The following is a 52,494-nucleotide window of genomic DNA, read 5'->3' as shown; positions in this document are numbered from 1 at the left end:
GCGATCCTGTGGTGACGATGGCGCTAGCTCGACAAGCGAGTGTGGAGATTGGCGCATTGATCGAACACGCTCGGCACGCAGAGAAGAGGGTCGTTCAATACGCATGATCCTCGCCTACCACGCCGTCGCGGACATCCGTTGGGACTCGGCAGACATAGCGCGATCCAACAGGGTCGCCAACGAAGCCGACGCGGCTTTGCTGCGGTATCGAGAGCGCATTCGCGTTGCCGACGCCTTGGCGACCCGCGCGGGCCTTGGCCCCAGGTTCTCGCACCTGCGCTGATACCCTGGCCCGGCCACTCGCGGGCAAGGGGGTGGTGAAACGCCCCCCCTTCAAGTCGAGCCCGGCCGGGCCTCACGAACGCCGAGCGCGCAATCCCGTGCGGTCGGCATCCCTCGTGAGGATGCCATGAGCCATCACTTGACCCGCCGGGCGCTCGCCACCGGCTTCATCGCTCTACTGGCGACGCCTGAGACAACAGCCGCCGAGGCGCCAGCCGATCCGGTCCTGCAGGCTATTGCTGAGCACCGCGCTGCCGTTGTCCGCGATCGGCAAGCTATGGTGGCACTGGCGCATGCTCGGGCGGCCAACGCCCCAAACCTCGCCGCGGTCGTCGCTGAGCGGAAACACCTGTGCAAACTTCGGCATTCCCGCCGCCGCGATCTCCGAAAGGCCACGCCTTCGACCTCGGCAGGCATGGCAGCGCTGGCGACCTACTATGACAGTTTGGTGCCAACTCCTGACCCAGCGAACGTTGCCGATCAATGCCGCTGCGACCTCGTTGCGGCGCGGGGTCGAATGAACGGCGGAGGGCATGAAGCGCGTGGCGCTGATCGAACAGTATCGTCCACGCCCGCCCAGAAGCGAGGCAGAACCTGAGCATGGGGGCCATGGACGGTCGATCCTCAGACCGACCCATGGGTAAGCCAAGCCCGAGGCCCTTTGTCCGGGGCGGCGATCAGATACCGCGGGCGCCCCTAGCATCTCGAAATGCGCTGCTTGTTACCCTGGCTGTTACCCCAGGCCCAAGCGGCGCCTCGAAAAGGAGGGCAAAATGGCCGTAAGTCATTGCAATTTATGGTGCCGGTGGAGAGGATCGAACTCCCGACCTTCGGTTTACAAAACCGCTGCACTACCGCTGTGCTACACCGGCGGGCATTCCGAAACCCTTGACAGACCTAAGGGTTCTGGCGCGTCAGGGGCGTCTTTGACTACGTTTGACGGCGCTTCGTCAAGGCACGGGATGCGGCGCGGTCCCCGTCGCGATCCGCCCCGCCCGCCGGCCGCGACGCGCGACTCATCGTCGACTCCCCGTTCGTCGAAGCCCGCACATCGCTCGTTGCCGGACCGTCGGTCGCGGCGGCTGGCCGGAACAGTGCCCTGCGTGCCGCGATTGGTCCGTCGCCGCGACGAGGAACGGAGGGCGCGATGCCGAAACGGAACAGCAAGGCGTGGGCGCTCGGCGTGACGGCTGCGGCCCTCGCCTGGAGCGGCGCCGCCCTCGCGCTCTCGGGCGCGGCCCCGACGCCGCCGGGCGGGCAGCTCCCGGCGACGGCACCCGGGGGCACCGAGGGCATCGCCGGCCCGCGCAACGTGGATGAGGCGATCCGCAGCGGGAATGCATACGCGGTCCGACCCGATGGCTCTCGCAAGGTCCACCGGCGACAGCCGAGCGTCGATCCCTCCCGTCGATAGCCGGGTGGCCGACCGGCCTCGTGGTTCCGGTGGCGGTCGGCGATCCCGACGGTTGCCCGGGGGCGCCTCCGTCGGCGGAGCACTCGACGACGGAATGGAACTTGGCGAGTGAGCAGAGCTTGGCGAGGGAGCAGGGAACGCGCGCGCTGCTCGCCGCTTTGCCCGCGGATACATCCTGGGAGCGAGACGATGAGCGACGCCGACACCCCGCGACCGGGCGACGATCCGGCGCCGATCGGAGACCCGTCGCCGGGCCCCCAGGAGCCGACCGGCGATCCGATGCCCGACCTCGGCCCGACGCCGCCGATGGACGACGCGGCCGCGATCGCGCAGACCGAGGAGCAGCCGAGCTAGCGTCTCTCAGTCGACCCGCTTCCGGTATCGGTTGCCGGTCGCGTCGGTGAGGATGATCGCGGCCGTGGTCGCGGGATCGGCCGCGATGGCGGCCGGCGCGGTGATGGCCTCGGCGCGGCGCATCGATTGCGCCTGATCCATCGCAACGACGCCGAGCGCCGCCACGGTGATCGCGGACCACAATCCGGCTACGGCGACGGTGGGGATCTTCGGCACGCTGGAACCCTTACGATGGATCGTAGGATGCCGGTGATCGGTTAATGAGGCCGATCCACGGCGGGCGCTCAGTCCAAAAAGACGCGGACCCCGTCGGTGTTGAGGATGTCGCGCTGGTCGGCGCACCAGCGCTCGGCGCCGACCTCCGCGATCTCCCGGGCGAGGCGCTGCCCTTCCTCGTCGATCGCGGCCTGCGCCTGCCGGTGGCCGATCGCCTTGTCGAGGGTGGGACGAACCGTCCGGAGCAGCCCGTCCGACACCGTGTCGTCGATCGTGTAGGTCTTCCGGCAGTACAGCGTGATGCCGGCCTGCGCCCCGACGATGCGCACCATCCCCTGGACCATCTCGGCCTCCTCCTCGGCCGGGGACGGCGCGGCGAGACAGGGGCCGGCGCAGAGGATCAGGGCGAAGGCGACGCGTGCGTAGGTCATCGGCGGATCCATGGCCGACGACGCTCCCTCGGCGTCGCGACAACGTCTCAACACCCGAGGGCAACGCTCGGCTCCCTCGGCCGCTTGCGCGAGCGCCGTGACCCGACTCCGCGCGCGCCGCCGGCCGAGGCGTCCCTTGCGTCGCGGCGAGGCCCGGCCGTGGATCGTCGGCCGGGCCCGGGCGGCGCATCGGCGCCGCAAGCGGCGTATCAGAAGCGATAGGTGAAGTTGCCCTTCGCCGCATGGTCCTCGGCGCGGGACCCGACCTGCCCGGTATAGGCGATGCCGATCGTGGCGTTGGCCGAGACCCGCAGGTCGAGCCCGGCCTCGGCGACGAGGGCGTCGCGGTCGATCGGGATGCCGGCGGTCAGGAAGCTCGGTCCGGTGCCGAAGGCGAGCAGCGCCTTGGGCACGACGTCGCCGAAGGCGCGGCGGTAGCCGATCAGGCCATGGGCCGAGACCGGCGTCCCGAACCCGAGGTCGAGGCTCGTCTGCGCCCGGACGCCGGCGGTGGCCGCCCCGAGGTCGTAATCGCGGGCGAAGCTCGTGAGCGCCGCGAGGCCCCCGGTCTCCACGAAGCGGTCGCGCCCGATCGAGACGTAGGCGCCCCCGACGAACGGCTCGATGTAGCTGAGCGCCTGGACCGCCGGCGCGACGGGATCCTTCGAGACCAGCGCCGAGCGGCCCTCGCCGAGGAAGATCCGGTAGCCGATCTCGCCGAAACCCTGGATCGTCGAGCCCCCGGTGCGGGCGCTCGGCGTGTCGGTCAGCCCGGCGAACAGAGCGGTGCGGCGCGTGCGCGCCGAATTGTCGGCGTAGACCGCGCCCAGCCGCAGCGCGACCGGGCCGAGCTCGTAGCCGCCGTAGACGCCGCCGAAGCCGCTCTCGATCGTCGCCGATTGCAGGCGGCCGGCCGTGTCGAGGCTGGTCGTGGTGTAGCCGCCGGCCACGCCGACCCGGATGCCGTTCTCGAGGCGCACGTCGCCGCCGAGCACGAAGCCCGAGGTCTGGCGGTTGAGCCCGGCGGCGTTGCCGTCGGTCCGCGCCTGCCCGAAGGCGCCGAAGCCCTGGCCCCAGAACCCGGCGACCCGCGGATCGATCACCTGCATCGGCACCGGCGACGGCGCGACGCGGCGCCCCGGCAGGTCCGCCGTGTAGGTGGCGGGCAGGGTGCCGTAGCTCAGGCTCTCGGGCGCCCCGGGGGTGGAGCCCCAGCGCATCCGGTCGAGGATCGCCTCGCGGACGAAGAACGCGGTCTCGAACTCGGCCGAGACCGTGCTCGCGTGGATGTCGCCGGCCAGCGACCCGAAGGCGCTGCGCGCCGCCTCCGGGTTGGTGGTCACGAGGATGGTCTCGTAGAGGCGGTTGCCGGCGCCGAGGCCTTCGATGCCGGCACCGACCGCGGACTGGTTGCGCGTCGTGCCGACCGAGGCGAAGGTCGTCGCGTTGCGCGACACCGAGAGGTCGACGGCGTTGGCGCCGTAGGCGAGGTCGGTCCCGATGAAGGTGTAGCTCGGGGTCGCGAGGTCGAAGCGCCCGGCGACGCCGCCGGCCGCGGTCAGGATGGTGTAGCGCTGCCCGAGCAGGCTCCGGGCTTCGGCCGCGCTGAGCGGCGCGGCGGCGTTCTCCAGCGACACCGAGACGGTGCCGCCGGCGATCTGCGCCGTGCCGGCCGCCGCGATCCGGTCGCTGCGCCCGCCCGGCGCGACCTCGACGGCGTAGAGCGAGCCGGCCGCGAAGGTCGCGTTGCCGGCGACCGTCAGCGTCCCGATGCTGTTGCCCGGCGCGACCGTTCCGCCGCCGCGGACGTTGAGGGCGCCGACGCTGCCGCCGCCGCCGAGGGTGCCGCCCGCGTTGACGTTGGCCGTCGAGGTGATGGAGCCGTTGACCGCGAGGAGGCCGCCGTTCACCTCGGTGGTGCCGGTATAGGTGCTGGCCCCGGTCAGCTCGAGCACGCCGCCGCCGGACTTCGTCAGGCCGCCCTGGTAGGTGCGCGCGAGAAAGGCCTGGTCGCGGGCGACCCGCCATCCGTACTCGGCCTGCTCGTCGGGCGTCGCCGTCGCGGGCAGCCCGTTCGTCCAGCCGCGCGCCGCCTTCGTCTGCTCCCAGGCCGCGTGCTCGGCGCTGTCCTCGACGAAGCGCTGGCGCAGGGCCGCGTCGGAGATGTTGTTCGACCAGGTGTCGGCGACGCCGGCGCCGAGGCTGGCGTCGAAGCGGCCGAGGAACTGGCCCGGGCCGTTCATCGCGCGGCCGAGGTCGATCTTGCCCCAGCCGAAGACCTCGTTCGGCACGTCGGCGGGGCCGGTCCCGAGATGGGTGGCGGTGGTCAGCAGCACGTCGCGCGCCTGCTCGTTGGTCATGTAGGCGTAGCGCTCCATCACCAGCGCCAGGGCGCCGGAGACGTGCGGGGCCGACATCGAGGTGCCGCTCTTCACCCCGTAGCCGGCCTCGCCGGTCGTCAGGTTGACCACCGTCGAGGTGATGCTGCGGCCGGGCGCGGCGATGCACCAGTACTTGGCGACGCCGCAGCGGTTGAACTGGGTCTGGTCGGCGGCATTCAGGCCCGACGCGGCGATCCAGTCCTTCTCGAGGTCCGGCTGGAAGTAGGGCAGCGCCGCGCGGATGGTCGGGTTGTTGACCCCGGCGTTTCCGGCGGCGACGACCTGGATCACGCCGGCGCGGCCCGCATCCGCGATGGCGTTGAGCCAGCTCAGCTGGCGCGTGAAGGGGGCGTAGGCGGCCGTGAGGCCGGCCAGCGTGTTGTAGTTGTCGCGCGGCGGCGGGCTGCCCCAGCTGCTGTTGATCAGCCGTGCGCCCTGCGCGACGAGGTTGCCGTAGGCGCCCTTGAAGTAGGCGTAGTCCGCGTTCGGGCCGTAGATCGACGAGTCGGTGCCGTTGGTGTTGGTCGCGATCAGCTGGGCGCCGAAGGCGACGCCGTGGGTGCCGGTGCCGTCGCGGTTGGCGACGATGGTGCCGTCGACGTGGGTGCCGTGGTCGTCGTTGACGCCGCGCACCCAGGTGCCGGGCACCGAATAGGGCTGGCCGGCGGTGAAGAAGTCCGAGCGCGTCGTGCCGCTGTCGTAGCGGAAGCTGCTCGAGGAATAGCTGCCGGTGTTGGTGATCGCCCGAGCGCGACCGGCGAATTCCGGATGCGTCCCGAGGAACCCCGAATCCACCGAGCCGACCAGGACGCCCCTGCCGGTGATGCCGCGGGCATAGGCTTGGTCGGCGTTCATCGAGGCCTTGCCGTAATCGGCGAGGTATTCCGGGGTGCGCCAGCTCGCCGGGTCGCCGACGCGACCGGGATCCTGGTAGCCGGCCGACTGCGCCAGAGCCGCCGGGGAAACCGTCGCGCACAGGGCATAGGTCAGGCCTGCGACGCCGAGCGCGCGCGGACGAAAGGTCAAGGGCATGGATGTCACCGTATTCGAGTGAAGAACTACGGCCGATGGCGGCACGCGAAGGTGCGTGTTCTTTCCGAAGAATGCGATCGACGCATTCCTTCGGGCATTCACGATGTCTTGTCGATGCGCATCGTTCTTGAACTCAGTAACGTATGAGCCTCACGTTTCCGTGACTCAAGCTGGAAACGAATGGAAATCCCGATCGCTCGGGATTGTGGCCGGGCGGCAACATTCGCGCTGTGGAGGAGCGCCCTGCCGGCGCGGCGACGGCCGGCGGAGGGTGCCGCGACCCAGGGACCCAGCGCCCTGGCGGGAGGCGGCGAAGAGCTTATCTGCAGCCTCACGGAACGATCGTTCCCGGATGCCGCGATCCGCGGACGCGTCCGGACGCGCCGGTCCGTCGTGCGCGTCCCGAGGGTCCGGCGTCCGGTTCGTCGAGGGCAAGCACGTCGAAGCAAGATCCGGAGCGCCCGGTCCGACACGGTCGGATCGCGCTCCGCGGTCGGGGAGAGGTGCAGACCCAGCCGATGTCAGAGACCGATCCGGAAGCCAACCGCTTTTCCGCCCGCGCCAGCCGCTACGCCCGCGTCGGCGCCAATGTCGGCGGCGTCGCCGCGCGGATGGCGGGCGCACGCCTGTTCGGCAAGGAGGGCACCACCAACGCGGCGGCGCTCGCCCAGGCGCTCGGCGGCCTCAAGGGCCCGATCATGAAGGTGGCGCAGCTGCTCGCCACCGTGCCCGACCTGCTGCCGCCCGAATACGCGGCCGAGCTGCAGAAGCTGCAATCGGATGCGCCGCCGATGGGCGCGGCCTTCGTCAAGCGCCGGATGCAGGCCGAGCTCGGCGTCGGCTGGCAGGCGCGGTTCGAGCGCTTCGACCTAAAGCCCGCCGCCGCCGCCTCGCTCGGCCAGGTCCATCGCGCCACCGCGCTCGACGGCACGGCGCTCGCCTGCAAGCTGCAGTACCCGGACATGCAGTCGGCGGTGGAAGCCGATCTGAAGCAGCTCGAGGTCGCCTTCGCCCTGCACCGGCGGATGAATTCCTGGCTCGACACCCGCGAGATCGCCAAGGAGATCGGCGCCCGGGTGCGGGAGGAGCTCGACTACGCCCGCGAGGCCAAGCACGGCGCGCTCTACGGCGCCGTGCTCAAGGACATCGCGCAGGTGCGCGTGCCGGCGATCCACGAGGACCTTTCGACCAAGCGCCTGCTCACGCTCGGCTGGCTCGACGGCGAGCGCATCCTGAGCTTCACCGAGTCGCCGGTCGAGATCCGCAACCGCATCGCGCAGGCGATGTTCAAGGCGTGGTGGCACCCGTTCAGCCGCGCCGCGGTGATCCACGGCGACCCGCATCTCGGCAACTACACCGTGTTCTCGGAGGGCGGCGCGGGGGACCGGGAGCCGCAGGGCATCAACCTGCTCGATTACGGCTGCGTGCGGATCTTCCATCCGCGCTTCGTCGGCGGCGTGGTCGACCTCTACCGCGGCCTCCTCACCGACGACATGGCCCGGATCGTCCACGCCTACGAGGTCTGGGGCTTCAAGGACCTCGACAAGGAGAAGATCGAGATCCTCAACATCTGGGCGCGGTTCATCTACGGGCCGCTGCTGGAGGACCGCACCCGCACCGTCGCCGACGGGGTGAAGCCGGGCGAATACGGCCGGCGCCAGGCCTTTGAGGTGCACCAGGCCCTCAAGGCGCGGGGCCCGGTGACGGTGCCGCAGGAATTCGTGTTCATGGACCGGGCCGCCGTCGGCCTGGGCGCGGTATTCCTGCACCTAAAGTCCGAGCTGAACTACCACCGCCTGTTCGAGGCCGAGATCGAGCGCTTCAGCCTCGACGCCCTCGCCGCGCGGCAGGCCGAGGCGCTCGGCGCGGTGGGGCTGGCCCTGCCGGCCTGACCGGGGCGGCGGGCCGCGGAGGCGGCCTTCGCCGGCTCACGATCGCGTGTTCGGCGGGTGTTTTGTGCGCAAGTGAATTGAGGCCCAAGCGAAGCCGTGCGATGCCGGTTGCGGCCGATTGCGGCAGCAATAAGCTTGGGCTAAACCCGCACCCATCGAGAGTGGTAGCGTCGAGGACGAGCGCACGATGGCCGATACGAAGGGCGTTTCCGGGGTGGCCTACAGCCCCGCGATGGACGCGAAGACGCACGAGCAGACCTATCGGGGATTCGTCCGCTTCGTCGAGATCGCCACCGGGGTGGTGATCTGCTGGGTGCTCGCGCTGGCGGTCGGCGGCATCCGCGAGGCTTGGCTCACGGCGATCCTCGGCGTCGTCCTGTCGAGTGCGGCCGGCGCGCTCGGCGCCTTCGCTCCGAACATCGGCTGGCGCGCGCCTTGCGTCGTGGCCATCCTGATGGCGCTCTACCTCGCCTTCGCCTGAACGCTCGTCCTCTCCCTGAGCCCGGGACGGTCCGCGCCCCGCGCCCGGGCCTGCCATTACAATCGTAACGCTTCCGTCAGTCCGTCCGTTCAACCCGCCTCGAAAAGCCGTTCCATTTCGCGCATTCGGGAGCGGTCCATCGAGGGGAAATCCTGAATGCGCATCGCTGTCCTGTCGGAGACCGATTCCGCGGAACCGCGGGTCGCGGCGGTGCCCGAGACGGTCAAGAAGTTCCTGGCGCTCGGCGCGGACGTGACCGTGCAGTCGGGCGCCGGGCTGAAGGCCGGCATGCCGGATTCCGAGTACGAGGCCGTCGGCGCCTCGGTCGCGGCCTCGGCCGTGGAGGCCGCCCGCGACGCCGACCTGATCCTCAAGGTCCGCCGCCCCGCCGCCGAGGAGCTGAAGCTCCTGAAGCGGGGCGCCGTGGTCGTCGCGATCATGGACCCCTACGGCCGCGAGGCCGAGCTGCAGGCGATGGCCGAGGCCGGCGTCGACGGCTTCGCCATGGAGCTGATGCCGCGCATCACCCGCGCGCAGGTGATGGACGTGCTCTCGAGCCAGGCCAACCTCGCCGGCTACCGTTCGGTGGTCGACGGTGCCTCCGAGTACGGCCGCGCCATGCCGATGATGATGACGGCGGCCGGCACCGTGCCCGCCGCCCGCGTGTTCGTGATGGGCGTCGGCGTCGCCGGGCTCCAGGCGATCGCCACGGCGCGCCGCATGGGCGCGGTCGTCACCGCTACCGACGTGCGCCCCGCCACCAAGGAGCAGGTCGAGTCGCTCGGCGCGAAGTTCGTCGCCGTCGAGGACGACGAGTTCAAGCAGGCCGAGACCAAGGGCGGCTACGCCAAGGAGATGTCGGCCGAGTACCAGAAGAAGCAGGCCGAGCTGGTCGCGACCCACATCGCCAAGCAGGACATCGTCATCACCACGGCGCTGATCCCCGGGCGCCCGGCGCCGAAGCTCGTCTCGGCGGCGATGGTCGCCTCGATGAAGCCCGGCTCGGTGCTGGTCGACCTCGCGGTCGAGCGCGGCGGCAACGTCGAGGGCGCCAAGCCCGGCGAGGTCGTGGTGAACGATCGCGGCGTGAAGATCGTCGGCCACCTCAACGTCGCCGGCCGCCTCGCGGCGAGCGCCTCGGCGCTCTACGCGCGCAACCTCTACGCCTTCGTCGAGACCCTGGTCGACAAGGAGTCGAAGGCTCTGGCGATCAAGTGGGACGACGAGCTCGTCAAGGCCACGAACCTGACCCACGACGGCGCCGTCGTGCACCCGTCCTTCCAGCCGAAGGCCGACGCGGCGGTCGCCGACCGCCCGCAGGACGCGCCGCAATCCGAGCAGGCCTCGGTCGGGCTGTCGAAGACCGGGGTGTCGCAGTCACCCAGCACACAGGCAACGGGCGCGGCGTAGGCCGGTCGCGAGGAGCATAACGATGGCCAACATCCCCCCCGATCAGGCGGTCGACCAGACCCGCGTCCTCGCCGACACCGCGCGCTCGGCCGCCGCCGCCGCGCGCAACGCCGCCGACCAGGCCCAGGCCATCGCCGACGGCGTCGGCCACGGTCTCAGCGCCGTGACCCACGGCGCGGTCGACGCCACCGTGTTCCAGCTCGCGATCTTCGTGCTCGCGATCTTCGTCGGCTACTACGTGGTGTGGTCGGTGACCCCGGCGCTGCACACGCCGCTGATGTCGGTCACCAACGCGATCTCGTCGGTGATCATCGTCGGCGCGATCCTGGCCGCCGGCGTGCCCCTGATCGAGAAGGGCACCGGCTGGGCCCGCGCCTTCGGGTTCATCGGCATCGTGCTGGCGAGCGTGAACATCTTCGGCGGCTTCCTGGTGACCCAGCGCATGCTCGCCATGTACAAGAAGAAGGCCTGAGACATGTCCCAGAACGTCTCCGCCCTTCTCTACATCGTCTCGGGCGTCCTGTTCATCATGGCGCTGCGGGGGCTCTCGCACCCGACGACGTCGCGGCAGGGCAACCTCTACGGCATGATCGGCATGGCGCTCGCCGTGCTCACCACCCTGGTCGGCCATCCGCCGGCCGGCGCGGCCGCCTGGCTCCTCGTCATCCTCGGGCTCGCCATCGGCGGCGGCGCGGGTGCGGTCATCGCCAAGCGCGTGCCGATGACGGCGATGCCGCAGCTCGTGGCGGCCTTCCACTCGCTCGTCGGCCTCGCCGCCGTCGCGGGCGCGGCGGCGACCCTCTACGCGCCGCAGGCGGTGGGCATCCTCGAGAACGGCCACATCCACAAGGAGTCGCTGTTCGAGATGGCGCTCGGCGCGGCGATCGGCGCGATCACCTTCACCGGCTCGGTCATCGCCTTCGCCAAGCTCGACGGGCGCATGTCCGGCAAGCCGATCATGCTGCCGAGCCGCCACCTCATCAACATCGGCCTCGCGGTGGCGCTGGTCGTGCTGATCGCGGTGTTCATCGGCGGCGAGAGCAAGGTCGTGTTCTGGCTGATCGTGCTGCTGTCGTTCGCGCTCGGCGGCCTGCTCATCATCCCGATCGGCGGCGCCGACATGCCCGTCGTCGTCTCGATGCTGAACTCGTACTCGGGCTGGGCCGCGGCCGGCATCGGCTTCACGCTCGGCAACCTCGCGCTGATCATCACCGGCGCGCTGGTCGGCTCCTCGGGCGCGATCCTGTCCTACATCATGTGCCACGCGATGAACCGCTCGTTCATCTCGGTGATCCTCGGCGGCTTCGGCGGCGACGCGGCTGCGGCCGGCGGCGGCGAGGTCGAGACTCGGCCGGTCAAGCAGGGCTCGTCGGACGACGCGGCCTACATCATGAAGAACGCCGAGCGCGTCATCATCGTGCCGGGCTACGGCATGGCGGTGGCGCAGGCCCAGCACTCGCTCCGCGAGATGGCCGACCTGCTCAAGAAGGAGGGCGTCGACGTGAAGTACGCCATCCATCCCGTCGCCGGCCGCATGCCCGGTCACATGAACGTGCTGCTCGCCGAAGCCAACGTCCCCTACGACGAGGTGTTCGAGCTGGAGGACATCAACGGCGAGTTCCCGCAGGCCGACGTGGCCTTCGTGATCGGCGCCAACGACGTCACCAACCCGGCCGCCAAGACCGACAAGACCTCGCCGATCTACGGCATGCCGATCCTCGACGTGGAGCGGGCCAAGACCGTGCTGTTCATCAAGCGCGGCATGGGCTCGGGCTACGCCGGCGTCGAGAACGAGGTGTTCTTCCGCGACAACACGATGATGCTGTTCGGCGACGCCAAGAAGGTCGTCGACCAGATCCTCAAGAACCTCTGATCCGGGCTCCCCGGGGTCGGGGTCGAAGGGCGGGCAGCGATGCCCGCCCTTTTTTCGTCGCGCAGCCCCCGCGTCCTCGGCCGCGCCCCGGCGGCCCGCGCGAATGGCGCCGGAGCGACTTCAAGCGAGGCGGATCCCGGCTCGCGTGAAGAAAACGCGCGCTCTCAACGCGATGGAGCATCGCCCGTGATCCCTGGATCACGGGCGATGCTCCAGGCATGACAGACGTCGAGCGGGGCCCTACAACGCGCAACGCCGACCGCCGATCCGGCGCGATGGATCTCCAACCCGGGGCTGGCATGTCGCCCGAGACTTCCGATCCCGATCGACTGGCCGAGTTGGAAGCGTTCGCCGTCCTCGACACGGCACCCGAGGAAGCCTTCGACGACGCGGTGCAGATCGCCCGCACGATCTGCCTCGCCCCCGTGGCCCTAGTCAGCCTCGTCGCCGCCGACCGGCAGTGGTTCAAGGCCCGCGTCGGCTTCCCGCGCTGCGAGACCGACCTGAACGCGTCGGTCTGCAAGTACGCGCTCGGCGAGCCCGATCTCCTCGTCATCCCCGACCTGACGCTGGACCCGCGCACCCGCGACAACCCGCTCGTGACCGGCGATCCGCGGATCCGCTTCTATGCCGGGGCGCCGCTGCGCACGACGAGCGGCAGGGCGCTGGGCAGCCTCTGCGTGATCGACAACGTGCCCCGGCCCGACGGCCTCACCGAGGAGCAGGCGGACGCGCTGCGGCGGCTCGCGCGGCAGATCATGATCCTGATGCGCGAGCGGCGCCAGCTGGTCCGCCTGCAGGCGGAGGAGCGCCTGACCCGTGCCGCCTCGATCCGCCGGGCGGCCCTGATCGAGCTCGGCGACCACCTGCGCGACGTGGCCTCGGTGGCGGCGATGACCGCCAAGGCGGCGGAGATCGTCGGGCGGACGCTCAACGCGAGCCGGGCCGGCTACGGCGAGATCGACGCCAGCGGGGCGCAGGTCACCGTCCTCGAGGACTGGACCGCGTCCGGCGCCGACAGCCTCGCCGGGACCCACCGCTTCGCCGATTTCGGCCGGCTCGGCGCCTCGATCGAGCGCGGCGACGCCCTCGTCGTCCGCGCGGTCGCGGACGATCCGCGCACCGCCGCGTTCGCGGCTCCGTTCGCGGCGCTCGCCATCGGCGCGATGCTCGACGTGCCGGTGCGGGAGCGCGGGCGCACGGTGGGGCTGTTCTTCGTCCACGCCGCCGCGCCGCGCGACTGGCTGCCGGAGGAGATCGCCTTCGCCCGCAACGTCGCGGACCGGGTCCAGGTCGGCATCGGCCGCCTGCGGGCCGAGGAGCAGCAGGCGGTGCTCAACCGCGAGCTCAGCCACCGCATGAAGAACACGCTGGCGATGGTGCAGGCCATCGCGATGCAGACCATGCGCAACGCCACCGACCTCGAAGCCGCCCGCGACGCCCTCGCCAACCGGCTGATCGCGCTCGGCAAGGCCCACGACATCCTGCTCGACGGCACCCGCGAGAGCGCCAGCCTGGAGAAGGTCGTCCACGGCGCGCTGACGATCCACGACGATGCCCAGGCGGGCCGCCTGCGGCTGTTCGGGCCGCACGTTCAGGTCGGCTCCAAGGCCGCCCTGTCGCTGTCGCTGATGATCCACGAGCTGGCGACGAACGCCGCCAAGTACGGCGCCCTCTCGACGCCCGCGGGCTTCGTGGTGGTGGACTGGTCGATCGACCCGGAGGGCCGCGAGCCGATGGTCCGGCTGCGCTGGGCCGAGAGCGGCGGGCCGCGGGTCGCGCACCCGACCCGGATGGGGTTCGGCAGCCGCCTGATCGAGCGCGGCCTCGCCGGGGCGATCGGCGGCGAGGTCCGCCTGACCTACCCGCCCGACGGCGTGCTGTGCGAGCTGGCCGTGCCCCTGGCCGGGATGGAGGCCGACGAGTAGCGCCGACGCCCGCACGCGGACCGGGATTTGGCCGCCGTTGCGGTCTATGGTGCGCCCCGTGTCAGCCCTGCTTCCAGAGTCCCGCGCCTTCCTCGGCGTCACCCGGTCCATCCTCGGGCGGCCGTGGCGGGAGCGCTGCGCCGACCCGGCCGCGCAGGCCTACGCCGCGACCATGGTCCAGGCCCATGGCCTGCCGGAGCTGCTGGCCCGCGTGCTTGCCGGGCGCGGCGTCCGGCCGGACGGGTCGGAGGCCTACCTGCGCCCGCGCCTGCGCGACCTGATGCCCGACCCCGCCTGCCTCGTCGACATGGAAGCCGCCGCCGATCGCCTCGCGCGGGCGGTGCGGCAGGGCGAGAGCGTCGCGGTGTTCGGCGATTACGACGTCGACGGCGCCGCGAGCGCGGCCCTGCTGGCCGGATACCTGCGCGCGCTCGGCGTGCCGACCCGCATCCACATCCCCGACCGGATCACCGAGGGCTACGGCCCGAACACCGCCGCGGTCGCCGCGCTGGCGGGGGAGGGGGCGACCCTGCTGGTCTGCGTCGATTGCGGCACCAGCGGGCACGGGCCCCTGGCGGAGGCGGCGCGGATCGGCCTCGACGTGCTCGTCCTCGACCACCACGGCGCCCCCGAGCTGCTGCCGCCGGTGCGCGCGCTGGTGAACCCGAACCGCCTCGACGACCTGTCGGGCCTCGGCCATCTCTGCGCCGCGGGCGTCGTGTTCCTGACGCTGGTGGCCCTGGCCCGGACGCTGCGGGCGGAGGGGGCCTTCGCCGCGCGCCCCGAGCCGTCGCTGACCGACGCCCTCGACCTGGTGGCGCTGGCCACCGTCGCCGACGTGGTGCCGCTGACCGGCCTCAACCGCGCCTTCGTGGTCCAGGGGCTGACCGTGATGCGCGCCCGCGGCCGCCACGGCCTCGCGGCGCTCCTCGATGCCGCCGCCCTCGACGGGCCGCCGGAGGCGTGGCACCTCGGCTATCTCCTCGGCCCCCGCATCAACGCCGGCGGGCGCATCGGCGACGCGGGTCTGGGCGCGCGCCTGCTCACCACCGACGACCCCGCCGAGGCCGCCCGCATCGCGGTCGAGCTCGACCGCCTGAATCGCGAGCGCCAGGCGATCGAGGCGCAGGCCGTGGCGGAGGCCGAGGCCGAGATGGACCACGCCCTCGGCCGCGACCCCGATCGCCCGGTGCTGGTCGCGGGCAGCGCCGAATGGCATCCGGGCATCGTCGGGCTGATCGCGGCGCGGCTCAAGGAGCGCTTCGGCCGGCCGGCCTTCGCCTTCGCCCTGCGGCCGGACGGGACGGCCACCGGCTCGGGGCGCTCGATCGCCGGCGCCGACCTCGGCCACGCCGTCCGCGCCGCCGTCGCGGCGGGTCTCGCGACGAAGGGCGGCGGCCACGCCATGGCCGCGGGCGTGACTCTCGCCGGCCCCGACCTGACGCGCTTTGCCGCCTTCCTCGCCGCGGACCTGGCGGACGCGGTGGCGCAGGCGCGCGCGGTCGAGGCGCTGCTCGTCGACGGCACGGTCAGCGCCGGCGGCGCCACGGCCGAGACCGTCCGCCTGATCCAGCGCGCTGGCCCGTTCGGGCAGGGGGCGCCGGAGCCGGTCTTCGCCCTGCCGCGCCACCGCATCGTCGATGCCGGCCTCGTCGGCCACGGCCATGTCCGTGCGCGCCTGCGCAGCCGCGACGGGCAGGCGGTCGGCGCGATCAGCTTCCGCAGCGCGCAATCGCCACTCGGGCAGGCGATCCTGGCGGGCATCGGCTCGGAGTTCCACGTCGCCGGCACGCTCGCCTGCGACCGCTGGCGCGGGGCCGAGCGCGCGCAGGTCCGCATCTGCGACCTGAGCCCCGCCGCGTGATCGCCGCCGCCCCGCGCGATGCCGGTCCGTCCGCTCTCGCGACATCGTTAACGCGGCGTGGAGGCGCGCGGCCCTAAGCTGCGCGCATGCGCTCCTTCCTCCCCGCCGTCGCCCTTCTCCTCGCCGCAGCGCCGGCGCTCGCCGGCGGGGCCGAGGAATTCTTCATGGGCCGCCCGCCCTCGGCCGGCGTGGTGCAGGGCGGCGTCTTCGGGGCGGGCGGCTCGGACTACCTCGGCGAGATGCGCGACGACCGGTTCGCGGCACCGCGCGCGGTGCGGCCCGCCCGGAGCGCCCGCCGCGTCGTGCACGCCGCGCGCGTCCGGCCCGGCGATGCGTCGCCGGTCGTCGCACGGCCCTACTTCAAGCCCTGACACGGTTCTCGCGCGATCGAAGGGAGGCCGGATCCGGCAAGCCCGCGAAGCCCGGATCCGCCCTCCCGAAGCCACCCGCCGGATCGTCGTGACGCGATCGTCCCGATCCGGCCCAGCGTTTCATCCGCCGTGCCGCGTGGAGCCCATCACGTCGTGAGGGTCAGGGGCGATCCATATAAGCTTGACGCAAGATCAGACCGTGTCGAACCGGCGGCCTGTATTGCTGGAAGGCGTCTTCTATCGTCATGACGTTGCGTTTCGTTGCCGTCGCGGCCGCTCTCGTCATCGGCGTTTCCGCCCCCGTCTCGCCCGCGCGCGCGTTCAGCTACGAGGCCCCCGTCGACCGCTTCGCGCCGCCGTCCCCCCCCCTGACGACCTGACCACGGGTTCGGTCGGGATCGGCGGCGACGGCACGCCGCGCACCGGCGGATGCGTGCCGAGCTCGGCGAGCGAGGGCGACGCCAACCGGCAGACCCGGCCGGTGAGGCAGTACGGCCAGACCAGCGGCGGCAGCCGTTGCTGAGCGGGACGCGGACCGGGATCGAGACCATGACGCTGTTCGACGACGCGATGATCGGCGCCTTCGTCTGCGGCCTCGTCGTCACCGCCTACGGCTCCGTCAGCGTTCCGATCGCGCTCTGACGGACGGCGCCCATCGTTCTCGCGAGCCGAAGAGGACGCGGTCCCCCTCTCCCCAGCGGGAGAGGGGCCGCGCTGAGCTTCGACGATGCATCCGCGCCCTCGGCCGGGACGCCGCGGCGCGCCGCCGGCTGCCGCCGCCCGAAGTCCAGACCGTCAGGTTTCGAACATTGGAATGTAACCAGATGTATCAAGGTTGCGAAAAACATACAAATTGACAAAGTCGCCAGCTTGACCATAAGATGATGTCGCGGCCTATGGTGATGAATTCTAGGTGAATGTCTTTTTCAGACTTGATTAAACCGCCCGGCCCTAGCACCCGTAGCCACGGCGACGGACCTGGCGTCCGCGACGCACCGGAGGCCTGAGGGCCGCGCCCGGTCGTTCGCAGGCGGTCGGGTCGCGAGGCGTCGCCCCGCTTTGCCAGGACGGCCGACGATGCACGACATCTCCGACGAACGCGGTGCCGACGACGCGATCGGGCGCGTGGCCGGCGATGCCGTGCCGACGCCCGAGCGGCGGCCGCGCGGCGGCGACCGGCGGCTCGATCCGGAGACGCGGCGCCGGATCGGGCGCAGCCTGCGGGTGCTCTATGCGGGCCTGCTCGCCCAGCCGATCCCCGAGCGGTTCGAGGCGCTCGTCGCGGAATTCGCCGCCCGGTCGGAAAAGGAATCCGCGCGATGATCCAGGCCTGTGCCCCCGTCGGAACGCCCGCCGGCGCCGACGCCGAGATGCGCGACCTCCTGCTCGGCGCGATCCCGGCGCTGCGCGCCTTCGCCTTCTCGCTGACCTACGATTTCGACCGCACCGACGACCTCGTGCAGGACACGCTGATGCGGGCCTGGACCAAGGCCGAGAGCTTCCGCCGCGGCACCAACCTCACGGCGTGGCTGTTCACGATCCTGCGCAACCTGTTCTATTCCGAGCAGCGCAAGCGCAAGCGCGAGATCGAGGATGCCGACGGCGGCCATGCCGGGCGGCTGACCAGCCTGCCCGAGCAGGAGGTCCGCGTGGAGATGCGCGCGTTCCAGAGCGCGCTGAACCTGCTGCCGCTGGCCCAGCGCGAGGCGCTGGTTCTCGTCGGCGCGCAGAGCTTCACCTACGAGGAGGCGGCCGAGATCTGCGGGGTCGCCGTCGGCACGATCAAGAGTCGGGTCAGCCGCGCGCGCGGGCGGCTGATCGAGAGCCTCGGCATGGACGACGCCGGCGACGTCGGCACCGACGCCCGCACCCGCGCCGCCCTCGACGCCCGCTGATCGCCGCCCCGGATCGGGGCGGGGGCATGACGTCGCGGCATGTTCGCTGAGGTTCAAGTTATCGTTGAGGTTTCGGGAATATAATTCTCGGGCAGGACCATAATCGAAACGAAGGCTTTACGGATCTGCAAGACATCGCATCGTAGACCCTCCCCTTGGGAGCTCTGCGATGCGATGGAAGCTCGGCGGCGGTATCGCCGCAATTGTGATGCTCGGTGCGGTTTGCGGTCCGGCCGCGAGCGGACCGGCGGCGCAGCGGGCCGCCTGGCGCGAGGCCTATGCACCGCCTTCCGCGATCCCATTCCCGGAGACCAATCCCTACGCCCAGGCCAAGGCGGAACTCGGCCGGAAGCTGTTCTTCGATCCGATCCTGTCGGCCGACCGCGACCGGGCCTGCGTGACCTGCCACCTGCCCGACCTCGCCTGGGCGGACGGGCGCAAGCGCGCGCCGGCCCGCAACGATTCCGACATGGACCTGCGGACGCCGAGCCTGCTCAACATCGCCTGGCAGGAGGGCCGCTTCGGCTGGGACGGCAAGTTCCGCGACCTCGAGAGCGTCGCCTTCGTCCCGATCAGCGCGCCCGGCAACATGGGCCTGCCCGCCGACGACGCGGTGGCGCGCCTGTCGGCGGATGCCGCCTATGCCGCCGCCTTCGCCGAGGCCTTCGCCGATCCCGGCGTCACTAAGGACCGGATCGAGGCGGCGCTCGCCACCTTCCAGCGCCTGATCGTGTCCGGCGTGAGCCCGTTCGACCGCTGGATCGCGGGCGACGAGACGGCGATCCCGGTCGCCGCCAAGCGCGGCTTCGACCTGTTCAACGGCCGCGCGAACTGCGCCGCCTGCCATGGCGGCTGGGCCTTCACCGACGGCTCGTTCCACGACATCGGCACGGCGACCGGCGCGGATCTCGGACGCGGGCGCTTCGTGCCGAGCTCGGAGGCCCTGCGCTACGCCTTCAAGACCCCCGGCCTGCGCGAGGTCGCCGGCCGCGGCGCCTACATGCACGACGGATCGATCGCGACGCTGGAGGCGGTGATCGATCTCTACGACCGCGGCGGCATCGCACGCCCGAGCCGCTCGCCGGAGATCCGCCCGCTGAACCTCACGAGCGCGGAGAAGGCCGACCTGCTGGCCTTCCTGCAGACGCTCACCGCGCCGGCCGGGAACGACCGCGCCCTCGCGGACCTCACCGGCGACGCGCCGAAGCCGTAACCGGGCCGGACGGCGGGCGCGGCCCCGGATGCGTCCGCGGCGCCGTCGCCGGCAGCATCGTCGCGCGCCCCTCGATCCACCTGGCTCGGGAATGCCCTAGCGGAACAGCGGCAGCCCAGCGCCGAGCAGGGCGAGGCCGGTCACCAGAAGCACGCCGCCGCAGGATTCGAAGGTGGCGGCGCGCAGGCCCGCACGCGGCGCGAAGCCGGCCAGCCCGATCCCGGCACCGAGGCTCGCGAGACTTGCCAAGCCGATCATCCGCAATCCCCCCACGCTTGGTCCGGCCGGCGATGTCGGGTTCCGGCCGCGCCAGGATCGCCGGCCAACACTGAGCGAAGTCTTGCGCGGCCGTCCGAAGAGCTGGGAATCCGCGTCCATGCTGAATGGCGCGTTGCCCGGCACGGCGCCCTAGACGGGATTCGCTTTCAGCCGATTCTACCCGGCACCCACAGCGTTAACCTTTTCGACACGGACGTTAACAAACCCTTGGCAAAATCCGGCGGCTTAGTTCTAAATGCATCGGTAAGCACTGTTCTGACCCGTTGTGACGAGGCTTCGATGCGGACCTTTGAGTGGCGTTGCTCTTCTCCGTTTCTTGCCGGCGCCCTAGCCCTTCCCGCGACCCTGCTCGCCAGCAGCGAGGCCAGCGCCCATGTGAAGTGGTTCTGCGCCTACGACGTCGCCGGCCAGCCCCGCGGCCTCGAGCAGGTGCTCTGCCTCGACTTCGAGTGGCTCGTCGGCCTGTCGGTCCTGTGCCTGATGTTCGGGTGCCTCGCCGAGGGCACCCCGCTCGGCACCGCGCTGCTCAACGCCCTGGACCGGGTCACCGCGCGGCTGCGCACCGACACCGCATTGCTGGTGCGGGCGACGCTGGGCTTCTTCTTCGTCTCGCTCTGGACGCTCGGCGGCATCATCCTCACCCCCGAGCTCAAGACCGACGCGGCCTGGATCCCGTGGTTCCAGCTCGCGCTTGCGGCCTGCCTGATCTGGCACCGCACCCTGCCGCTGGCCGGCGCCGGCATCGTCGTGCTGTTCGGCTACGCGACCTGGAGCTACGGCGCGTTCCATCTGGCCGACTACCCGGTCTTCCTCGGCGTCGCCGCCTACCTGATCCTCACCGGCCTCGACCGCACCCTCTACGGCATCCGCCCCATCGACGTGGTCCGCGCCGCCGCCGCCGTCACCCTGATGTGGGCCTCGGTCGAGAAGTGGGCCTACCCGGAATGGACCGCGCCGCTCCTGGCCGCCAAGCCCGAGATGACCTTCGGCGCCTCGCCCGAGCTGTTCATGAAGGCTGCCGGCGTCGTCGAGTTCACCCTGGCCTTCGCCCTGATCTGGACGCCCCTGGTGCGCCGCACCGCCGCGATCATCCTGGCCGCGATCTTCGTCTCCGCCGTGTTCGAGTTCGGCAAGGTCGATGCGATCGGCCATTCCGGGATCATCGTGGTGCTGATCGGCATCGCCGCCGACGACGCCCGCAGCGCCGTCCGCCGCCGCGACGTGGCGCTGGCCCCGGCCTACTACGCGGTGGCGCTCACCGGCTTCCTCACGCTCTACTACGTCGGCCATGCGGCGATGTACGGCGCGCTGTTCTCGGCGCCCGTGATCTGATCTGATCGACGCGGAAGACGGGCGGGCGGCCTCCGAGAGGGGGCCGCTTTCGCATGTCCGGTGTTCGGACGGGTCGAAGGCGCGGAGGATCGGCGTGCGGTGGGGGAGGGCGGGCATGGCGCTGGCTCTGGGCGGGCTCGCGCTCGCCGGCGCCGTGCTGGTGGCGCGCGGGCCGGAGCCCGGGGGCATCGAGGACGTGTGGCTGCTGTTCGGCGCGCCCGACCGCGGCGCGGTGGACCTGCCGACCGTCTCGCGAAGCGCGGGCGACGCGCTCGCCTGCCCGCCCGGCCAGTGCCGCGCGGTCTCGGATCGCGTGCCGCCGGTGCTGCCGGTGCCGGGCGAGCGCCTGCGCGCCATCGTCGCCGCGGTGGCGGCCGAGGAGCCGCGCACCGAGCTGGCCTTCCAGGCCCGCTGGGCCGAGGAGGACCGCTACGTCGTCCGCTCGGAATGGCTGCGGCTGCCCGACACGGTCGCCGTCGCGATTCTCGGCGCCGGCGAGGGCCGATCGACCCTGGCCCTGTACGCCCGCCCGCAATTCGGGTTGCTCGATGCCGGCGGCAACCGGGCCCGCCTGGAGCGCTGGCTCGACCGGATCGAGGGTTTGGCGCGGGCCGAGGCCGCGCGGTGACGCGGGCGTCTCAGCGCGCGGCGAGCAGCGGCCCGAACACGTCGATCACCCCGTTGATGGTGATCTGGGTGCCGACGCAGAGCAGCAGGAACGCGAACAGCCGGCCGAGCACCCGCGCCCCGATCGGCCCGAGCAGGCTCACCACCCGGTCGGCCGAGGCGTAGATCAGCGCCACCGTCGCGGCGACGCCGAGCGCGGCCAGCGACACGCCGACGTAGAAGCCGAGCCGCTCGGCCATCACGGCCGGACGGTTCGAGCCGAGGGTGATCGCCACCGCGATGGTGCCCGGGCCGGTGGTGAAGGGCAGGGTCAGCGGGAAGAACGCGATCTCCGACAGGGGATCGACCGATCTCTGCCCATCCGCCGGCGGCTGGGCGGGAGCGGCGGCCGCCGCCGCTCGGGGCGCGGTCGGCGCCGCCGCTTGGCTTCCGGCTTGCGCTGCCGCTTGGGTCGCTCCTTGTCCCGTCGTCGAGGAGACCTCGGCCTGCTTGCGCGCCTCGCGGGCTTCCGGCCGGTTCAGCAGCCCCCCGGCGGAGGCGCCGACGACGAGCCCGCCCGCGATGCGGAGCGCGCCGAGCGACACGCCGAAGAAGTTGAGGATCGGCGCGCCGGCCCACAGCGCCGCCAGCATGATCAGCAGCGCGTATCCGCCGATCCGGCCGGCGAGCCAGACCCGGTCGTCGTGGCTGTGCCCCGCCGTCACCTGCGCGAAGATCAGCGCCCCGCCGAGCGGGTTGACGATCGAGAACAGGCTCGAGAGCGCGAGCAGGAACTGCTGGATGGCCGCTTCGACGCTCATGGTGTCTTCGCGATCTCCGTCGAGACGGGGTTGGGCCGGGCCGCCGGCGTCGGCGTGCGGAGCGTCGGGCTTAACCCGGCGCGGGCGCCGGCACGAGCACCCGCGCGGGCGCGAGGCGGCGGGCGCGGTGGACCTGCTGCACGGTGATCGGCCGGTAGAGCTGCTTGGTGGCGTGCACCACGTGGAGGCCGGCGAAGGGGAGCGAGAGGCCCGTCCCGACCCGCTCCCAGGCGGCGGCGGTCTGCAGCATCACCCGCGAGCGCAGCGGCGGCATGTAGAGCGTCTCGGCCCAGTCCTCCGGCGAGAACAGCGTATCGCGCATCAGCCGGCTCAGCTGCGAGCGGCTGTAGGGCTGGCCGTGCCCGAACGGCGTCGCGTCGCGCCGCGCCCAGACCCCGCGCCGGTTCGGCACGACGAGGATCATCCGCCCCCCCGGCGTCAGCGTGCGCCAGACCTCCCGGAGCAGTTCCGTCGGGCTCTCCACCGCCTCGAGCGCATGCACCAGGATCACCCGGTCGATCGCCGCATCCGGCAGCGGCATCATCGTCGGGTCGGCGAGCGCCGAGCACGAGCGGCCGGCGCCGGGCCAGTTCACCACCCCTTGCGTCGCCGGCATGAAGGCCAGCGTCCGCTCGGCGATGCAGTGGACCGGGCTCAGATAAGGCACCGCGTAGCCGAGCCCGAGCACGCGCAGGCCGGAGACCGAGCCGAGGAAGCCGTGCAGGGTGCGGGCGACGATCCGGTGCGTCGTAACGCCCAGCGGCGTGGCGTAGAAGGCCCGCAGGTCGGTGACGTCGAGGCGCATGGGTCGGAGCTGGAGCGGCGTCGGGGAAGGCCGGCGTCCCGGCCCGATGGCGATTCAATGGGGCCGGGCACCCGCCGCGACAAGGCGCAGGCGGCGACTTGCAGGGCGACGCGCCGGGGAACCCCCCGGTTTCCGCATCCGTTCCCCGCCCGATACGGCCGGACCGGCCGCGAGCCCGGAGACGCGTTCATGGCCACGGCCCCCGAGATCCGCACCTTCCTGTGCCGCAGCGACAACATCGGCGTGCTCATCCGCGACCCCGCCACCGGCGCCTGCGCGGCGATCGACGTGCCGGAGGCGGCGCCGGTCCTGGCGATGCTGACGCAGACCGGCTGGCGGCTCACCGACATCCTGGTCACCCATCGCCACGGCGACCACATCGCGGGCATCCCGGAGGTCAAGCGCGCGACCGGCGCCCGCGTCACCGCCCCGGCCAAGGCCGGCCCGGCGATCCCCGACGTGGACCGCACCGTGTCGGAGGGCGACGCCGTCCGGGTCGGCGACCTCTCGGCCGAGGTGTGGGAGACGCCGGGGCATTGCGCCGACCACGTCACCTACTGGTTCGCCGAGCCGGGAATCGTGTTCTCCGGCGACACCCTGTTCACCCTCGGCTGCGGCCGGGTGATGGAAAGCCCGCCCGAGACCCTGTGGCGGTCGCTCGAGCGGTTCCTGCCGCTGCCGGATGCGACACAGGTGTACAGCGGGCACGATTACGTGCTGTCGAACGCTCGCTTCGCGGTCGCAGCAGAGCCCGGCAACGCGGATCTGCACGGCCGCCTGCGCGAAGCGGAAGAGCTAAAATCCTCCGGCCGCTTCCTGGTTCCCTCTACGATGGCGGCGGAACGGGCGACCAACCCTTTCCTGCGGAGCGGCCTGCCGGCACTGAAGACGGCGGTGGGACTCGACGAAGCTGCTGACTCGGCAACGGTTTTTGTTGCACTGCGAGAATGGAAGAACCGCTTCTGACGCACAGGTTTTCAAGGAAATTTTGTTGCCTTCTCAAAGAGAAGTGAACATAGGACATTCGACAGGCGCTAAACCGTCTGATCGATAGGCTCCCGGAGGGAGGCTCGACGTCAACGGAAGCGTGTTCCCGCTTCTTTCGGTCAGATGGGGGTCCGTCTCGCCTTACCACCTCTCGTCCTCACGCCTCCCGCTTCCCTTCCTTCAACCGGATCCCGAGCCGCGTTCCGAAGAGCCCGCCGCCAAAGCGATGGCGACGGGACGGTCCCCATCCGATGCGGACCGTCCGGCCCGCGCCCCCGCGGCCGCCCGATCCCGGGTGGCGCCGATCTCCGCCGACGTGCGGCTGCTCGGGATCGCCACCGAGCATCTGGCCCGGCTCGGCCCCAAGCGGGTCACCGTCGTCGCCGTCGCCGCCGAAGCCGGCATGACGCACGCCAACGTCTACCGCTACTTCCCCTCGAAGGACGCCCTGCTCGACGCCGTCGCCGGCCGCTGGCTGCGGGACATCGAGACCCGCCTGGCCGGCATCGCCGACGCGCCCGACCCGGCCGACGACAAGATCGAGCGGCTGCTGACCGCGCTCGCCGCCCTGCAGCGCGACGCGCTTCAGGACGAGCCGAACCTGTTCGCGGTCCATCTCGACGCCACGGTCGCCGCCAGGCCGATCGCCCGCCGCCACCGGGTCCGCCTGCGCAGCCTGGTCGAGCGGGTGATCGAGGAGGGGATGGCCACCGGCACCTTCTCGGCGCGCGACCGCGAGCGCGCCATCGCCTACATCTTCGATGCGAGCTACCGCTTCACCCATCCCCTGGCGATCCAGCACGACGCCGAGGTGCCGCGCGATCTGGTCGACGCCCGCTTCGGCGCGGTGATTCACGCGATCCAGCGGGTGCTGCGCGCGGGTATCCTCTGAGCGGAATGACAGGTTCAAAAAGTTGTCATAGCGCCGATCCCGAATTGGCAATCTCCTCCTAAAGCCCTCGAAAAGCTTAGCTTTTCGAGGGCTTTGTTTTGTGCGCCGCACATCCGCCCTGGCCCGAACCCTGCTTGGGCGATCTGCGTCGGGTTGATGGGGCGGTGCTTTTCGGCCACACAGCCGCGCAGGAAAACTGGTCGCGTCGGGCGGCGCCTCGGACGGACTTTCGACCCCCGAGTCGTCGACGCGCTCGCCTCACCCTTTCACGCTAAGCTGGAGACGTCTCGGACATGGCACGCAGCAAGATCGCGCTCATCGGCGCCGGCCAGATCGGCGGAACGCTGGCGCACCTCGCCGGTCTGAAGGAACTCGGCGACGTCGTGCTGTTCGACATCGTCGACGGCGTGCCGCAGGGCAAGGCGCTCGACATCGCCGAATCGGCCCCGGTCGACGGCTTCGACGCGAAGTATTCGGGTGCGAGCGACTATTCGGCGATCAAGGGCGCCGACGTGGTGATCGTCACCGCCGGCGTGCCGCGCAAGCCCGGCATGAGCCGCGACGACCTGATCGGGATCAACCTGAAGGTCATGGAGGCCGTCGGCACCGGCATCAAGGAGAACGCGCCGGACGCGTTCGTGATCTGCATCACCAACCCGCTCGACGCCATGGTCTGGGCGCTGCAGAAGTTCTCGGGCCTGCCGACCAACAAGGTCGTCGGCATGGCCGGCGTGCTCGACTCGGCCCGCTTCCGCCACTTCCTGGCCGAGGAGTTCAAGGTCTCGGTCGAGGACGTCACCGCCTTCGTGCTCGGCGGCCACGGCGACGACATGGTGCCGCTCACTCGCTACTCGACGGTCGCCGGCGTGCCGCTGACCGACCTGGTCAAGCTCGGCTGGACCACCCAGGAGAAGCTCGACGCCATGGTCGAGCGGACCCGCAAGGGTGGCGGCGAGATCGTCAACCTGCTGAAGACCGGCTCGGCCTTCTACGCGCCGGCGGCCTCCGCCATCGCGATGGCCGAGAGCTACCTCAAGGACAAGAAGCGGGTCCTGCCCTGCGCCGCCTACCTCGACGGCCAGTACGGCATCTCCGGCATGTATGTCGGCGTGCCCGTCGTGATCGGCGAGAACGGCGTCGAGCGCGTGCTCGAGGTGACCTTCGACGCGGCCGAGAAGGCGATGTTCGAGAAGTCGGTCGGCGCGGTGAACACGCTGATCGAGGCCTGCAAGGGCGTGAACCCGGCGCTCGCCTAAAAACATTGGGCGAATAGCGAATAGGGGCTAGCGAAGACAGAGCCACGTGCTCTCTGCTGCCCCGGCTCGCTATTCGCCATTCGCCACTCCCTATTCGCCTGCGGAGCGCACATGAACATCCATGAATACCAAGCCAAGGCGGTGCTGAAGGAGTTCGGCCTGCCCGTCTCCAAGGGCGTCGCGATCTTCAGGCCCGAGGAGGCGGAAGCCGCCGCGCGCGAGCTCGGCGGCCCGGTCTGGGTGGTGAAGTCGCAGATCCACGCGGGCGGGCGCGGCAAGGGCACCTTCAAGGGCGCGCCGGCCGGGGCCAAGGGCGGCGTGCGCGTCACCAAGTCGATCGACGAGGTGAAGCAGTTCGCCGGCGAGATGCTCGGCCAGACGCTGGTCACGATCCAGACCGGCGAGGCCGGCAAGCAGGTCAACCGGCTCTACATCGAGGAAGGCGCGCAGATCGCCGCCGAGTTCTACCTGTCGATGCTGGTCGACCGCGAGACCGGGCGGGTCGCCTTCGTCGTCTCGACCGAGGGCGGCATGGACATCGAGACGGTGGCCCACGACACCCCCGAGAAGATCGTCACCTTCTCGGTCGACCCGGCCACCGGCATCATGCCTCATCACGGCCGCGCCGTCGCCAAGGCGCTGGGGCTCGCCGGCCCGCAGGCGAAGGAAGCGGGCGAGCTCACCGCCAAGCTCTACGCGGCCTTCACGGCCAAGGACATGAGCATGCTCGAGATCAACCCGCTGGTGCTGACCGGCGACGGCCATCTCAAGTGCCTCGACGCCAAGATCTCGTTCGACTCGAACGCGCTCTACCGCCACCCCGACATCGTCGCGCTCCGCGACGAGACCGAGGAGGACGCCAAGGAGATCGAGGCCTCGAAGTACGACCTCGCCTACATCGCGCTCGACGGCACGATCGGCTGCATGGTCAACGGCGCCGGCCTCGCCATGGCGACGCTCGACATCATCAAGCTCTACGGCGAGGAGCCGGCGAACTTCCTCGATGTCGGCGGCGGTGCGACCGAGGAGAAGGTCACCGCGGCCTTCAAGATCATCACCGCCGACCCGCAGGTGAAGGGCATCCTCGTCAACATCTTCGGCGGGATCATGAAGTGCGACGTCATCGCCCGCGGCGTGATCGCGGCGGTGAAGACGGTGGGCCTGGAGGTGCCGCTCGTCGTGCGCCTCGAAGGCACCAACGTCGAGGAAGGCAAGGCGATCATCAGCGGCTCGGGGCTCAACGTGATCCCGGCGGACGATCTCGACGACGCCGCGCAGAAGATCGTCGCCGCCGTGAAGAAGGGCTGAAGCGTTATGTCCATCCTCATCGACGCGAACACCAAGGTCATCTGCCAGGGCTTCACCGGCAAGAACGGGACCTTCCATTCCGAGCAGGCGCTGGCCTACGGCACCAAGATGGTCGGCGGCACCTCGCCCGGCAAAGGCGGCTCCAAGCACCTCAACCTGCCGGTCTTCGACACGGTCGGCGAGGCCCGCGAGGCCACCGGCGCGACCGCGTCCGTGGTCTACGTGCCGCCGCCGGGCGCGGCCGACGCGATCTGCGAGGCGATCGCGGCCGAGATGCCGCTGATCGTCTGCATCACGGAAGGCATCCCGGTGCTCGACATGGTGCGGGTCAAGCGTGCGCTGATCGGCTCGAAGTCGCGCCTCATCGGGCCGAACTGCCCCGGCGTCGTCACCGCCGGCGAATCGAAGATCGGCATCATGCCGGCCAACATCTTCAAGCCGGGCTCGGTCGGCATCGTCTCGCGCTCCGGCACGCTGACCTACGAGGCGGTGTTCCAGACCTCGACCGCCGGCCTCGGCCAGACCACCGCGGTCGGCATCGGCGGCGACCCGGTGAAGGGCACCGAGTTCATCGACATGCTCGAGATGTTCCTCGCCGACGAGAAGACCACGTCGATCGTGATGATCGGCGAGATCGGCGGCTCGGCCGAGGAGGAGGCGGCGCAGTTCCTGGCCGACGAGGCCAAGCGCGGCCGCAAGAAGCCGATGGTCGGCTTCATCGCCGGCCGCACCGCGCCTCCGGGCCGCCGCATGGGCCATGCCGGCGCGATCATCTCCGGCGGCAAGGGCGGCGCCGAGGACAAGATCGCGGCGATGGAGGCCGCCGGGATCCGCGTCTCGCCGTCGCCGGCGCGCCTCGGCTCGACGCTGGTCGAGGTCCTGAAGGGCTGAAACCGAGTGACAGCCGCGCGCGTATGACCCGCGCGCGGCTGTGTTGCAGCGCACGCAAGCCGGTGACGCCCATATGATGGGCGACGGAGCGCCCGCTTCGTGCGCCCACAGGAATCGCAGCGCGGCCCGCGCCTTCCGCTCGCGGAGGCGCCTCCCGCGCGATGACGCGGCTCATCCGCACCGGCGGAGGGCCCGAAGGACAGGATGACCCGCCGATGGCACGCCAGGACGTGAACGAAGCGCTGCTGGAAACCTCGTTCCTCTACGGCGGCAACGCCGCCTACATCGAGGAATTGCAGGCGGCCTACGCCCGCAACCCGGCTTCGGTCGACCCCGAGTGGCAGAGCTTCTTCAAGGGGCTCGGCGAGGACGAGACCCTGGTCGAGAAGAACGCGGCCGGCGCCTCGTGGACCAAGCCGAACTGGCCGGTGCCGGCCAACGGCGAGATCGTCTCGGCGCTCGACGGCAACTGGGCGACCCTGGAGAAGGCGGTCGGCGAGAGGATCCTCGCCAAGGGCGCGGAGAAGGGCGAGCAGAGGCCCGGCAAGCCCGCCGACGGCCTCGCCGTCACCGGCAAGACCGGCGTCTCGGTCGAGCAGGCGACCAAGGATTCGGTTCGCGCGATCATGCTGATCCGCTCGTACCGCATGCGCGGCCACCTGCACGCCAAGCTCGACCCGCTCGGGCTGGCCCCCCGCGGCGACCACGAGGAGCTGCATCCGCAGCATTACGGCTTCCTCGAATCCGACTGGGACCGGCCGATCTTCCTCGACAACGTGCTCGGGCTGGAATTCGCCACGATCCGCGAGATCGTCGCGATCCTGGAGCGGACCTACTGCCAGACCCTCGGCGTCGAGTTCATGCACATCTCCGATCCCGAGGAGAAGGCGTGGCTGCAGGAGCGCATCGAAGGCAAGGACAAGGAGATCTCGTTCACCCCCGAAGGGCGCCGCGCGATCCTCAACAAGCTGATCGAGGCCGAGGGCTTCGAGAAGTTCCTCGACCTCAAGTACACCGGCACCAAGCGCTTCGGCCTCGACGGCTCGGAGGCGATGATCCCGGCGCTCGAGCAGATCATCAAGCGCGGCGGCGCGCTCGGCGTGCGCGAGATCGTGCTCGGCATGGCCCACCGTGGGCGCCTCAACGTGCTCACCAACGTGATGGCAAAGCCGTTCCGTGCGGTGTTCAACGAGTTCAAGGGCGGCTCGGCCTCGCCGGCCGAGGTCGAGGGCTCGGGCGACGTGAAGTACCATCTCGGTGCCTCGTCCGACCGCGCCTTCGACGGCAACAACGTCCACCTGTCGCTCACCGCCAACCCGTCGCACCTCGAGATCGTCGATCCCGTGGTGCTCGGAAAGGTCCGCGCCAAGCAGGACCAGCGCGCCAAGCCGAACGTCGTGCGCGCCAGCGTGATGCCGCTCCTGATCCACGGCGACGCGGCCTTCGCCGGCCAGGGCGTGGTCGCCGAGTGCCTCGGGCTGTCGGGCCTGAAGGGCCACCGCACCGGCGGCTCGATCCACTTCATCATCAACAACCAGATCGGCTTCACCACCGATCCGCGCTTCTCGCGGTCCTCGCCGTACCCGTCCGACGTGGCGAAGATGGTCGAGGCGCCGATCTTCCATTGCAACGGCGACGACCCGGAGGCGGTGACCTTCGCCACCAAGGTCGCGGTCGAGTACCGCCAGAAGTTCGGCAAGCCGGTCGTGATCGACATGCTGTGCTACCGCCGCTTCGGCCACAACGAGGGCGACGAGCCGGCCTTCACCCAGCCGAAGATGTACCAGCGCATCCGCAAGCACACTTCGGTGCTGGAGAGCTACGCGCGCAAGCTGATCGAGAACGGCACCCTGAGCCAGGAGGCCTACGACGCCCGAAAGGCCGAGTTCCGGGCGATGCTCGACGCCGAGCTCGACGTCGCCGGCACCTACAAGGCCAACAAGGCCGACTGGCTCGACGGGCGCTGGTCCGGCTTCAAGGCCGTGCACGAGGACGTGGACGACCCGCGTCGCGGCCGCACCGGCGTGCCGGTCGAGACCCTGCGCGAGATCGCGCAGAAGATCACCCAGGCGCCCCCCGGCTTCCACCTGCACCGCACGATCCAGCGCTTCATGGACAACCGCTCCAAGGCGGTGGAGACCGGCGTCGGCATCGACTGGGCGACCGCCGAGGCCCTGGCTTTCGGCGCGACCATGCTCGACGGCAACCGCGTCCGGCTCTCGGGCCAGGACGTCGAGCGCGGCACCTTCTCGCAGCGCCACGCCGTGGTGATCGACCAGGAGAACGAGCAGCGCTTCACGCCCCTCAACGCCATCCGCGAGGGCCAGGCGCCGCTGGAGGTGATCAACTCGATGCTGTCCGAAGAGGCGGTGCTCGGCTTCGAGTACGGCTACTCGGCGGCCGAGCCGAACGCGCTCGTGCTGTGGGAGGCGCAGTTCGGCGACTTCGCCAACGGCGCGCAGGTGGTGATCGACCAGTTCATCGCGTCCGGCGAGCGCAAGTGGCTGCGCATGTCCGGCCTCGTGATGCTGCTGCCCCACGGCTACGAGGGGCAGGGGCCGGAGCACTCCTCCGCCCGCCTGGAGCGCTACCTCCAGAGCTGCGCCGAGGACAACATGCAGGTCGCCAACTGCTCGACGCCGGCGAACTACTTCCACATCCTGCGCCGGCAGCTGAAGCGCGACTTCCGCAAGCCGCTGATCCTGATGACGCCGAAGTCGCTGCTGCGCCACAAGCGGGCGGTGTCGACGATCGAGATGATCGCCGAGGGGTCGAGCTTCCACCGCATCCTGTGGGACGACGCCGAGCACGACGAGAGCGGGGTCAAGCTCGTCCGCGACGACAAGGTCCGCCGCGTCGTGCTGTGCTCGGGCAAGGTCTACTACGACCTGTTCGAGGAGCGCGAGAAGCGCGGCGTCAACGACGTCTACCTGCTGCGCGTCGAGCAGCTCTACCCGTTCCCGCTCAAGGCGCTGGCCAACGAGATGGGCCGCTTCCGCAATGCCGAGGTGGTGTGGTGCCAGGAGGAGCCCAAGAACATGGGCGCCTGGGCCTTCGTCGAGCCCTACCTCGAATGGGTGCTCGGCCAGGCCGGCTCCGCGGTGAAGCGCGCCCGCTACGTCGGCCGCCCGGCCTCGGCCTCGACCGCCGTGGGGCAGATGTCGAAGCACCAGGCCCAGCTGCAGGCCTTCCTCAACGAGGCCCTCGCGGTCTGAATGTCCTCACCTATGGCGGCGGCTCTCCGGGGCCGCCGCTCACCCTTCCCGGCCGTCCGGTACGGCCCAACCGATCCGGCATGAGCTGACACAATGGCAACCGACATCCTCGTCCCGACGCTCGGCGAATCCGTCAGCGAGGCCACCATCGGCCGCTGGTTCAAGAAGCCGGGCGACACGGTCGCGGCCGACGAGCCCCTGGTCGAGCTCGAGACCGACAAGGTGACCCTCGAGGTCAACGCCCCCGCCGCCGGCGAGCTCGGCGAGATCCTGGTCAAGGACGGCGAGACGGTGGAGCCGGGCGCGCTGCTCGGCTCGATCGTCGAGGCGAGCGGCGGCGCCAAGCCCGCGCCCAAGGAGGCTGCGCCCAAGGAGGCCGCGCCGAAGAAGGAGGCCGAGGCCAAGTCCGAGAGCCGCAGCGAGGCGCCGAAGGCGTCCGCCCCCGACGCCAAGGCGGTCGAGGAGGCCCCGGCCAAGGAATCGGCCGCCGGCTACGGCAACCACGGCGACGCGGCGCCCCCGGCCGCCCGCCCCTCCGACGACAACGGCCCGGCGGTCGGCAAGCTGTCACGGGAATCGGGCATCGACCCGTCGAGCGTCAACGGCAGCGGCAAGGACGGCCGCGTGACCAAGGGCGACATGCTCGGCGCGATCGCGAAGGGGCCCGCGCAGGCGGCTCCCGCCCCGGCCAAGGAGGCGCGCCCGACGCCGCCGCGCCCGGCCTCGAAGCCGGACGACGCCGCCCGCGAGGAGCGGGTGCGGATGACCAAGCTGCGCCAGACCATCGCCCGCCGCCTCAAGGACGCGCAGGACACCGCCGCGATGCTCACCACGTTCAACGACGTGGACATGGGCGCGGTGATGGCGCTGCGCGCGCAGTACAAGGACATCTTCGAGAAGAAGCACGGCACGAAGCTCGGCTTCATGGGCTTCTTCACCAAGGCGGTGATCGGGGCGCTCAAGGACGTGCCGGCGGTCAACGCCGAGATCGACGGGCAGGATCTCGTCTACAAGAACTACTATCACATCGGCATCGCCGTCGGGACCGACAAGGGTCTCGTCGTGCCGGTGGTGCGCAACGCCGACGACCTCTCGATCGCCGGCATCGAGAAGACGATCTCGGGCTTCGGCCGCAAGGCCCGGGACGGCAAGCTCTCGATCGACGAGATGCAGGGCGGCACCTTCACCATCACCAACGGCGGCATCTACGGCTCGCTGATGTCGACCCCGATCCTCAACGCGCCGCAATCGGGCATCCTCGGGATGCACCGCATCGAGGAGCGCCCGGTGGTCCGCAACGGCAAGATCGAGGCGCGGCCGATGATGTATCTCGCCCTCTCCTACGATCACCGCATCGTCGACGGGAAGGAGGCCGTGACCTTCCTGGTGCGGGTGAAGGAGGCGCTGGAGGATCCGGCGCGGCTCGTCCTGGATCTGTGAGGCGCCGGCTGCGGACGACACGATCGGCATCGAGCGGGACGCGCGCGTGACCGATGCCGACGATCGCGATCATCGAGGGCGTGCGGATTACGATCTATCTCAAGGATCACCTGCCGCCCCACCTCCATGCAATCTTTTCGGGGCAGGAGGCGCAGATCTCGATCGCGACGGGCTTGGTGCTCAACGGGAACCTGCCACGCGCGAAACTGAAGGCCGTCCAGGCCTGGCTCGCGGCAAACCGCGAGCAGGTTTCCTACATCTGGCGAGAGATCCGGGCGGGCCGCAACGACGGAGGCATGATCGAATGAAGCAGTCTCGCATCGCATCCGTCGAACCGCTCGATTACCCGACCGTTCGCGTGATCTTTGAAGACGGCCTGAGCGGCGTGCTCGATCTGTCTGAAATGATCGCGCGGCGTCCGATCTTCGGTCCGCTCAAGGACGAAGCGTATTTCAAGACCGTCGCCGTGGGCGAGGGCGGGCATACCTTCGGCTGGAACCTGGGCGATCCCGGTCACGAGATCGACTTCTGCCCGGATGCGACGCGCATCGAGGTCGAAACCGCGATCGTCGAGGCGATGGCCCATCGGTTCGAAGCGACGCGGGCGGCGGCCGAATGACGGACGTCTCCCAAACGCCTGGGGCGCCGCATAGTCCGCATGGCGCCGTCGCGGTCGTCACCGGCGGCGGCCGCGGCATCGGCCGTGCGGTATCCCTGCTCGCGGCGCGGCGCGGCTATCGCGTCTGCCTGAGCTACGTCTCCGACGCGGCCGCGGCCGCGACGGTGGTCGCGGCGATCGAAGCCGAGGGCGGCCAGGCCGTCGCAGTGCGCTGCGACGTGGCGGAGGAGGCCGACGTGATCGCCCTGTTCGCGGCGGCCGACCGTCTCGGCACCGTCACGGCGCTGGTCAACAATGCCGGGGTGGTCGATCTCTCCGCGCCCGTGTCCGAGATGAGCGCCGCCCGGCTCCACCGGATGATGGCGACCAACGTCGTCGGCAGCTTCCTCTGCGCCCGCGAGGCGGTGCGGCGGATGTCGACGAAGCAGGGCGGCCGGGGCGGGGCCGTCGTCAACGTCTCGTCGATCGCGGCGCGCCTCGGCGGGGCCGGGCAGTTCGTCGACTACGCCGCCTCGAAGGGAGCGATCGACAGCTTCACGATCGGCCTCGCCCGCGAGGTGGCCGATGCCGGCATCCGGGTGAACGCCGTGGCGCCCGGCATCATCGACACCGAGATCCATGCCAGCGGCGGCACGCCCGACAAGGTGGCGGCGATGGGGCCGGGCGTGCCGATGAGGCGCGCCGGCACCGCCGACGAAGTCGCCGCCCCGGTGCTCTGGCTGCTCTCCGACGAGGCGGCCTACACCACCGGCGCCATCCTCGACGTCTCGGGCGGTCGGTGATCCCCGGCAACGAATGAATCCGGCGGCGACCCGCCACGGCGGTCGCCGCACGCGCATGCAGGAACGAACAGAACCATGAGCACCTACGATCTCGTCGTCATCGGCACCGGCCCCGGCGGCTATGTCTGCGCCATCCGCGCCGCGCAGCTGGGCCTGCGCACCGCCGTCGTCGAGAAGCGCGCGACCCATGGCGGCACCTGCCTGAACGTCGGCTGCATCCCGTCGAAGGCGCTGCTGCACGCCTCCGAGGCGTTCGAGGAGGCGACCAAGCACTTTCCCGATCTCGGCATCGAGGTCGGCACGCCGAAGCTCGATCTCGCCAAGATGCAGGGGTTCAAGCAGAGCGGCGTCGACGGCAACACCAAGGGCGTCGAGTTCCTGCTGAAGAAGAACAAGGTCGACACCATCCGCGGCACCGGCAGGATCGCCGGCGCCGGCCGCGTCGAGGTCACGTCGGAGGACGGCGGAAACCAGATGCTGGAGACCAAGAACATCGTCATCGCCACCGGCTCGGACGTGACGCGCCTGCCCGGCGTCGAGATCGACGAGAAGACCGTGGTCTCCTCCACCGGCGCGCTCGAGCTCGCGGCGGTGCCGAAGAAGCTCCTGGTGATCGGCGCGGGCGTGATCGGCCTCGAGCTCGGCTCGGTCTGGCGCCGGCTCGGGGCCGAGGTCACCGTGGTCGAGTATCTCGACCGGGTGCTGCCGGGGATGGACGGCGAGGTCGGCAAGCAGTTCCAGCGGATCATGTCCAAGCAGGGCATCGCCTTCAAGCTCTCGACCAAGGTCACCGGCGTGGCGACCGGCGCGGGCGGCGCGACCGTCACCGTCGAGCCGGCGGCGGGCGGCGAATCCGAGACGCTTCAGGCCGACGTGGTGCTCGTGGCGATCGGGCGGGTGCCCTACACCGAGGGGCTCGGCCTCGAGGGCGTCGGCGTCGGGCTCGACAACAAGGGCCGGATCCAGACCGACAGCCACTACGCCACCAACGTCACCGGCATCTACGCGATCGGCGACGTGATCGCCGGGCCGATGCTCGCGCACAAGGCCGAGGACGAGGGCGTCGCGGTGGCCGAGATCCTGGCCGGCCAGTCCGGTCACGTGAACTACGCGGTGATCCCGAACGTGGTCTACACCTATCCGGAGGTCGCCTCGGTGGGGAAGACCGAAGAGGAGCTGAAGAAGGACGGCATCGCCTACAACGCGGGCAAGTTCCCCTTCACCGCCAACGGGCGGGCCAAGGCCAACGGCACCACCGAGGGCTTCGTGAAGGTGCTGGCCGACGCCGCGAGCGACCGGGTGCTCGGCGTCCACATCGTCGGCGCCGATGCCGGCAACCTCATCGCCGAGGTGGCGGTGGCGATGGAGTTCGGGGCGTCGGCCGAGGACATCGCCCGCACCTGCCACGCCCACCCGACCCTGACGGAAGCGGTGAAGGAGGCCGCGCTCGCGGTCGGGAAGCGCGCGATCCACGTCTGAGGACGCGGCCGCGCCCGTCGCTCAGGCCGAGCGGCGGGCCGGGGCGAGGGCGGCGATGCGCAGGAGGGCGGTCGGGGCCGGCGGCGCGGTGATCGCGTTCAGCAGGTACGGCCGCCGCAGACCGAGCGCGTGGTGGAGCGTGAGGTCGATGTCGCGGGCGTGGAACGGCATCTTCAGGACGAAGGTGGCGCCGAAGTAGCGGGCGGCCTGGGCGATCGGCTCGGGATCGCCGCTGGTCAGCATCGTGAGGCGCGTCGTCAGGTTCAGGGTCTGAACCTGGCAGGCGAGCTCGAGGCCGTCGGTCCCGTTGAGCTTCACGTCGACGAAGGCGAGCGGGTAGGCGTCGGTCTTCAGGAGCTTCAGGGCGTGCCGGCCGCAATCCGTCTCGTCTATCTCGAGGGCGAAGCCGCTGCGCGCCAGCACCCGCCCGATCGCCGCGCGCGCCGCGTCCGACGAGGAGGCGAGCAGGATGCGCGTCGGCTGCCGGCGCCGGGTGTCGGCGTGCAGCAGGCTCTCGATGTGGGCGGTGTCGAGGGGCACCTTCAGCACCTCGTAGGCGCCGAGCGAGACCGCGAGTTCCTGCCACTGGGCGAAGACGCGGGCGGCGATCAGCACGAGGCAGGGCAGGGTGGCGCCGCGCTTGCGCGCCACCGCCACCGCCTCCGGGCCGCTCACGCCTTCGAGCTGGAGGCCGACGAAGGCCAGGGCCGGCTTGTGCGCGAGGGCGAGATCAATCAGCGCCTCGCCCGAGGCCGTTTGCACGATCACGGCCCTGGGATCGAAGTGCGACACCACCGCGGCGAGTTCGGCCCGGCGTCCCGCGTCGCGATCGGCGATGAGGACGGTGCCGGCTTGCGGGGGCCGGACCGCGCTTCCGATATCGGCGTGTTCGCCCGCCATGGTTCCTGTCCAGTCCGATCCTATGACAAGAGAAATAGCGCTCAAATCTCTCGGCAAGCTTAATGGCTGGCCGAACCGGCTATTTGCTCTGTCTAGTGTGTCAACGTGTCATCCCAATGCACGTCGCGTGTCACGCCCCCGTCGGCACGGCACGGCCGGCGCGCGGATGGGTGGCGTCGAAGGCGCTCATCAGGCGGGCCGCGTCGACCTTGGTGTAGAGCTGCGTCGTCGAGAGCGAGGCGTGGCCGAGCAGCTCCTGGATCGCGCGCAGCTCGCCCTGCCGCGCCAGGAGATGCGTCGCGAAGGAGTGCCGCAGGGCGTGCGGCGTGGCGCTGTCGGGCAGCCCGAGAGCGCCGCGGGCGCGGGCGACGACGTACTGGATGATCCGCGGCGAGAGCGGGCCGCCGCGGGCGCCGACGAAGAGCGGGCCCTCCGGCGGCAGCGGGTGCGGGCAGGCGGCGAGGTAGGCGGCGACCGCCTCGGCCACCACCGGCAGCACCGGGACCATCCGCTGCTTCGCGCCCTTGCCCAGCACCGTCACCGCGTCGATGCCGGGCACCGGGGCATCGCGCCGCGCCAGCCCCAGCGCCTCCGAGATGCGCAGGCCCGCGCCGTACAGCAGCGCGAGCACCGCCGCGTCGCGCAGCAGGATCCAGGGGGCGCGGTCCTCATCGGCGCGCAGCGACACGTCGGTGAGGGCGCGGGCGGCCGCCACCGGCAGCGGACGCGGCAGGCGCCGCTCCACCTTGGGCGAGCGCACGGCGCCGAGCGCCGCCACGGTGCCGTGACCCTCGCGCTCGAGGTGCTTGGCGAAGGAGCGCAGGCCGGCCAGGGCCCGCATCAGCGAGCGGCCGCCGACCTCGTCGGCCCGCCGCGCGGCCATGAAGGCGCGGACGTCGCGCGGCTTCAGCGCGACGATCGCGGGGATCGTCGGCGTGCCGGTGCGGGCGTCGAGATGGGCGAGGAACTGGCGCAGGTCGCGCTCGTAGGCCTCCACCGTGTTGGCGGACATCCGCCGCTCGGCCGCGAGGCTGAGGCCCCAGGCGCGGGCGGCGGCAAGGAGGGCGGCATCGCCCGGCATCGCAGGAAGGACGGAGCCCGACGCGGGAGCGGAAGTCGGCATCGGGTCTTCCTCGCGGAGCGCGCCCGCGTCGAGCGCGCGAGCCGGTCACTGGACGCCCGCGCGGTTGCCCGGCGGTTAACGGGTCTTCTCGATCCCCATCGCCTTGATGCGCGAGGCCAACGTCGTCGGGCGCAGCCCCATGAGCTCGGCGGCGCCGCCGGGGCCGAACACCTTGCCGCCGGTGAGCGAAAGGGCGGCGGCGATCTCGGCGCGGTCGCGGGCGCGGCGGTCGGCCTCCGTCGGCGGCCGGTCGGCGGGAAGCGCCGGCGGCGTCGCGTCGACGGGGCCCGCGGGATCGGGCCGTTCGGATTCGCGCCGTTCGGATTCGGGCAGATCGAAGCGCAGGCGGCCGCGGACGGCGAGGATGGCGGCGCGCTCGATCACGTTCTCCAGCTCGCGCACGTTGCCGGGCCAGGCGTAGCGGGCGAGCCGGCGCACGTCGCCCTCGGTCAGCCGCGGCTCGGGGATGTTCAGGCGGCGTGCGGCCCCCGTCAGGACGTGCTGGGCGATCGGCGCGATGTCCTCGGGGCGCTCGCGGAGCGGGCTCGCGGCCAGCGGGAAGACGTTGAGGCGGAAGTACAGGTCCTCGCGGAACCGGCCGCGGCGCACCTCCTCCCGCAGGTCGCGGTTGGTGGCGGCGACGAGGCGGATGTCGACGGCGCGCGTGCGCTCCTCGCCGACGCGCTCGAACGAGCGCTCCTGCAGCACCCGCAGCAGCTTGCCCTGGAGATCGAGCGGGATCTCGCCGACCTCGTCGAGGAACAGCGTGCCGCCGTCGGCGAGCTCGAAGCGCCCGACGCGATCGCGCAGCGCACCGGTGAACGCGCCGCGGGCATGGCCGAAGAACTCGCTCTCGAACAGCTCGCGCGGCACCGCGGCGCAGTTCACGCGGATCATCGGCCGGTCGCGCCGCCGGCTGGCCTCGTGGATCGCGCGGGCGATCAGCTCCTTGCCGGTGCCGGACTCGCCGGTGATCAGCACGGTGGCGTCGGTGCCGGCCACGAGGTCGATCTGGCGCAACGTCGCTGCGATGGCGGGGGAACGGCCGATGATGCCCTGGTGGTGGCGCTCCAGCCGGATTTCCTCCTTCAGGTAGGCGTTCTCCAGCTCCAGCCGCTCGCGCAGGGAATCGACCTCGGCGAGCGCGCTGCGCAGCCGTTCCTCGGCCTCGCGCCGTTGGCTGATGTCGCGGAACACGATGACGGCGCCGAGCAGACGCCCGCGATCCCGGATCGGCGTCGAGGTGTACGCGACCGGGAACGCGGTGCCGTCGCGCCGCCAGAACACCTCGTCGTCGACCTGGCGCACCGCGCCGTCGCGGAAGGCCGCGTAGATCGGGCAGTCGCGGTGCGGGTAATGCGCGCCGTCGGAGCGGGTGTGGTGCACGGTGGCGTGCATGTCCTTGCCGACGAGGTCGGCGGCCCGCCAGCCGAGCATGCGCTCGGCGGCCGGGTTGACGAAGGTGGTCGCCCCATCGGCGTTGACGCCGTAGATGCCCTCGCCGGCGGCCCGTAGGATCAGCTGGTTCCCGCGCTCGATGTCGCGGAAGATGCGCTCCATCCGCTGCCACTCGGCGATGCCGGCGCGCATGTGGTCGTCGGCCTGCCCGTCGACCGCCCGCCGACGGCGCGCCTCGAGATCGGAGAGCGTCAGGAGAAGCCGCGGCGGGTCGCCCGCGAGCGGGCTCGCGGCGTATTCGAGGCGCAGCCCGCGGCCGTCCGCGTGGCGCGGCTCCAGCGTCCGCGACCACCATTGCCCCTTGGCGAAGGCGCCCTGCGTGAACACCACCAGCGCGGGCCGCTGGCCCGGATGCAGAGCGCTCGCCGTGATCCTGCGGAGCGCCGCGCGGTCGTAGCCGAGCAGGCGCGCCGCGGCCGGGTTGGCGTCGACGATCCGGTCGGCCTCGGGCTCCACCACCAGCATCGCCTCCCGGTGCTGCTCGAAGACCGGCCCGAAATCCTCGATCATGTCGGCCCCGACGCACCCGTCTCGCTACGAGACTTCGTCGTCATACCACGAGATCTCGTCGGGCACGAGATCTCGTAGCTGATGATCCTCGGGCCAAGCCGCTGTGCCGGCGGCGGTTCTTCGCAACGACCCAGCTGGCACATCGCTTGCGCAAGCCTCGCTCGAGCGTGCCCCGCCGGCAGACCACGCGGCGGGGCGCGACCGATCTCACAACCTGCCGGAGTGCCGACCATGAAGCGCGAAGACCTCACCGAGAAGCTCCTCGACATCAAGCGCGACAAGGGCTGGACCTGGAAGTACATCCAGGACGAGATCGGCGGGCTCTCGCCGATCCTGATCACCGCCGCCTGCATGGGCCAGATGAAGCTGCCGAAGGCGCAGGCCGCCAAGGCCGCCGCGCTGTTCGGGCTCACCGAATCCGAGGAGCGGATGCTCAACGAGGCGCCCTATCGCGGCTCGATCCCGTCGATGCCGCCGACCGATCCGCTGATCTACCGCTTCTACGAGCTGGTGATGGTCTACGGCACCACCTTCAAGGAACTGATCCAGGAGGAGTTCGGCGACGGCATCATGTCGGCGATCGACTTCAACATGACCATGGAGCGCGAGGCCAACAACAAGGGCGACCGCGTGAAGCTCGGCATGTCCGGCAAGTTCCTGCCGTACAAGTATTACGGCAGCGAGGACGGCGTGCCGGAATACGGCTTCAAGGAGGGCTGAGCCGGGCCGGGCGAGGCGGCCGCCGCCGCCCCTTGCCGCTTCGGCCGGTTTCCACCGAAGCCGCGGCGGCTCGGGCGACGGCGGACGGCTCGCTCATGGGGGGCGGAACGGGGCAGCGAGGGGGGACGACGTGGCGACGGACGAGGGGACGGCGCACCCGCGCAACCCGGTGCTCGACGAGCTGGCGGCGGCGCTCGGCATTCCGACGACGGCGTTCTTCGCCACGCTCGACGAAGGGGATCGGATCGCCGAGAGCCTCACCCTGCTGCGCCTGTGGGCCACCCTCGATCAGCTCGGGCAGCGTCGGGAGCTTCTGGACCACCTCCGCCGGATGATCGACGGGCCGCCGCCCGGCTGAGCCGGGCGGGCGCGCCTTTGCGCTCCGGGAGGATCAGTCGGCGTGATGCTCGGCGATGTAGCGCCCGAGCGCCCCGGCCGCGTTGAGCATGTGCGCCCGCATGCGCCGTGCCGCCGCCTCGCCGTCGCCCTCGGCGATCGCGGCCAGGATCGCGCCGTGCTCGGCGTGGGAGCGGCGGATGCGGTCGCCCTGGCGCAGCTGCGTGCGGCGGAAGGCCGAGAGCCGGGTGCGGATCGCCAGCGCCTGCTCGGCCAGGAACCCGTTGTGGGTGGCCGCGTAGAGCCCTTCGTGGAACTGGCGGTTCAGGCCGTCGTAGGCGTCGAGGTCGCCGCCCTCGACCGCCGCGCCCGAGCGCCGGTGCAGCTCCATCAGGGCGCTGAGCTCGAGCGGGCGCATGCGGTGGGTGGCGAGCCGCACGCACAAAGCCTCGATCTCGGCGGTGGCCTCGAACATGTCCATGATCCGCTCGGGCGTCATCCGGGCGACGACCATGCCGCGGCGCGGGCGCTGCTCCACGAGGCCGCCGAAGGCGAGCTGGCGCAGGGCCTCCCGCACGGGGGTGCGCGAGGCGCCGAAGCGGTCGGCCAGCGTCTGCTCGTCCAGGGTCGTGCCGGCGGCGAGCTCGCCCGCCGCGATCGCATCCGTGAGCGCGTCGCGGATGCGATCGGAGATCAGCGCCCGCTCCTCGGTCTCGTGGCCCGCGTCCATGGCTCTCCCGCCCCGCGAAGCCGGGCTCAGCCGACGATCGCCCGCACCGTCAGGAACAGCACCGACGGGCCGACGAGGCAGCCGATGCCGGTGTGGAAGGTCGCGGTCAGCGCGCCGTAGGGCACGAGCTTGGGATCGGTGGCGGCCAGGCCGCCGGCCACCCCGCTGACCGTGCCCATCAGCCCGCCATAGGCCATGGCCGAGCGCGGGTTGTCGAGGCCGATCAGCTTGGCGACGAGGGGCGTGCCGACCATCACGCCCACCGCCTTGGTCACGCCGGTGGCGATCGAGAGCGCCATCACCGTCGAGTCGGCGCCGAGCGCCGCGCCGGTGACCGGGCCGACGATGTAAGTGATCGCGCCCGCGCCGATCGTCGTGATCGAGACCGCGTCGTGGTAGCCGAAGGCGACCGCGGTCAGCGTGCCGACGAGGAAGGGCAGCAGCGTGCCGAGCGCCAGCGCCAGCACGCCGACGAGGCCGGCCCGGCGCGCCTCGATCACGTCGACCTCGAATGCGGTGGCGACGATGGCGAAATCGCGCAGCATGGCCCCGCCCATCAGCCCGATCCCGGCCAGCGCCGGGATGTCGGCCAGGCCCTTCTTGCCGCCGGTGAGCACGCCGCCGAAATAGGCGAGCACCAGGCCGAGCACGATGGCGATGGCCGAGCCGTGCACCCGCCCGTTGGTGAGCCGCCGCGCGGCAACGTTCGAGACCAGGATCAGCGCCCCGACGACGGCGAAGGCCGCAACCAGGCTCTGCTCGACGAAGACGTGCTCAAGGCCGTGCCACAGGCCGCTCATCGCGTCCGCCCCGCCGGGATCGCCGCGGCGTCGGCCCGCGCTGCCTCGGGTTCGCCGCCGATGACGGCGCCGCCGTGCTCGACCTCCGGACCGCCCGGGTCGCGGCCGCCGATGCGGCTGAGCAGCGCCACCGCGGCGAAGCAGATCGCCAGGGAGCCGAAGGCGGCGATGATCACGATCGGGCCGCCGCTCACCGCGGCGACGACGTTCTGCTGGGCGGCCATCGCGACGACGATGGGAATGTACATGCCGCCCCAGAACTCGACGCCGAACTTGACGTTCTTGCTCAGGCGGCCGTGGCGCATCAGCCAGACGCGGGCGGCGATCAGCAGGATCATGGCGATGCCGACCCCGCCGACATTGGCCTTCACGCCGAGCGCGATCCCGAGGAGATCGCCGAGATACACGCCGATCAGCGTGCAGGCGGCGAGCAGCGCGACGCCGGCGATGATCATGGCCGCAGCCTCCCGTGCGGGGCACTCCCGATCGGGCCGGGCGATGGTCGAGGAGGCGCGATGGCACGGGGCATCCGGCGTATCCGTCCCGATTTCGTGATTCGTCTTCGTTGCCACTGAGTATGCAAAATATTGACAGATCGGCAAGCTGGTATACGATCATGTGATCGAACGGATCATTCGCATACGAATTGCTGTGTCTGACCCGCGATCGCATGCCGACAGCGTGCGGGCGGATCGACGGTTTGGGGATCGGGATGACGGACTGGCGCAGGCAGAGGACGGCGCGGGATGCGCGGATCGCGGCCGGCCGCGCCCACGCCGATGGCAAGGTCGTCGCGGCCGCCGACGTGGTCGACCTGTTCGAAGCCGTCCTGCGCCCGGGCGACCGGGTCTGCCTCGAAGGCGACAACCAGAAGCAGGCCGACTGCCTGGCGCGCGGGCTGAGCGCCTGCGACCCGGACAAGGTGCACGGCCTGCACATGGTCCAGTCCGGCATCGTGCTGCCGGAGCATCTCGACGTGTTCGAGACCGGCATCGCCAAGCGCCTCGACTACTCGTATTCCGGCCCGCAGGGCGCCCGCATCGCCAAGATGCTCTACGGCGGGCAGATCGAGCTCGGGGCGGTGCACACCTACCTCGAGCTGTTCGCGCGCTACTTCATCGACCTCACACCCAACGTCGCGCTGATCGCCGGCGTCTCGGCCGACCGGGCCGGCAACCTCTATACCGGCCCCAACACCGAGGACACGCCGACGGTGGTCGAGGCCACCGCGTTCAAGAACGGCGTGGTGATCGCGCAGGTGAACCAGATCGTCGAGACGGTGCCGCGGGTCGACATCCCCGGCGACCGGATCGACTTCGTGGTCGAGGCCGACACGCCGTTCTACGTCGAGCCGCTGTTCACCCGCGACCCGGCCGCCGTCACCGAGACGCAGATCCTGATGGCGATGATGGCCATCAAGGGAATCTACGCCGAGTACGGCATCCGCCGGCTCAACCACGGCATCGGCTTCGGCACCGCGGCGATCGAGCTGCTGCTGCCGACCTATGGCGAGCAGCTCGGGCTGAAGGGCCGGATCGCCACCAACTGGGCCCTGAACCCGCACCCGACGCTGATCCCGGCGATCGAGGCGGGCTGGGTCGAGCAGGTGCACTGCTTCGGCTCGGAAGTCGGCATGGACCGCTACATCGCCGCGCGGCCGGACATCTTCTTCACCGGCGCCGACGGCTCGCTGCGCTCGAACCGCGCCTTCTGCCAGACGGCGGGGCTCTACGCCTGCGACCTTTTCATCGGCTCGACCCTGCAGATCGACCTCATGGGCCACTCCTCGACCGTGACGACGAACCGCGTCGCGGGCTTCGGCGGCGCGCCGAACATGGGCTCGGACCCGCACGGCCGCCGCCACCCGTCCGACACCTGGATGAAGGCCGGGCGCGAGGCGCAGCAGACCGGCGACCCGGCGCTGATGCGCGGGCGCAAGCTCGTGGTGCAGCTCGTCGAGACCTTCGGCGACGGGCTCGTGCCGGCCTTCGTCGAGCACCTCGACGCCCTCGAGCTCGCCCGGACGATCGGCCTCGAGCTCGCGCCGGTGATGGTCTACGCCGACGACGTCACCCACATCGTCACCGAGGAGGGCATCGCCAACCTCCTGCTCTGCCGCAACGCGGACGAGCGCGAGCAGGCGATCCGCGGCGTGGCCGGCTACACCGAGGTCGGGCGCGGCCGCGACAAGGCCAAGGTCGAGCGCCTGCGCGCCCGGGGCATCGTCCGCCGCCCGGAGGATCTCGGGATCGAGCCGCTCGACGCCGACCGCAGCCTGCTCGCGGCGAAGTCGATCAAGGACCTCGTGCACTGGTCGGGCGGCCTGTACGAGCCGCCGGCCCGGTTCCGGAACTGGTGAGATGATCGGGCTGACAGAGCAGGCGCGGGACGCGGCACGCGACCCCCTCTCGCGTTCGGGAGAGGGGACCCGCGATCCCGCCGGATGGCATTGGGCGCAGGAGGACGATGTCACATGGAAACGATGACCTTCCGCCACACCACGAAAGGACCGCTCGCCGGCACCAAGCCGCAGGCGATCACCGGCGTCGTCGCGTCCGGCAACCTCGAGGTGCTGCTGGAGCGTGTGCTGCCGCCGGACCAATGCACCATCGAGATCGCGACGCCGGTGGTCGGCTACGGCGACGTCTGGGAGGCGGTGGCGGCCGACTTCGTGGCGCGGGCCCAGCCCGGCGGCCTGCGCATCGCGATCAACGACGGGGGCGCCCGGCCCGACACCGTGTCGCTGCGCCTGCTCCAGGGCGCGCGCCTGATGGAGACCGGCCGATGAGCTTGAGCTGGTACGAGGCCAGCGCCCGGCAGCGCGTCGCCGCGCTCGTCGACGCGGAGAGCTTCGAAGAGTTCGTCGGCCCGGAGCAGCGGGCGATGAGCCCCCACCTGCCGCTGTTCGACCTGCCCCGCGCCTTCGACGACGGCATCGTCGTCGGCCGGGGCAGGCTCGACGGCCGCACGGTCTACCTCGCCGCCCAGGAGGGCCGCTTCATGGGCGGCGCCTTCGGCGAGGTGCACGGCGCCAAGCTCGTCGGGCTTTTACGCGCCGCGGTCACCGAGACGCCGGAGGCCGTGCTGATCCTGTTCGACACCGGCGGCGTCCGCCTGCAGGAGGCCAATGCGGGCGAGACCGCCATCGCCGAGACCATGCGCGCCATCGCCGATCTGCGCCGCGCCGGCATCCCGGTGGTCGGGCTCGTCGGCGGCCGCGCCGGCTGCTTCGGCGGCGGCGGCCTGATCGCCGGAACCTGCTCGCGCCTCGCGGTCTCGGAGGGCGGGCGCATCTCGGTCTCCGGCCCGGAGGTGATCGAGACCAACAAGGGCGCCGAGGAATTCGACTCGAAGGACCGCGCCCTGGTCTGGCGCACCATGGGCGGCAAGCACCGGCGCCTCGCCGGCGGCGCCGACCGGTTCTGCGACGACACCGTGGAGGCGTTTCGCGCCGCCGCCCTCGACCTGATCGGCCGGGCGCCGGCCTTCGACCTCGCGACGCTCGAAGCGGAGCAGGCGCGGCTCGAAGACCGCATCGCGCGCTTCGGCGATTGCCGCGACGCCACCGAGATCTGGGCGCGCCTCGGCGTCAACGACCCGGCCGGCGTGCCGGCCCTGTCGGCGGCCGACTTCGACGGCCTCGTCGCCGGGCTCGAGGGGACGACACATGACGCTCGCTGAGATCCTGGCCTCGCTCTTCCCCGACGGCCACGCGGTCGCCGTCGCCGACGGTCTGATCACCGGCCGCGGGCCGCTGGACGGCCGCGACCTCGCGGTGGTCGGCGTCGACGGCGACACGCCGCTCGGGATCGAGGGCGCGCTGGCCCTTTCGGCCGCCGTGCTGGGGACGGTGCGGGCCGGCGGCGCCACGCCGATCCTCGTGCTCGTCGATTCCGACAGCCAGCGCATGAGCCGGCGCGACGAGCTTCTGGGGCTGAACGAGTGCCTGGCCCACCTCGCTAAGGCGCTGCTGCTGGCGGATGCGCAGGGCCACCCGACGATCGGCCTGATCTACGGCCACTCGGCCGCCGGCGCCTTCATCGCCACCGCCCTCGCCACCCGGGTTTTGGTGGCGCTGCCCGGGGCCAACCCGAGCGTGATGGACCTGCCCTCCGTCGCCCGCGTCACCAAGCTGCCGCTGGAGAAGCTCGAGGCGATGGCGAAATCCACCCCCGTCTTCGCGCCCGGCCTCGACAACATGGTCCAGGCCGGCGCGGTGCAGGCGGTGCTCGATCCCGCCAAGCCCCTCGGGCCGCAGATCGCGGCCCTGATCGGCGAGCCGCCCTCGCACGACGCTCGCGACGCCCTCGGCAAGGAACGCGGCGGTCGTCCCGTCGCCCACGACATCGCCGCGCGGGTGGTCGACGCGGCGCGCGCGTGACGACGCTTCGCCGCCACGACCTGTTCGTGGTGGCGCCCGAGGCCTGGGACCGGCTGCTCGCCGGGCGCTCCGACCTCGACGGCGTGCCGCATGTCGCGGCCTGGGCCGCCAACGGCTGGCCGGTGATCGTGCGGCGCCGTCATCCGGACGAGGGCGACCATCTGCCCGCCGGGCTGCCCCTGCCGCCGGCCGCCGGCAAGCGCCGCATCGGCCTCGCGGTGCCGTGGGCCGACGCCACGCCGTCCCCTCCGGTGACCCTCGCCGCCGCGCGCCCATCCGCGCCGCCGGCCTGGCACCTCGCCATCGACGCGGTGCTGGCGCTGGCCGCCGAATACGGCGTCGTCCCGCAGGTGTTCGGCGGCCTGCTGTGGCAAAGCCTGACCGGCCTCGCCTACCTCTCCACGACCTCGGACCTCGACCTGCTCTGGCCGGCCACCGTGACGCACAGCCTCCTCGACGGCCTCGCCGCGATCGAGGCGGGCGCCCCGATGCGCCTCGACGGCGAAGTCGTCCTGCCGGACGGCGCCGGGGTGAACTGGCGCGAACTCCGCGACGCCCCGCCCGGCGGATCGGTGCTGGCCAAGGGGCTCGATCGGGTGGCGCTGGTTCCTGCAAGCTTGGACCGGTGAGGCCGAAGGATCGAGCCTTCAGCCGATCCCGTCCACCATCCTCATCCTGAGGTGCCGCAGCGAAGCGGAGGCCTCGAAGGAGGCTTCCAGCTTGCGCGCGATTCCCGGAGGGCTCCTTCGAGGCCCACTGGCGCGGGCGCCTCAGGATGAGGGAGTGGGATGGAGGAGCCCCGCATGCCCTATGGCTTCGAGCCTCAGCCGGCCAGCTCGCCCGCCCGCCGTTTGGCCGCCGCGACGGCCTCCCGCATCAGGGGGCCAAGCGCGTCGTCGCGCATCAACACGTCGAGGGCGGCGGCGGTGGTGCCGCCCGGCGAGGTGACGTTGCGACGCAATTCCGATGCGGGCAGGTCGCTCGCGTCGAGGAGGGCGCCGGCGCCGGAGATCGTGGCCCGGGCAAGCCGCGCAGCGACCTGCGGATCGAGCCCGGCGGCGATCCCGGCCTCGGTCATCGCCTCGACCATCAGGAAGACGTAGGCCGGACCCGAGCCCGACAGGGCGGTGACCGCATCGATCTCGGCTTCCGAGCCGACCCATTCCACGAGCCCGTTGGCGCCGAGCAGAGCCGCGACGGCGGCACGCTGGCCCGCGGTCACCGCCGCGTTCGCGACGGCGCCGGTGGCCCCGCGGCCGATGCTGGCGGGCAGGTTCGGCATTGCGCGCACGATCGCCCGGGCGCTCGGCAGGCGGCCTTCGATGTCGGCCACGGTCTTGCCGGCCAGGATCGACAGGACGACGGTGCCCGGGCCGATCATCCGGTCGAGGCCGGGCGCGGCGTCAGCGAACCCTTGCGGCTTGATCGCGAGGACGAGGACGGCGGCGGGCGCGACCGTGGCCGGGTTGAGGGCGAGGCCGCGGGCGGTGCAGAGCGCGCGCAGCGCATCGGACGGATCGGCCTCGACGATCGTCGTGCGCTTCGGGTCGAGGCCGGCCGCGAGCCAGCCTTCGAGCATCGCCCCGCCCATCTTGCCCGCCCCGACGAGGGTGAGGGAGGCGGGCAGGGCGCCCGCCGCGGGAGGAGCGGCCATGGCGGGCCTCAGGCCTCGCCCTCGGTCTCGAACAGGACCGCGTCCAGCGCCTCGCGGGCGGACTTGCCGGCCCAGAGCACGAACTGGAAGGCCTGATAGTAGCGCTCGCACGCCTCCACCGCCGACTTCAGCAGCATCGCGCATTGCGGATGCGTCGGCACCGAGCCGCCGGCGAGCAGGAGCGAATGGCGGAACATCACCACGTCGTCGCTCGACCACAGGTCGAAATGCCCGATCCAGAGCTGCTCGTTGATCAGCGCGATCAGGCGCTGCACCTCGGTGCGGCGGCGATCCGGCACCTTGAGGTCGAAGGCGCAGGCGACGTGCAGGGCCTCGACGTCCTCGATCCAGGTGAACGCGACCTGGTATTCGGTCCAGCGCCCGGCCACCACGACGGACATCTCGTCCGTCTCGGCGCGATCGAAGATCCAGTCGCGGAGCGCGGCAAGACGCTCCACGACATCGAGCGGGTGCTCGATCCGATCGTAGCCTTCGATGTCGACGTGAAGCTGTGGCATGACGATCCGAGATGACGCCGCCGTATTCCGGCGCCGCGGCATGGTGAACGATAAATAACCAAAGTTCGGAACCATGTCACGACACGAAATCACTTGTCCCGATGGGACGGAATATCGCGCGATGACGACTTGGCGGCTCCCGGTCTTCGGCGGGCTAAGGCGAATCAGTACGTCACCGACTATAAACCGGCGCGGACTCGCGACACAAAGCGCTTCGCCCGGCCGGTGAACAGGAAATGGATCGTTCGCGCGCGCTTCCTGTGTACAAGCCCGCCGCCCCGCCGAGACCGATTCGCGCCGGTCGCCCGCGCGTCGGATCAGATCGCCTCGCTCGCTCCGGCGGTGGACGCAGCGGCCGCGGCCGGCGCCGCATCGGCCTCGAGCGCCGCGACCCGCGCGGTCAGCGCCTCGTTCTGCGCGCGCAGGGTGGCGACCATGTCGCGCAGCACGTCGAGCTCCTCGCGGGAGGCGATGTCCATGTCGCGGATCAGCCGCTCGGCCTGGGCGCGGATCACGGTCTCGGCCTCGCGGCGCACCCCCTGCGCGGCGCCCGCGGCATCCGTCATCAGGCGGGCGAAGTCGTCGAACAGGCGGTTGGAGGGGGGCATGTGGTCTCCGAAAGCTCGCAGCCGCAACCCGGCCTGCGCCTCGACATAGGAATCCGCGGAGTCCGGGGCAATCCGCCGGCGCGCAGCGGCGCGGGCGGCCACAAAAGAAAACGGGGCCCCGAAGGACCCCGTCGCCGACCGATCAGGGTCGGTCAGATCACATGCGGCGCATCATGTGGCGGCGCATCATGCGGTGCTCCATGTGCCGGCGCATCATGCGACGCTCCATCCGGCGATGCATCATGCGACGCTCCATGCGGTGCATCTGGACATGCTCGATCGCGTCGGGGGCGGTCACACCCATCGGGGCGCCCGGGGCGGCGGAGGCGGGGGCGGTGATGGCGGCGGCGCCGAGCGAGGCCAGAACGGCAACGGCGAAGGTCAGTTTCCTCACGGAGATAATCCTGTTTCTTGTCGTCGGGCCGCGGCACCCATGTCATCTCCCGGGTCCGGGAGATGAGAGAAGGACGTCGCGCCGGTGAAGCGCGGCGGGTCTCCGCTTCGACCCGCCGCTGGTAACTCGCAACTTACAGATTCGTTTCCTCGAAAGCCTTCACCCACTCCGCGCAAATTCCGGAGCGGACGATGTCGTCGCGGGTGAACTCGACCACGGGGATCGGCATCATCCGGCTCTTGATCAGGTGGATGACGGTGCGCAGGCCCGAGGTCTCGCGCAGGTCGGTCTGCGAGACGTCGCCGTTGATGATCACCTGGCAGGCGTCGCCGATGCGGGTGAGGAACATCTTGATCTCGGCGGTGGTCGTGTTCTGCGCCTCGTCGAGGATCACGAGGCAGTCCTTGAAGGTGCGCCCGCGCATCACCTCGAACGGCACGATCTCGATGTCGCCGGCCTTCAGGGCGATCTCGAAGGCGGCGGCGCCCATCCGTTCCTTCATCGCCTCGGTGAGGGGAGCGACCCAGGGCGCGATCTTCTCCTCCAGCGTGCCGGGAAAGAAGCCGAGCGAACGGCCGCCGGGAACGTTCGGGCGGGTGATGATCACCTTGGCGATCCGGCGCTGGCGCAGCAGGTCGGCGGCGCGTGTGCCGGCGATGTAGGTCTTGCCGGTGCCGGCCGGGCCGAGCACGATGACCTGCGGGTTCAGGGCGAGCGCGTCGAGGTATTCCGCCTGCCGGTCGGTCAGCGGCTGGATCGGGCCTAGGTTTCGTTCCTCGTCGAAGCGGGTCCTGTGCAGCCGGACCGTGCGGTCTTCCACCAGCTCGAGTCGTGCGCGCCGTCTTTTCATCGATCAACACTCCGCGTGGGATTTGCCAACCAAAAGGACTTGCTAACCAGAAACCGCTCTTCGCTCTAACCTTCGTATCGTGGGCTTATCTCTCCTCTCGGAAGCAATGACGCTGCCTCGAGCCGGTTCCGGCCCTCGACACGAAGCTTGTGGACAAGACGAGCCGCTGCGCGGCCCGCCTGGTCGTTGCCGGAGCATGCAACGCGCGCACCATAGAGTCGGGCGATGCGACGGCCGCATGACGGGGCCCGGCAGGTGTTGCTGAAATGGCTCGGACGACGGCGGATGGTGCGCCGGGACGGTCGGGGGATGGGGCCGTGTCCGGTCCGCCCAAGGTCGTGTCCTACGCCCGACGTCACGCTCGTCCGCGAGCGGCCTCAGGCCGGCTGCAGGAAGCTGTCGAGCACCATCTTGCGACCGGCCTTGTCGAAGTCAACGGTGAGCTTGTTGCCGTCGACGGCGGCCACGTCGCCGGGGCCGAACTTGGTGTGCAGAACCCGCATCCCGGCCTCGAAGGCCGAGGGCGTGCCGGTGGATTTGGCGATCAGCTCGCCCTCGATCTGGCGCGGGCCGCCGCGCCCGCCGCCGGGCGAGGCGCCGAAGCCGCGGGCGGTGGTGTGCGCCGCGCCCTTGCCGAAGTTGTTCTGCTGCCCGGTATTGGCCTGCGCCCGCTGCCAGCCCGGCGTGCCGTAGCTCGAGCCGAAGGGCTGCGGATTGCGGTCGAAGCGCGAGGCGCCGGCGGAGAAGTGGGCCGGCGCCTCGATCACGTCGACCGCCGATTCCGGCAGCTCGTCGATGAAGCGCGACGGGATGGTCGAGGACCACAGGCCGTGGATGCGGCGGTTGACGGCAAAGGACAGCTTCGCGCGCTTGCGGGCCCGCGTCAGCCCGACATGGGCGAGGCGACGCTCCTCCTCGAGGCCCGCGCGGCCGCTCTCGTCGAGGGCGCGCTGGTTCGGGAAGAGGCCGTCCTCCCAGCCGGGCAGGAACACCGTGTCGAATTCCAGGCCCTTGGCCGCGTGCAGGGTCATCAGCGAGACGCGCTCGGCGCCCTCGGCCTCCGAGGCCTCCATCACCAGCGAGACGTGCTCGAGGAAGGCGCCCATGTCGGGGAACTCCTCCATCGAGCGGACGAACTCCTTGAGGTTCTCCAGCCGCCCGGCGGCGTCGGCCGACTTCTCCTTCTGCCACATCTCGGTGTAGCCGGATTCCTCGAGGATGGTCTGCGCCACCTCGGAATGCGGGTTGCTCTCGACGAGCCTGGCCCACCGCGAAAAGCTCTCGGTGAGCGCGCGCAGCGTCGAGCGCACGCGGGGCTTGAGCTCGTCGGTCTCGCAGAGCTTTCGCGCGGCATGGAGCAGCGGGACCTGCTCGGCGCGGGCGTAGAGGTGGAGCTGCTGCAGCGTCGCGTCGCCCAGGCCGCGCTTGGGGGTGTTCACGATCCGCTCGAAGGCGAGGTCGTCGGACGGGTTGTTGGTCGCGCGCAGGTAGGCCAGCGCGTCGCGGATCTCGGCGCGCTCGTAGAAGCGCGGGCCGCCGATCACCCGGTAGGGCAGGCCGAGCTGGACGAAGCGGTCCTCGATCTCGCGCATCTGCGCCGAGATCCGCACCAGCACCGCGATCTCGGAGAGCGGGTGCTGCTTGGCCTGGAGCGCCTCGATCGATTCCGCCAGGAGCCGCGCCTCTTCTTCCGAATCCCACGCGCCCGACACGGTGACGGGCTCGCCGAGCTCGTCCTCCGTGCGCAGGGTCTTGCCGAGCCG

General features: G+C 71.1%; 52 protein-coding genes and 1 tRNA gene (1 of these 53 running past the window's edge). 34 read left to right on the top strand and 19 right to left on the bottom strand.

What is annotated here, in order from left to right; translation table 11 throughout:
- The first annotated feature begins 103 nt into the window (after nucleotides 1-103).
- Nucleotides 104-283 (top strand): hypothetical protein, encoded by a 180-nt coding sequence (locus MKK64_RS06755; protein WP_243932810.1) that lies wholly within the window; start codon nucleotides 104-106, stop codon nucleotides 281-283.
- A gap of 796 nt (nucleotides 284-1,079) precedes the next feature.
- Here the strand turns inward: MKK64_RS06755 and MKK64_RS06750 are convergent.
- A tRNA-Thr gene (locus MKK64_RS06750) sits at nucleotides 1,080-1,154 on the bottom strand.
- 275 nt (nucleotides 1,155-1,429) lie between these two features.
- Between MKK64_RS06750 and MKK64_RS06745 the strand changes: the two genes are divergently transcribed.
- Together MKK64_RS06745 and MKK64_RS06740 are read left to right on the top strand one after the other, a co-directional pair.
- Nucleotides 1,430-1,696: a hypothetical protein gene (locus MKK64_RS06745; protein WP_147858906.1), complete on the top strand. Its 267-nt coding sequence runs from the start codon at nucleotides 1,430-1,432 to the stop codon at nucleotides 1,694-1,696.
- A 189-nt stretch (nucleotides 1,697-1,885) separates the two neighbouring features.
- Nucleotides 1,886-2,050, top strand: a complete 165-nt coding sequence (locus MKK64_RS06740) for a hypothetical protein (protein ID WP_187274755.1) — start codon at nucleotides 1,886-1,888, stop codon at nucleotides 2,048-2,050.
- Between the two features lie 6 nt (nucleotides 2,051-2,056).
- On the opposite strand, the gene MKK64_RS06735 is transcribed toward MKK64_RS06740, so the two are convergent.
- The 3 genes from MKK64_RS06735 to MKK64_RS28050 all read right to left on the bottom strand — a co-directional run bounded on the left by MKK64_RS06735 (nucleotide 2,057) and on the right by MKK64_RS28050 (nucleotide 6,110).
- Complete coding sequence (locus MKK64_RS06735) at nucleotides 2,057-2,266, bottom strand: hypothetical protein (RefSeq protein WP_243932808.1); 210 nt, start codon at nucleotides 2,264-2,266, stop codon at nucleotides 2,057-2,059.
- Nucleotides 2,267-2,334: 68 nt separating this feature from the next.
- Nucleotides 2,335-2,697 (bottom strand): hypothetical protein, encoded by a 363-nt coding sequence (locus MKK64_RS06730; RefSeq protein WP_147726540.1) that lies wholly within the window; start codon nucleotides 2,695-2,697, stop codon nucleotides 2,335-2,337.
- 209 nt (nucleotides 2,698-2,906) lie between these two features.
- Nucleotides 2,907-6,110: an autotransporter serine protease gene (locus MKK64_RS28050; RefSeq protein ID WP_279593057.1), complete on the bottom strand. Its 3,204-nt coding sequence runs from the start codon at nucleotides 6,108-6,110 to the stop codon at nucleotides 2,907-2,909.
- A gap of 518 nt (nucleotides 6,111-6,628) precedes the next feature.
- On the opposite strand from MKK64_RS28050, the gene MKK64_RS06710 reads away from it, so the two are divergent.
- The 11 genes from MKK64_RS06710 (at nucleotide 6,629) to MKK64_RS06660 (ending at nucleotide 19,037) form a co-directional block, all read left to right on the top strand.
- Nucleotides 6,629-8,002: an ABC1 kinase family protein gene (locus tag MKK64_RS06710; RefSeq protein WP_147726542.1), complete on the top strand. Its 1,374-nt coding sequence runs from the start codon at nucleotides 6,629-6,631 to the stop codon at nucleotides 8,000-8,002.
- Nucleotides 8,003-8,189: 187 nt separating this feature from the next.
- On the top strand, nucleotides 8,190-8,483 hold the full coding sequence (locus tag MKK64_RS06705; RefSeq protein WP_147726543.1) for an aa3-type cytochrome c oxidase subunit IV: 294 nt from the start codon (nucleotides 8,190-8,192) through the stop codon (nucleotides 8,481-8,483).
- 156 nt (nucleotides 8,484-8,639) lie between these two features.
- On the top strand, nucleotides 8,640-9,893 hold the full coding sequence (locus MKK64_RS06700) for a Re/Si-specific NAD(P)(+) transhydrogenase subunit alpha (RefSeq protein ID WP_243932806.1): 1,254 nt from the start codon (nucleotides 8,640-8,642) through the stop codon (nucleotides 9,891-9,893).
- Between the two features lie 22 nt (nucleotides 9,894-9,915).
- The gene (locus tag MKK64_RS06695) at nucleotides 9,916-10,365 is read left to right on the top strand and encodes an NAD(P) transhydrogenase subunit alpha (protein WP_147726547.1); all 450 of its coding nucleotides are present in this window, start codon (nucleotides 9,916-9,918) and stop codon (nucleotides 10,363-10,365) included.
- 3 nt (nucleotides 10,366-10,368) lie between these two features.
- Nucleotides 10,369-11,766 (top strand): NAD(P)(+) transhydrogenase (Re/Si-specific) subunit beta, encoded by a 1,398-nt coding sequence (locus MKK64_RS06690; protein ID WP_243932803.1) that lies wholly within the window; start codon nucleotides 10,369-10,371, stop codon nucleotides 11,764-11,766.
- A gap of 275 nt (nucleotides 11,767-12,041) precedes the next feature.
- The gene (locus tag MKK64_RS06685; RefSeq protein ID WP_243932801.1) at nucleotides 12,042-13,694 is read left to right on the top strand and encodes a sensor histidine kinase; all 1,653 of its coding nucleotides are present in this window, start codon (nucleotides 12,042-12,044) and stop codon (nucleotides 13,692-13,694) included.
- 46 nt (nucleotides 13,695-13,740) lie between these two features.
- Entirely contained in the window at nucleotides 13,741-15,558 is a 1,818-nt protein-coding gene (gene recJ, locus MKK64_RS06680) for a single-stranded-DNA-specific exonuclease RecJ (RefSeq protein ID WP_147858907.1), read from the top strand.
- A gap of 86 nt (nucleotides 15,559-15,644) precedes the next feature.
- Nucleotides 15,645-15,929 (top strand): hypothetical protein, encoded by a 285-nt coding sequence (locus MKK64_RS06675; protein ID WP_243932789.1) that lies wholly within the window; start codon nucleotides 15,645-15,647, stop codon nucleotides 15,927-15,929.
- Nucleotides 15,930-17,006: 1,077 nt separating this feature from the next.
- Nucleotides 17,007-17,252, top strand: coding sequence for a NepR family anti-sigma factor (locus MKK64_RS06670; RefSeq protein ID WP_243932787.1), 246 nt, complete (start codon nucleotides 17,007-17,009; stop codon nucleotides 17,250-17,252).
- Complete coding sequence (locus tag MKK64_RS06665) at nucleotides 17,249-17,824, top strand: sigma-70 family RNA polymerase sigma factor (RefSeq protein WP_147844126.1); 576 nt, start codon at nucleotides 17,249-17,251, stop codon at nucleotides 17,822-17,824. Before MKK64_RS06670 ends, MKK64_RS06665 begins: the two co-directional genes overlap by 4 nt.
- A gap of 169 nt (nucleotides 17,825-17,993) precedes the next feature.
- On the top strand, nucleotides 17,994-19,037 hold the full coding sequence (locus MKK64_RS06660; protein WP_243932785.1) for a cytochrome-c peroxidase: 1,044 nt from the start codon (nucleotides 17,994-17,996) through the stop codon (nucleotides 19,035-19,037).
- A 96-nt stretch (nucleotides 19,038-19,133) separates the two neighbouring features.
- On the opposite strand, the gene MKK64_RS06655 is transcribed toward MKK64_RS06660, so the two are convergent.
- Nucleotides 19,134-19,286 carry a hypothetical protein gene (locus MKK64_RS06655; protein ID WP_187274756.1) on the bottom strand — a complete coding sequence of 51 codons (153 nt, stop codon included), beginning with the start codon at nucleotides 19,284-19,286 and terminating at the stop codon, nucleotides 19,134-19,136.
- A gap of 309 nt (nucleotides 19,287-19,595) precedes the next feature.
- On the opposite strand from MKK64_RS06655, the gene MKK64_RS06650 reads away from it, so the two are divergent.
- Nucleotides 19,596-20,648 carry a hypothetical protein gene (locus tag MKK64_RS06650; RefSeq protein WP_243932783.1) on the top strand — a complete coding sequence of 351 codons (1,053 nt, stop codon included), beginning with the start codon at nucleotides 19,596-19,598 and terminating at the stop codon, nucleotides 20,646-20,648.
- Between the two features lie 115 nt (nucleotides 20,649-20,763).
- Nucleotides 20,764-21,276, top strand: a complete 513-nt coding sequence (locus MKK64_RS06645) for a hypothetical protein (protein WP_243932781.1) — start codon at nucleotides 20,764-20,766, stop codon at nucleotides 21,274-21,276.
- 10 nt (nucleotides 21,277-21,286) lie between these two features.
- On the opposite strand, the gene MKK64_RS06640 is transcribed toward MKK64_RS06645, so the two are convergent.
- Together MKK64_RS06640 and MKK64_RS06635 are read right to left on the bottom strand one after the other, a co-directional pair.
- Nucleotides 21,287-22,075 (bottom strand): MarC family protein, encoded by a 789-nt coding sequence (locus MKK64_RS06640; RefSeq protein ID WP_243932779.1) that lies wholly within the window; start codon nucleotides 22,073-22,075, stop codon nucleotides 21,287-21,289.
- 70 nt (nucleotides 22,076-22,145) lie between these two features.
- Nucleotides 22,146-22,880, bottom strand: a complete 735-nt coding sequence (locus MKK64_RS06635) for a class I SAM-dependent methyltransferase (protein ID WP_147727163.1) — start codon at nucleotides 22,878-22,880, stop codon at nucleotides 22,146-22,148.
- Between the two features lie 189 nt (nucleotides 22,881-23,069).
- On the opposite strand from MKK64_RS06635, the gene gloB reads away from it, so the two are divergent.
- The 11 genes from gloB to lpdA all read left to right on the top strand — a co-directional run bounded on the left by gloB (nucleotide 23,070) and on the right by lpdA (nucleotide 35,749).
- Nucleotides 23,070-23,846, top strand: a complete 777-nt coding sequence (gene gloB, locus MKK64_RS06630) for a hydroxyacylglutathione hydrolase (RefSeq protein WP_243932777.1) — start codon at nucleotides 23,070-23,072, stop codon at nucleotides 23,844-23,846.
- A 247-nt stretch (nucleotides 23,847-24,093) separates the two neighbouring features.
- Entirely contained in the window at nucleotides 24,094-24,759 is a 666-nt protein-coding gene (locus tag MKK64_RS06625; protein WP_279593056.1) for a TetR family transcriptional regulator, read from the top strand.
- A gap of 293 nt (nucleotides 24,760-25,052) precedes the next feature.
- Nucleotides 25,053-26,015 (top strand): malate dehydrogenase, encoded by a 963-nt coding sequence (gene mdh / locus MKK64_RS06620; RefSeq protein WP_147727161.1) that lies wholly within the window; start codon nucleotides 25,053-25,055, stop codon nucleotides 26,013-26,015.
- 111 nt (nucleotides 26,016-26,126) lie between these two features.
- Complete coding sequence (sucC, locus tag MKK64_RS06615) at nucleotides 26,127-27,323, top strand: ADP-forming succinate--CoA ligase subunit beta (RefSeq protein ID WP_243932767.1); 1,197 nt, start codon at nucleotides 26,127-26,129, stop codon at nucleotides 27,321-27,323.
- Nucleotides 27,324-27,329: 6 nt separating this feature from the next.
- Entirely contained in the window at nucleotides 27,330-28,214 is an 885-nt protein-coding gene (sucD, locus tag MKK64_RS06610) for a succinate--CoA ligase subunit alpha (protein WP_147727159.1), read from the top strand.
- Between the two features lie 215 nt (nucleotides 28,215-28,429).
- Nucleotides 28,430-31,429, top strand: coding sequence for a 2-oxoglutarate dehydrogenase E1 component (locus MKK64_RS06605; RefSeq protein ID WP_243932765.1), 3,000 nt, complete (start codon nucleotides 28,430-28,432; stop codon nucleotides 31,427-31,429).
- Between the two features lie 93 nt (nucleotides 31,430-31,522).
- Nucleotides 31,523-32,869: a 2-oxoglutarate dehydrogenase complex dihydrolipoyllysine-residue succinyltransferase gene (gene odhB / locus MKK64_RS06600; RefSeq protein ID WP_243932748.1), complete on the top strand. Its 1,347-nt coding sequence runs from the start codon at nucleotides 31,523-31,525 to the stop codon at nucleotides 32,867-32,869.
- A gap of 53 nt (nucleotides 32,870-32,922) precedes the next feature.
- Nucleotides 32,923-33,177 carry a DUF4160 domain-containing protein gene (locus MKK64_RS06595; RefSeq protein WP_243932746.1) on the top strand — a complete coding sequence of 85 codons (255 nt, stop codon included), beginning with the start codon at nucleotides 32,923-32,925 and terminating at the stop codon, nucleotides 33,175-33,177.
- On the top strand, nucleotides 33,174-33,488 hold the full coding sequence (locus tag MKK64_RS06590; RefSeq protein ID WP_243932745.1) for a DUF2442 domain-containing protein: 315 nt from the start codon (nucleotides 33,174-33,176) through the stop codon (nucleotides 33,486-33,488). Before MKK64_RS06595 ends, MKK64_RS06590 begins: the two co-directional genes overlap by 4 nt.
- The gene (locus tag MKK64_RS06585) at nucleotides 33,485-34,270 is read left to right on the top strand and encodes an SDR family oxidoreductase (protein ID WP_243932743.1); all 786 of its coding nucleotides are present in this window, start codon (nucleotides 33,485-33,487) and stop codon (nucleotides 34,268-34,270) included. Before MKK64_RS06590 ends, MKK64_RS06585 begins: the two co-directional genes overlap by 4 nt.
- A gap of 75 nt (nucleotides 34,271-34,345) precedes the next feature.
- Nucleotides 34,346-35,749, top strand: coding sequence for a dihydrolipoyl dehydrogenase (lpdA, locus tag MKK64_RS06580; RefSeq protein ID WP_147728742.1), 1,404 nt, complete (start codon nucleotides 34,346-34,348; stop codon nucleotides 35,747-35,749).
- 21 nt (nucleotides 35,750-35,770) lie between these two features.
- Here the strand turns inward: lpdA and MKK64_RS06575 are convergent, their stop codons facing one another.
- The 3 genes from MKK64_RS06575 to MKK64_RS06565 form a co-directional block, all read right to left on the bottom strand.
- On the bottom strand, nucleotides 35,771-36,649 hold the full coding sequence (locus MKK64_RS06575) for a response regulator (RefSeq protein WP_147728741.1): 879 nt from the start codon (nucleotides 36,647-36,649) through the stop codon (nucleotides 35,771-35,773).
- A 130-nt stretch (nucleotides 36,650-36,779) separates the two neighbouring features.
- Nucleotides 36,780-37,730 (bottom strand): tyrosine recombinase XerC, encoded by a 951-nt coding sequence (locus MKK64_RS06570; RefSeq protein WP_243932838.1) that lies wholly within the window; start codon nucleotides 37,728-37,730, stop codon nucleotides 36,780-36,782.
- A gap of 117 nt (nucleotides 37,731-37,847) precedes the next feature.
- On the bottom strand, nucleotides 37,848-39,740 hold the full coding sequence (locus tag MKK64_RS06565; protein ID WP_243932741.1) for a sigma 54-interacting transcriptional regulator: 1,893 nt from the start codon (nucleotides 39,738-39,740) through the stop codon (nucleotides 37,848-37,850).
- A gap of 231 nt (nucleotides 39,741-39,971) precedes the next feature.
- Between MKK64_RS06565 and cynS the strand changes: the two genes are divergently transcribed.
- The gene (cynS, locus tag MKK64_RS06560; RefSeq protein ID WP_147844587.1) at nucleotides 39,972-40,460 is read left to right on the top strand and encodes a cyanase; all 489 of its coding nucleotides are present in this window, start codon (nucleotides 39,972-39,974) and stop codon (nucleotides 40,458-40,460) included.
- A gap of 130 nt (nucleotides 40,461-40,590) precedes the next feature.
- Complete coding sequence (locus MKK64_RS06555; protein ID WP_243932732.1) at nucleotides 40,591-40,818, top strand: hypothetical protein; 228 nt, start codon at nucleotides 40,591-40,593, stop codon at nucleotides 40,816-40,818.
- 33 nt (nucleotides 40,819-40,851) lie between these two features.
- On the opposite strand, the gene MKK64_RS06550 is transcribed toward MKK64_RS06555, so the two are convergent.
- The 3 genes from MKK64_RS06550 to madL are packed head-to-tail and all read right to left on the bottom strand — an operon-like array spanning nucleotide 40,852 to nucleotide 42,781.
- A complete protein-coding gene (locus MKK64_RS06550; protein ID WP_147844029.1) occupies nucleotides 40,852-41,526 on the bottom strand; it encodes a GntR family transcriptional regulator in 675 nt (224 codons plus the stop codon).
- Nucleotides 41,527-41,552: 26 nt separating this feature from the next.
- Nucleotides 41,553-42,317 carry a malonate transporter subunit MadM gene (madM, locus tag MKK64_RS06545; protein WP_147726535.1) on the bottom strand — a complete coding sequence of 255 codons (765 nt, stop codon included), beginning with the start codon at nucleotides 42,315-42,317 and terminating at the stop codon, nucleotides 41,553-41,555.
- A gap of 5 nt (nucleotides 42,318-42,322) precedes the next feature.
- Nucleotides 42,323-42,781, bottom strand: coding sequence for a malonate transporter subunit MadL (madL, locus tag MKK64_RS06540; RefSeq protein WP_243932730.1), 459 nt, complete (start codon nucleotides 42,779-42,781; stop codon nucleotides 42,323-42,325).
- Nucleotides 42,782-43,038: 257 nt separating this feature from the next.
- Between madL and mdcA the strand changes: the two genes are divergently transcribed.
- The 5 genes from mdcA to mdcG all read left to right on the top strand — a co-directional run bounded on the left by mdcA (nucleotide 43,039) and on the right by mdcG (nucleotide 47,336).
- Nucleotides 43,039-44,685: a malonate decarboxylase subunit alpha gene (mdcA, locus tag MKK64_RS06535; protein WP_243932725.1), complete on the top strand. Its 1,647-nt coding sequence runs from the start codon at nucleotides 43,039-43,041 to the stop codon at nucleotides 44,683-44,685.
- A 114-nt stretch (nucleotides 44,686-44,799) separates the two neighbouring features.
- Nucleotides 44,800-45,114: a malonate decarboxylase acyl carrier protein gene (gene mdcC / locus MKK64_RS06530; RefSeq protein ID WP_147726513.1), complete on the top strand. Its 315-nt coding sequence runs from the start codon at nucleotides 44,800-44,802 to the stop codon at nucleotides 45,112-45,114.
- On the top strand, nucleotides 45,111-46,007 hold the full coding sequence (locus MKK64_RS06525; protein WP_147726514.1) for a biotin-independent malonate decarboxylase subunit beta: 897 nt from the start codon (nucleotides 45,111-45,113) through the stop codon (nucleotides 46,005-46,007). The genes mdcC and MKK64_RS06525 overlap by 4 nt, the downstream gene beginning before the upstream one ends.
- A complete protein-coding gene (mdcE, locus tag MKK64_RS06520; protein WP_147844026.1) occupies nucleotides 45,994-46,707 on the top strand; it encodes a biotin-independent malonate decarboxylase subunit gamma in 714 nt (237 codons plus the stop codon). Before MKK64_RS06525 ends, mdcE begins: the two co-directional genes overlap by 14 nt.
- A complete protein-coding gene (mdcG, locus tag MKK64_RS06515) occupies nucleotides 46,704-47,336 on the top strand; it encodes a malonate decarboxylase holo-[acyl-carrier-protein] synthase (protein WP_243932723.1) in 633 nt (210 codons plus the stop codon). Before mdcE ends, mdcG begins: the two co-directional genes overlap by 4 nt.
- 194 nt (nucleotides 47,337-47,530) lie before the next feature.
- Here the strand turns inward: mdcG and proC are convergent, their stop codons facing one another.
- The 6 genes from proC to MKK64_RS06485 all read right to left on the bottom strand — a co-directional run.
- Complete coding sequence (gene proC / locus MKK64_RS06510; protein ID WP_147843469.1) at nucleotides 47,531-48,361, bottom strand: pyrroline-5-carboxylate reductase; 831 nt, start codon at nucleotides 48,359-48,361, stop codon at nucleotides 47,531-47,533.
- Between the two features lie 8 nt (nucleotides 48,362-48,369).
- Nucleotides 48,370-48,879, bottom strand: a complete 510-nt coding sequence (locus MKK64_RS06505) for a YbjN domain-containing protein (RefSeq protein WP_147726522.1) — start codon at nucleotides 48,877-48,879, stop codon at nucleotides 48,370-48,372.
- Nucleotides 48,880-49,196: 317 nt separating this feature from the next.
- Nucleotides 49,197-49,487 (bottom strand): accessory factor UbiK family protein, encoded by a 291-nt coding sequence (locus tag MKK64_RS06500; protein WP_147726524.1) that lies wholly within the window; start codon nucleotides 49,485-49,487, stop codon nucleotides 49,197-49,199.
- Nucleotides 49,488-49,644: 157 nt separating this feature from the next.
- Nucleotides 49,645-49,881, bottom strand: coding sequence for a hypothetical protein (locus MKK64_RS06495; protein ID WP_147726526.1), 237 nt, complete (start codon nucleotides 49,879-49,881; stop codon nucleotides 49,645-49,647).
- A gap of 133 nt (nucleotides 49,882-50,014) precedes the next feature.
- Nucleotides 50,015-50,731, bottom strand: coding sequence for a PhoH family protein (locus tag MKK64_RS06490; RefSeq protein WP_147726528.1), 717 nt, complete (start codon nucleotides 50,729-50,731; stop codon nucleotides 50,015-50,017).
- A gap of 377 nt (nucleotides 50,732-51,108) precedes the next feature.
- Nucleotides 51,109-52,494, bottom strand: the 3' portion of a protein-coding gene (locus MKK64_RS06485) for an ATP-dependent helicase (RefSeq protein WP_243932721.1). The gene runs 1,002 nt beyond the window's last position; 1,386 of the gene's 2,388 nt are visible here — the last part of the coding sequence; its start codon lies beyond the right edge, outside the window; its stop codon occupies nucleotides 51,109-51,111.

Origin of the sequence: Methylobacterium sp. E-025 (assembly GCF_022829705.1) — a bacterium.
Classification (GTDB): domain Bacteria; phylum Pseudomonadota; class Alphaproteobacteria; order Rhizobiales; family Beijerinckiaceae; genus Methylobacterium.
This window is presented reverse-complemented; position numbering and strand designations above follow the sequence as displayed.

Excerpts from the sequence above, each read along its gene's own strand:
- MKK64_RS06755 (WP_243932810.1), top strand. The coding sequence starts at position 104 with ATGATCCTCGCCTACCACGCCGTCGCGGACATCCGTTGGGACTCGGCA.
- MKK64_RS06745 (WP_147858906.1), top strand. The coding sequence starts at position 1,430 with ATGCCGAAACGGAACAGCAAGGCGTGGGCGCTCGGCGTGACGGCTGCG.
- MKK64_RS06740 (WP_187274755.1), top strand. The coding sequence starts at position 1,886 with ATGAGCGACGCCGACACCCCGCGACCGGGCGACGATCCGGCGCCGATC.
- MKK64_RS06730 (WP_147726540.1), bottom strand. The coding sequence starts at position 2,697 with ATGACCTACGCACGCGTCGCCTTCGCCCTGATCCTCTGCGCCGGCCCC.
- MKK64_RS28050 (WP_279593057.1), bottom strand. The coding sequence starts at position 6,110 with ATGCCCTTGACCTTTCGTCCGCGCGCGCTCGGCGTCGCAGGCCTGACC.
- MKK64_RS06710 (WP_147726542.1), top strand. The coding sequence starts at position 6,629 with ATGTCAGAGACCGATCCGGAAGCCAACCGCTTTTCCGCCCGCGCCAGC.
- MKK64_RS06705 (WP_147726543.1), top strand. The coding sequence starts at position 8,190 with ATGGCCGATACGAAGGGCGTTTCCGGGGTGGCCTACAGCCCCGCGATG.
- MKK64_RS06700 (WP_243932806.1), top strand. The coding sequence starts at position 8,640 with ATGCGCATCGCTGTCCTGTCGGAGACCGATTCCGCGGAACCGCGGGTC.
- MKK64_RS06695 (WP_147726547.1), top strand. The coding sequence starts at position 9,916 with ATGGCCAACATCCCCCCCGATCAGGCGGTCGACCAGACCCGCGTCCTC.
- MKK64_RS06690 (WP_243932803.1), top strand. The coding sequence starts at position 10,369 with ATGTCCCAGAACGTCTCCGCCCTTCTCTACATCGTCTCGGGCGTCCTG.
- MKK64_RS06685 (WP_243932801.1), top strand. The coding sequence starts at position 12,042 with ATGGATCTCCAACCCGGGGCTGGCATGTCGCCCGAGACTTCCGATCCC.
- recJ (WP_147858907.1), top strand. The coding sequence starts at position 13,741 with ATGGTGCGCCCCGTGTCAGCCCTGCTTCCAGAGTCCCGCGCCTTCCTC.
- MKK64_RS06675 (WP_243932789.1), top strand. The coding sequence starts at position 15,645 with ATGCGCTCCTTCCTCCCCGCCGTCGCCCTTCTCCTCGCCGCAGCGCCG.
- MKK64_RS06670 (WP_243932787.1), top strand. The coding sequence starts at position 17,007 with ATGCACGACATCTCCGACGAACGCGGTGCCGACGACGCGATCGGGCGC.
- MKK64_RS06665 (WP_147844126.1), top strand. The coding sequence starts at position 17,249 with ATGATCCAGGCCTGTGCCCCCGTCGGAACGCCCGCCGGCGCCGACGCC.
- MKK64_RS06660 (WP_243932785.1), top strand. The coding sequence starts at position 17,994 with ATGCGATGGAAGCTCGGCGGCGGTATCGCCGCAATTGTGATGCTCGGT.
- MKK64_RS06650 (WP_243932783.1), top strand. The coding sequence starts at position 19,596 with ATGCGGACCTTTGAGTGGCGTTGCTCTTCTCCGTTTCTTGCCGGCGCC.
- MKK64_RS06645 (WP_243932781.1), top strand. The coding sequence starts at position 20,764 with ATGGCGCTGGCTCTGGGCGGGCTCGCGCTCGCCGGCGCCGTGCTGGTG.
- MKK64_RS06640 (WP_243932779.1), bottom strand. The coding sequence starts at position 22,075 with ATGAGCGTCGAAGCGGCCATCCAGCAGTTCCTGCTCGCGCTCTCGAGC.
- MKK64_RS06635 (WP_147727163.1), bottom strand. The coding sequence starts at position 22,880 with ATGCGCCTCGACGTCACCGACCTGCGGGCCTTCTACGCCACGCCGCTG.
- gloB (WP_243932777.1), top strand. The coding sequence starts at position 23,070 with ATGGCCACGGCCCCCGAGATCCGCACCTTCCTGTGCCGCAGCGACAAC.
- MKK64_RS06625 (WP_279593056.1), top strand. The coding sequence starts at position 24,094 with ATGGCGACGGGACGGTCCCCATCCGATGCGGACCGTCCGGCCCGCGCC.
- mdh (WP_147727161.1), top strand. The coding sequence starts at position 25,053 with ATGGCACGCAGCAAGATCGCGCTCATCGGCGCCGGCCAGATCGGCGGA.
- sucC (WP_243932767.1), top strand. The coding sequence starts at position 26,127 with ATGAACATCCATGAATACCAAGCCAAGGCGGTGCTGAAGGAGTTCGGC.
- sucD (WP_147727159.1), top strand. The coding sequence starts at position 27,330 with ATGTCCATCCTCATCGACGCGAACACCAAGGTCATCTGCCAGGGCTTC.
- MKK64_RS06605 (WP_243932765.1), top strand. The coding sequence starts at position 28,430 with ATGGCACGCCAGGACGTGAACGAAGCGCTGCTGGAAACCTCGTTCCTC.
- odhB (WP_243932748.1), top strand. The coding sequence starts at position 31,523 with ATGGCAACCGACATCCTCGTCCCGACGCTCGGCGAATCCGTCAGCGAG.
- MKK64_RS06595 (WP_243932746.1), top strand. The coding sequence starts at position 32,923 with ATGCCGACGATCGCGATCATCGAGGGCGTGCGGATTACGATCTATCTC.
- MKK64_RS06590 (WP_243932745.1), top strand. The coding sequence starts at position 33,174 with ATGAAGCAGTCTCGCATCGCATCCGTCGAACCGCTCGATTACCCGACC.
- MKK64_RS06585 (WP_243932743.1), top strand. The coding sequence starts at position 33,485 with ATGACGGACGTCTCCCAAACGCCTGGGGCGCCGCATAGTCCGCATGGC.
- lpdA (WP_147728742.1), top strand. The coding sequence starts at position 34,346 with ATGAGCACCTACGATCTCGTCGTCATCGGCACCGGCCCCGGCGGCTAT.
- MKK64_RS06575 (WP_147728741.1), bottom strand. The coding sequence starts at position 36,649 with ATGGCGGGCGAACACGCCGATATCGGAAGCGCGGTCCGGCCCCCGCAA.
- MKK64_RS06570 (WP_243932838.1), bottom strand. The coding sequence starts at position 37,730 with ATGCCGGGCGATGCCGCCCTCCTTGCCGCCGCCCGCGCCTGGGGCCTC.
- MKK64_RS06565 (WP_243932741.1), bottom strand. The coding sequence starts at position 39,740 with ATGATCGAGGATTTCGGGCCGGTCTTCGAGCAGCACCGGGAGGCGATG.
- cynS (WP_147844587.1), top strand. The coding sequence starts at position 39,972 with ATGAAGCGCGAAGACCTCACCGAGAAGCTCCTCGACATCAAGCGCGAC.
- MKK64_RS06550 (WP_147844029.1), bottom strand. The coding sequence starts at position 41,526 with ATGGACGCGGGCCACGAGACCGAGGAGCGGGCGCTGATCTCCGATCGC.
- madL (WP_243932730.1), bottom strand. The coding sequence starts at position 42,781 with ATGATCATCGCCGGCGTCGCGCTGCTCGCCGCCTGCACGCTGATCGGC.
- mdcA (WP_243932725.1), top strand. The coding sequence starts at position 43,039 with ATGACGGACTGGCGCAGGCAGAGGACGGCGCGGGATGCGCGGATCGCG.
- mdcC (WP_147726513.1), top strand. The coding sequence starts at position 44,800 with ATGGAAACGATGACCTTCCGCCACACCACGAAAGGACCGCTCGCCGGC.
- MKK64_RS06525 (WP_147726514.1), top strand. The coding sequence starts at position 45,111 with ATGAGCTTGAGCTGGTACGAGGCCAGCGCCCGGCAGCGCGTCGCCGCG.
- mdcE (WP_147844026.1), top strand. The coding sequence starts at position 45,994 with ATGACGCTCGCTGAGATCCTGGCCTCGCTCTTCCCCGACGGCCACGCG.
- proC (WP_147843469.1), bottom strand. The coding sequence starts at position 48,361 with ATGGCCGCTCCTCCCGCGGCGGGCGCCCTGCCCGCCTCCCTCACCCTC.
- MKK64_RS06505 (WP_147726522.1), bottom strand. The coding sequence starts at position 48,879 with ATGCCACAGCTTCACGTCGACATCGAAGGCTACGATCGGATCGAGCAC.
- MKK64_RS06500 (WP_147726524.1), bottom strand. The coding sequence starts at position 49,487 with ATGCCCCCCTCCAACCGCCTGTTCGACGACTTCGCCCGCCTGATGACG.
- MKK64_RS06490 (WP_147726528.1), bottom strand. The coding sequence starts at position 50,731 with ATGAAAAGACGGCGCGCACGACTCGAGCTGGTGGAAGACCGCACGGTC.